Source organism: Crossiella sp. NPDC003009, from assembly GCF_053591555.1.
Genome location: NZ_JBSFUA010000004.1, coordinates 1 through 55251 on the forward strand (window position 1 = coordinate 1; position 55251 = coordinate 55251).

Here is a 55251-nt window from a genome sequence, read left to right on the forward strand (position 1 = left end):
CGTCGCCCCCCCCCCCGCCCCCCCCTCCCCTCGGCGGCGGCCCGGCCCCCCCCCCCCCACGACGCGAAAAAATCAGACCCGTCGCCTGGTCAAGAGCCCGGCGTGTCGCTGGCGCGCCACGCCTCTTTCGCGAAAAGTTGGCCGGTGGGTGAAGCTGCGCGAGCCGTGCCCCGTCCGGTCCCGGCCTGTCAGCCCTGGCTCGGCCCTGGCTGGCCTGCCCTAGCTCCGGTCCCGCCCCGGCCCTGATCTGCCCTGCGCTCGCCCCTTCCCCCTCGCTCCCGCTAGAGCGCGCCTACCAGGTCGCCACCCCATCGGGTGATTTCCTGGTCCAGGTCCAGGGGGAGGGTTTTGGGGTGGGCTCGCATGTCTTCGGTGACCTTGGCCAGGGGGACCAGCCAGGAGACCTCGAACTCCAGGCCGTCCGGGTCCTTGGCGTAGAGGGCCTTGGTGGTGATGTGGTCCGAGGCGCCGACCAGGGCTCCTGCCGCGCGCAGGCGCTCCGCGTAGTCGGCCAGCTCGGTGAGCGTGTTCACCGACCAGGCCAGGTGGTAGAGGCCCACGCTGGTGCGGCCCGCGGTGGACGGGCCGGCGTGGTCGCCGATCTGGAACAGGCCCAGGTCGTGGTCGTTGTCCGACTCGGGTGCCTGCAGGAAGGCCGCGCCAGGGAGCTGGTGCACCACTCGGAAACCGAGTACGTCCTGGTAGAAGGCCTGGCTGCGGGTCACGTCGCGGACGTAGAGGACTGCGTGGTTGAGACGCCGGATGGCCATCAGAGTTCCCTCCACTGGTAGTTCAAACTTCAACTTACTCCCTGAAGGGTTGACAAAGTTGACTCGATTGGTCGCAAATCGGTAACGCGGGGCAATGGGCGAGCGCTGTAGGCGGTGAGCGGCAACGATGCCGGGCCCGTCGGGCGGGAGGTCGTGATGGACAGGCATACGCGAATAACTCTGGGTAACCGTCCGATCGGGCAGTCGATCGGCCTGTCGGAAGGTCGGTCGATAACGAACGGGTCTGCAAACGGCGGCAATGGTCAACGGGTGGTTCGCACCCGGGTAGCGGGCAGTGGAAACATGTGGCCAATGAAGGCGCGCGTACTCGTGGTGGATGACGACCCTGCGCTGGCGGAGATGTTGACCATCGTGCTCCGCGGGGAAGGCTTCGACACCGCCGTCGTCGGGGACGGGACGCGGGCACTGCCCGCACTCCGCGAGCTCAAACCGGACCTTGTCCTGCTGGACCTGATGCTGCCAGGAATGAACGGCATCGACGTCTGCAAGGCCATCAGGTCCGAGTCGGGCATCCCCATCGTCATGCTCACAGCCAAGAGCGACACCGTGGACATCGTCCTCGGCCTGGAGTCCGGGGCCGACGACTACGTGGTGAAGCCGTTCAAGCCGAAGGAGCTGGTCGCGCGGATCCGGGCCAGGCTTCGCAGGACCGAGGCCGAACCGGCCGAGGTGCTCTCCATCGGCGATCTGACCATCGACGTGCCAGGCCACGAGGTCACCAGGGAGGGGAAGGCCATCCAGCTGACCCCGCTGGAGTTCGACCTGTTGGTCGCGCTGGCCCGCAAGCCGCGCCAGGTGTTCACCCGCGAGGTGCTCCTGGAACAGGTGTGGGGTTATCGGCACGCGGCGGACACCAGGCTGGTGAACGTGCACGTCCAGCGACTGCGCTCGAAGGTGGAGAAGGACCCGGAACGCCCGGAGGTCGTGCTGACCGTCCGCGGCGTGGGGTACAAGGCCGGTCCGCCGTGAGGCGTGCCGCCGGGACCGTCCTGTGTGGACGGTCGTGACGGCCCTCCAACGTCGGTTCCCGACCCTGGTCCGCAGGTGCAAGCGCCTGGCGTACCAGGGTCGGCGACGCTGGCTGGCCTTCGCCGCGCTGTGGCGACGTTCGCTGCAGCTGCGGGTCGTGGTGAGTACCCTCGCGCTGTCCTCCGCCGTGGTGTTCGTGCTGGGCATCGTGCTGCAGACCCAGGTCACCGACCGGCTGATGAACGCCAAGGAGAACGCGGCGATCGCGCAGGCCTTCCGCAGCGCCGAGGTGGTGCAGCGGGAGCTGCTGGCGGTCGACCCGGCCAACACCGAGCTGCTCGGGCAGCGGCTGGCCAGCGCGCTGACCAAACTGACCAGCCCTTCGCTGGAACGCGACGTGGCCAACCCGGCCGCTGGCGCCTTCGAGCCGGTGCTGGTCGACGGCGCCGCGCCGGTCGCGCCTGGCGCGCGGCCCGCCTATGCCGGGCAGATCAACGACGTGCCCAGCCGGCTGCGCGACGTCGTCCAGCAGGACGGCAAGGCCACCCAGATCAGCACGGTGACCAGGGACTCCGGCCGGGTCACCCTGCTCGTGGTCGGCCTGCCGGTGGCCAGCGCGGGCCGCGCGCTCCAGCTCTACCTGCTCTTCCCGCTCACCGCCGAGCAGCGCACCGTCGCGGTGGTGCAGTCCACCCTGGGCATCGGCGGCCTGGTGCTGCTGTTCCTGCTGGCCGGCATCACCAACCTGGTGACCAGGCAGGTGGTCCGCCCGGTGCGGCAGGCCGCCGAGGTCGCCGAGCGCTTCGCCGACGGCAAGCTGGACGAGCGCATGCACGCCATCGGCGAGGACGACGTGGCCAGGCTGGCCGACTCCTTCAACGAGATGGCCGCCAGCCTGCAACGCCAGATCCAGCAGCTGGAGGAGTTCGGCCAGCTCCAGCGCCGGTTCACCTCCGACGTCTCGCACGAGCTGCGCACCCCGCTGACCACGGTCCGGATGGCCGCCGACGTGCTGCACGCCTCCCGCGAGCAGTTCCCGCAGGGCCTGGCCCGCTCCACCGAGCTGCTGGTCGCCGAGCTGGACCGGTTCGAGGCGCTGCTGGCCGACCTGCTGGAGATCAGCCGCCTGGACGCCGGGGTCGCCGACCTGTCCGTGGACGCCATGGACGTGCGCAGCATCGTGCAGCGCGCGGTCGACTCGGTCCGGGTGATCTCCGGCAAGGCCGGGGTGCCGGTCGAGCTGTACCTGCCTGCCGAGGAGGTCACCGCCGAGGTGGACGCGCGCAGGCTGGAACGCATCCTGCGCAACCTGCTGGCCAACGCGATCGACCACGGCGAGGGCCGCCCGGTCCAGCTGCAGCTGGCCGCCGACCGGAACGCGATCGCCTTCACCGTGCGGGACTTCGGGGTCGGCCTGCGACCGGGCGAGGCCGAGCTGGTGTTCACCCGCTTCTGGCGCGCCGACCCCTCGCGGGACCGGCAGACCGGCGGAACCGGACTCGGGTTGTCGATCAGCATCGAGGACGCGCACCTGCACGGTGGCAGACTGGAGGCGTGGGGTGAGCTGGGCGAGGGCGCCTGCTTCCGGCTGACGCTGCCCCGCAGGCAGGACATCGAGCTGCACAGCGGCAGCCCGCTGCCACTGCCCCCGCCGCTGCCCGGCGGTGGCCGTCCGCAGGCGGTCGCGGCGGCCTTGGGCCGCGGAGGAGACGAGGACCAGCGCGAATGACCCGGCGACTGCTGGCGCTGTGCGCCATCGGCGGCGTGCTGCTGAGCACCGGTTGCGCCGCCATCCCCGAGTACACCGCGCCCAAACCGCTCAGCACCGCCACCGGGGACATCACCCGCACCTCCACGCCTGCCGGTCCGCAGGGCGGCGAGGACCCGGCCAACCTGGTCCGCAACTTCATCGGCGCCTCCGGCAAGCCGGAGGGCAGCAGGGCCGAGGCCAGGCAGTACCTGGTGCCGCCGCTGGACAAGTCCTGGGACGCCAACCGGCAGCTGACCGTCATCGAGGACAACTTCAACACCCAGGTGACCACCGACGGCGGGGTCGGCGACACCCAGACGGTGACCGTGCGCGGCCGCCGGATCGGCCAGCTCGGCACGGACAACGCCTTCGTGCCCGGTCAGGAGCCACTGGACCTCGAACTGCCGGTGAAGGTGGCCAAGCAGAAGGACGGCCAGTGGCGGATCCAGGAGCCGCCGGCGGAGATCCTGGTCGCCCGCACCGACATGGACGCCAACTACAAGCAGGTCCGGCTGGCCTTCTTCGACCCCAGCGGCACCTCGATCGTCCGGGACGCCCGCTACCTGCCGCTGCGCCCGAACAACACCCTGCCGCAGCGCACCATGGAGCTGCTGATCGGCGGCCCATCGGCCGCGCTGCGCACCGCCGTGCGCAGCGCGCTGCCCGGCGGGGTGAACCTGGACACCAACGTCACCGAGGACAACCAGGGCGCGATGTCGGTCAACCTGACCGGGCTCAACGAGGTGTCCAAGGAGGACCGGCAGCTGGTCGCCGCGCAGGTGGTGCTCTCCCTGCAGTCGGTGTCCAACAACCGGATCAAGCTGCAGAGCGACGGCGTGTCCATGATCCCGGACAAGCAGGAGTGGCGCCCCGGCGACGTGTCCAAGTACGAGCACAACTTCACGCTGAGCCCGGAGACCAACTACCTGGCCGTGGTCAACGGCGCGGTCCGGTACCTGCCCGGCGGCGAGCCGTTCCCCGGCCCGGCGGGCGGCGGCGAGCTGTCCGTGGTGACCGCGGCCCAGTCGCCCAAGGGGGACCGGCTGGCCGTGGTGGCCCGCTCCGGCGACAACGTGGCGCTGCGGGTGGGCGCGCCGACCGCGCTGCGCCAGGTGAGCCTGCCTGCCAACGAGCTGACCAGGCCGACCTGGCGGCCGGAGGGCCCTGAGCTGTGGACGGTGGTCGACCACAGCACGGTCATGCGGGTGGTGGAGTCCGGCGGGGTCTGGAAGCCGCAGCGGGTCAGCGCGGACGAGCTGACCAAGCTGGGGCCGGTCACCGACCTGCGGCTGTCCAGGGACGGCATCCGGATCGCGGCGGTGGCCGACGGCAGGCTGGTGGTCGGCTCGGTGGTCAAGGAGGGCGAGACCACCGCGATCCGCGCGGTCCGCCAGGTGGCCGCCGGGGCGCTGCCCAACGTGGTCGGCGTGGACTGGTGGCAGGCCGACCAGATGGTGGTGGCCACCGGCGGCAGCTCAGGGCAGGTGCTGCGGGTGCAGGCCGACGGGCAGTCCTGGGAACGGTTCCAGTCCACCAACCTTTCGCCCGGGTTCACCGCGATCACCGCCGCGCCCGGCCGCAACATCGTGGTCGCGGACCGGCGCGGGCTGTGGCAGTCCCAGGGACCGGATGAGCTGTGGAGCCAGGTCTCACCGAGCCTGCCCTTCGACGTGGTCCCGTTCTACCCCGGCTGACCTGCGGTTTGGGGACAACCAGCGCCCTGTGGACAGCGCGCCCCACGGCTCGGTGATCTGGCGCAGGCTGAACGGGTGCTCACCGCCCTGCTCGACCTCCTGCTGCCCCGCGTGTGCGCGGGCTGCCGCCGCACCGGCACGCCGTGGTGCCTGCCCTGCCGGGCCCGCTTCGCTGGCCTGTACCGGGTGCGGCTCGGCCTGCCCCGGCTGCCGCCCGTGCACGTGGTGGCGGAATATTCCGGCTCGGCCAGGGCCACCGTGCTGGCCTACAAGGAACGCCGCAGGCGCGACCTGGCCGCCGGGCTGGGGGCCGCGCTGGCCGCCGCGATACCCCGGCTGCCCCGCGGCAGCCCGGATTCCGAGGGCCACTGGTGGCTGGTGCCCGCACCCTCCCGGAGTGCGGCGGCCAGGGCAAGGGGTGGCTCGCACATGCTCAGGCTCACCGCGAGCATCGCCACGCACCTCGAACGAGCGAGCGCACTCCCCATCCTGGGACTCGACAGAACGGCAACAGACTCTGTTGGGCTCAGGCCGGATGAGCGGTTGGCCAACCTGCGGAACCGGGTACACCTGAGCGGGCGATGGTCCCCACCGCCAGGCACGCCGGTGCTGCTCGTTGACGACGTTGTCACCACCGGCGCGACCGCGGCCGTCTGCACCGGCGTGCTGCGCGCCGCGGGGTTGCGGGTGACCGGGCTGCTCGCCCTGACCGGACCGCCCGGCCGCCTTGAACCAGAGCTGGACCCCAAGAAAACACTGAGAAAAACCAGCAGGTCGGCGGGTCGCGGAACCTCTGGACGGGGTGAGCCGTTTGCGGAGTATGAGCCCGAGGAACCCCCCGTTCGGAGCACTGGGACTTCAGACAACGGTCTGCAATCCCATCCCCCGATCGAGTGATGGTGAGGAGGGTTTGGCGATCACCTGGGTGATCTTCGAGCACCACCGCTGGCCAGCTCTGGCCCCTGTTTGGTCGCGCACAGTCACGGCGTGCGGGGGATTGACGTCCTCCGTACAGGGGGCTGTTGCCTTCGGGGAACCAGGGCTAACGTGCTCCGCTATCAGCGACTCCGGGCTTGGGGAGGAGGCGAACAGCCCATGGACCTGGCGCCGGCAGGGAGCTGACAACCTCCGTCAGTTATCGGCGCCGCAATGACCGCTTTTCTGGCAACACCGCGCGACGCAAGGGAGGTCGTGTATGGACATCGTCGTCAAGGGCCGTAACGTCGAGGTGCCTGATCACTACCGGGAGCACGTTGCCGACAAGCTCTCCCGGCTCGGACGTTACGACAGGAAAGTTATCAGCTTCGACGTCGAGCTCTTCCACGAGCCCAACCGCAGGCAGATGAAGAACTGTCAGCGGGTAGAGATTACCGGTAAGGGTCGAGGCCCTGTCATCCGGGCCGAAGCATGCGCGGGCGACTTCTACGCCGCCCTCGACGCCGCCGTGAGCAAGCTGGAAGGCAGGCTCCGCAAAGCCCACGACCGCCGCCGTGTGCACCACGGCAGGCACGCCCCGAAGTCCGTGGCCGAGGCGACCGCGGCCACCGCCGCCACCCTCGTGCACGAGATCGACCATTCCGCCGGAAACGGCCAGGCGCAGCGGTCCAGGACCGCGCTGCTGGAGGCCACCGACCTCCCCTCCGGCGACGCCCAGGTGCCTGAGCAGCGCTGGGACAGCGACCAGTACGAGGAGTACCTGCCAGGACGCGTGGTCAGGGAAAAGGAGCACCCGGCCAAGCCCATGACCGTCGACCAGGCCCTCTACGAGATGGAACTGGTCGGACACGACTTCTACCTGTTCGCCTGCGCCGACAGCGGACGACCGAGCGTCGTCTACCGCCGTCGCGGCTTCGACTACGGCGTCATCCGCCTCGCCTGACCTCCCTCCCCAACTCCGCCAGCCATCCGATGGCCCCCGTTCGGCTGAACGCCGCACGGGGGCCATCCGTTGTCTACCGACGGGCGGAGGTCGTCGAACACCGTATTGGCGCACTCTGGGCAGGCTGCCGGGTTTCTGGTTTTCTGGAGTTCATGGCAGCCGGTGTTGGCTGGTTGCCTACGATGACATCAAGGCGTCCTGTCCAGGGGCGCATCCGATCAGCTAGTGAGGTCGACCTCGGATGGTCCTGTCCCGACTGCTCCGCGCCGGCGAAGGCAAGACGCTCAAGCGGCTCCGCTCGATCGCGACACACATCGACTCCCTGGAGGACGATGTCGTCGACCTGTCCGACGCCGAGCTGCGGGGGAAGACCGAGGAGTTCAAAAAACGCCACGCCGACGGCGAGTCCCTGGACGAGCTGCTCCCGGAGGCCTTCGCGGTCGCCCGTGAAGCAGCCAAGCGGGTGCTCGGCCAGCGGCACTACACCGTCCAGCTCATGGGCGGCGCGGCGCTGCACCTCGGCCAGATCTCGGAGATGAAGACCGGTGAGGGCAAGACCCTGACCTGTGTGCCACCCGCCTATCTCAACGCCATCGCGGGCAAGGGTGTGCACGTGGTCACGGTCAACGACTACCTGGCCAAGCGCGACGCGGAGTGGATGGGCCGCGTGCACCGCTTCCTCGGCCTGGAGGTCGGCGCGATCCTGTCCTCGATGACCCCGGACCAGCGCCGGACCGCCTACCACGCGGACATCACCTACGGCACGAACAACGAGTTCGGCTTCGACTACCTGCGCGACAACATGGCCTGGAGCCTGGAGGAGTGCGTCCAGCGCGGCCACAACTACGCCATCGTCGACGAGGTGGACTCCATCCTGGTCGACGAGGCCAGGACGCCGCTGATCATCTCCGGCCCGGCTGACCAGTCCTCGCGCTGGTACCAGGAGTTCGCCCGGATCATCCCGCTGATGAAGAAGGACGTGCACTACGAGGTCGACGAGCGCAAGCGCACCGTCGGCGTCTCGGAGGAGGGCGTCACCTTCGTCGAGGACCAGCTGGGCATCGAGAACCTGTACGAGGCGGCCAACACCCCGCTGGTGGGCTACCTCAACAACGCGATCAAGGCCAAGGAACTCTTCCTGCGCGACAAGGACTACATCGTCCGCGACGGCGAGGTCCTGATCGTGGACGAGTTCACCGGCCGCGTGCTGGCCGGTCGCCGCTACAACGAGGGCATGCACCAGGCCATCGAGGCCAAGGAGAAGGTGGAGATCAAGGCCGAGAACCAGACCCTGGCCACGATCACCCTGCAGAACTACTTCCGCCTCTACGACAAGCTCTCCGGCATGACCGGCACCGCCCAGACCGAGGCGGCCGAGCTGCACCAGATCTACAAGCTCGGCGTGGTGCCCATCCCGACCAACCGGCCGATGCAGCGCAAGGACCAGGGCGACCTGATCTACAAGACCGAGGCGGCCAAGTTCGAGGCGGTCGCCGAGGACATCGCCGAGCGGCACGAGAAGGGCCAGCCGGTGCTGGTCGGCACCACCTCGGTGGAGCGCTCGGAGTACCTGTCCAAGCTGCTGGTGCAGAAGGGCATCCCGCACGAGGTGCTCAACGCCAAGCACCACGAGCGGGAGGCGGCGATCATCGCCCTCGCCGGGCACAAGGGCGCGGTCACGGTGGCCACCAACATGGCCGGTCGAGGCACCGACATCATGCTCGGCGGCAACCCCGAGTTCATGGCCGACATGGAGCTGCGCGCCCGCGGCCTGGATCCGGTGACCACGCCGGAGGAGTACGACAAGCTCTACCCGCAGGCGGTCGAGGAGGCCAAGGAGGCCGTCAAGGCCGAGGCCGAGGAGGTCCGCGACGCGGGCGGGCTGTACGTGCTGGGCACCGAGCGGCACGAGTCCCGCCGCATCGACAACCAGCTGCGTGGCCGCTCCGGCCGTCAGGGCGACCCCGGCGAGTCCCGGTTCTACCTGTCGCTGGGCGATGAGCTGATGCGGCGGTTCAACGCCAGCATGGTCGAGATGGTGATGACCAGGCTGAAGGTGCCGGAGGACGTGCCGATCGAGGCGAAGATGGTCAGCAAGGCCATCCAGAGCGCGCAGACCCAGGTCGAGCAGCAGAACTTCGAGATCCGCAAGAACGTCCTCAAGTACGACGAGGTCATGAACAAGCAGCGCACGGTGATCTACGCCGAGCGCCGCCGGGTGCTGGAGGGCGAGGACCTCCAGGAGCAGATCACCAACATGATCACCGACACGGCGACCGCCTACGTCGAGGGCGCCACCTCCGGCGGCTACTCCGAGGACTGGGACCTCGAGCAGCTGTGGACGGCGCTGAAGACGCTGTACCCGATCTCGCTGGACTGGAAGCAGATCCTTGAGGAGGAAGAGGACCTCGACAAGGAGAAGCTGACCCAGCTGGTCGTCGACGACATCCTCAAGGCCTACCGCGAGCGCGAGGCCGACATCGACAGCCGGGTCGGCGAGGGCGCGATGCGCGAGCTGGAGCGCCGGGTGCTGCTGTCGGTGCTGGACCGCAAGTGGCGCGAGCACCTCTACGAGATGGACTACCTCAAGGAGGGCATCGGCCTGCGCGCGATGGCCCAGCGCGACCCGCTGATCGAGTACCAGCGCGAGGGCTTCGACATGTTCAACGCGATGCTGGACGCGTTGAAGGAGGAGTCGGTCGGCTTCCTGTTCAACCTGCAGGTCGAGGCGGTGGAGCCGGAGGATGCTCCCGGGCAGCAGCCGGAGCCCGAGATCGACAACGGCCCGCCGACCACCATCCTCCCGGTCATCCAGCCGATGGAAGCTCCCGCGGGCCCGGCGATGAGCCAGCTCGACGCGGGCAACCAGATCCCGCCCGCCCTGCGCGGCAAGGGACTCGGCGGCCCCGGTCAGCAGCACCTGACCTACTCCGGCCCGGCCGAGGACGGCGGCGTGGAGTCCCACGGCGACGCTGAGGACGACGACCAGGGCGGCACCCGCCGCGAACGCCGCGCCGCCGCCCGCGCCGCCAACAAGAAGCGCCGCCGGTAACGCCCAGCCGACGCCGGCAGGCCGCGACCGCGGCCGACCGGCCCGGCAAGCGCTGACCCGAACCGCACGCGGCACCCGGTCCCCACCAGGACCGGGTGCCGCGTTCGTCTTGCTCACAACAGCGCCAGCGCGGTGGCCAGCCACTCCTCCCCGCGCCGCTCCAGCCGTCCCGCGATCGCCCGCACCCGCCCGCCACCGGAGGCCGTTCCGTTGGCCTCGATCACCTGCCACACCGGCGAGCTCACGTGCACCGTCCGCAGCCGGTAGCTCACCGGGCCCCGGTGTGGCCGGGCCAGGAACGCCTCGAACACCCGCCTGCTCACCATCGGCCGCAGCTGCCACAGCGGCCGGTGCCCGCCCAGCACCTCCAGCGCCACCACGAACAACCGCCACACCATCTCCCGCCGGGGATCCGGCGGCGGTGGCGCGGGCCGCCACAGGTCAAGGGCCAGCTGGCTCGCGTCGTGGAAGCGGGGCGCCGGGATCACCCGGTCCAGCCGGTGCAGCCGGGGCCGCGGCAGTTGCTCGCATCGCATGCCGAACAGAGCGGACCGGGCGGCCCGGGATACCGGGAGCACCCGGCAAGGTGATTTAGGGTGACCCGCGTGGACCTTGTCGCACTGCTCGTCGACTACGGCGGCGTGCTCACCGACTGGGGCGACGACCCCGCCGCCGCCGAACCCCCGCTCTTCGGCGTGCTGCGCAGGGCACGGGCGGCCGGGCTGCGGACCGCCTTGCTGTCCAACGCCGAGGGGCCGGGGCCGGATCCGGACAGCCCGTTCGGCGCGCTGTTCGACGCCATGGTGCTCTCCGGCGAGGTGGGCATCGCCAAACCGGACGAGCGGGTCTACCGGCTGACCGCGGACCGGCTGGGGCTCGAGCCCGGTCAGTGCGTGTTCGTGGACGACCTGCGGGTCAACGTGCGCGCGGCCGCGGCCACCGGCATGGTCGGCGTGCACCACACCACCGTGGCCGGCACCGTGGCGGAGCTGGAAACCCTGTTCGGCCGCGAGCTAGGCGGGTAGGCGGCCCAGTGCCGCCTTGGCCGCGTCGATGAGCTTCTGGTCGTCGGCGATGACCGTCTTCAGCCTGATCTCCACCAGGTACTTCTCGGTGGCCACGTAGATCGTGCCGCCGTCGGGGATCTGCGCGGCCGGGTGGTAGACCGCGGACAGGCCGACGCCCTCCAGCTTGCGGCTGATCAGGACGTTCTGGTTGATCCGGTTGATCAGGTCGGGGGTGCTGGGCCCGGCCGAGCCGTAGATGTTGATCCAGCCGCTGTACCGGTCGCCGTCGGCGGCGTCGTAGTAGCAGCTGCGCGCCGGACCCTGGCCCTCCAGCTCGACCACGGCGTTGCGGCCGGTCCGGGTCGGCTTGTCGATCATGGTGGTGAACTCTTCCGCGGTGAGCAGGCACTCGTCCGCGACCACCCCGGTCACCAGCGGCACCGAGCCCAGCGTCTGCGGCGCCACCGAGCCCGCCGGCGCCCGCTGGGTGGGGGTGCCGGTGCGGTTGGTGGGGGAGAGCGCGATGTTGTCCGGCAGCTCCGCGGTGCCGGGGATGACGTTCATGCAGCCCGCCAGCACCGCACCGGCCACGGCCAGCGGGACCAGGGCGGTCAGCAGTTCACGGCTCGCACGCACGGGCCCCACGGTAGGCCAGGCTCAGTGAGATCCCCGTCTGACCAACTCGAAGCAGAGCACGGCCGCGGCGGTGGCCACGTTCAGCGACTCCACCCCGCCGGCCATCGGGATCGACACCCAGCCGTGCACCTGCCGGGAGACCTCCGGCGACAGGCCAGCGGTCTCCCCGCCCATGACGAAGGCGACCCGGCGCGGGAAGTTCGCGGTGAACAGGGTGTCCTTGGCGCCGGCGTCCATGCCGAACAACCGATACCCGGCCGCGCGCAGCTCGCCTGCCGCCTCGCCCGCGGTGGCCGTCTTGAGGATCGGCGCGTGGAAGGCCACTCCGGCCGATGCCTTCACCACCAGCGGGTCGATGCTGGCCACGCCCCGGCGCGGCACCACGATGCCGCCGATCCCGGCCGCGGTGGCCGCGCGCAGGATCATGCCCACGTTGGCCGGGGTGGTGACCCCGTCCAGCAGCAGCACCGAGTCGGGCAGCCGTCCGGCCGAGAGCGCGGCGCTGAGCGGGCGCATCCGGGTGGCGACCACGTCGGCCAGCACACCCTGGTCCTGCTTGCCGTTGCCGGCCAGCACCTTCACCCGCTGCGCGGTGGCCCGCTGCACCGGCACCCCGCGCCTGGCGGCCGCGGCCAGGATCTCCTGGGCGGCCGGACCGCGGGCGTTGTCGGCGAGCATGACCTTGTCGACCTCGAGCCGGTCGTCGGCCAGCGCCTCCAGCACGGGTTTGCGGCCGTAGACGGTGACGAACCGATCTTTCGGGGACACAGCAGGTTGCACGAAGGCACAGGTTACGCGTTCAGCAGATGTGATCACCGGTCCGCTCCTGCCCCTGGGTGTGCCAGGATCGCTGACATGCCCGACCGGTTGTCTGCCCTGGACGCGTCCTTCCTCTACCTGGAGGACTCGACGACGCCCATGCACGTGGGCGGGGTGGCCGTCTTCCGCAGGCCGCGCTCGGGCTTCGACTACGACCGGCTGGTCGGCCTGATCGAGCAGCGGCTCGGCCTGGTGCCGCGCTACCGGCAGCGGGTCACCCAGGTGCCGGGCAGGCTGGCCCGGCCGGTGTGGACCGACGACCCCGACTTCGACATCACCTACCACGTGCGCCGCTCCGCCCTGCCCAAGCCGGGCAGCGAGCACCAGCTGCACGAGCTGGTCGCCAGGCTGATGTCCCGGCCACTGGACCACACCCGCCCGCTGTGGGAGGTCTACCTGGTCGAGGGCCTGGCCAAGAACCGGGCCGCGGTGATCACCAAGACGCACCAGGCGATGGTGGACGGCGCGGGCGCGATCGACCTGACCCAGGTGATCCTGGACGTCTCGCCCTCGCCCCGCAAAGGCGGCGAGGAGCTGTGGATGCCGCAGCCCGAGCCGAGCACCGCGCAGCTGGTGCTGGACGCGATGGCCGAGATAGTGCAGCGACCGGGCGAGCTGGTGGAGAACATGCGGGCGGCCGCGCTGGACGCCGCGGCCACCGTGCGCAAGGTGGGCGACGCGGTCGGCGGCCTGGCCTCCGCGCTGGGCACCGCCTACCGCCCGGCCCCCGGCAGCCCGCTGAACTCCCGGATCGGCACCCAGCGCCGGTACGCGGTGGCCCGCACCCGGCTGGAGGACTACCGCGCGGTGCGCCGCCGTCACGGCGGCACGGTCAACGACGTGATCCTCACCGTGCTGACCGGCGCGCTGCGCACCTGGCTGCTCTCCAGGGGCGAGGCGGTCACCTCCTCCACCACCATCCGCGCCATGGTGCCGCTCTCGATCAGGGAGACCGAGGGCGGCGACAGCGGGGCCGGCAGCGGTGTCGCGGGCAACAAGGTGTCCTCGTACCTGCTGGACCTGCCGGTGGGCGAGCCGAACGCGGTGGTCCGGCTGCACCACGTCAGCCACGCCATGCGCGCGCACCAGGAGTCCGGCCAGTCGGTGGCCGCGGACGCGCTGGTCCGGCTGTCCGGGTTCGCCCCGCCCACCCTGCACGCGCTGGGCGCCCGCGCGGCCAGCTCCTTCTCCCGGCGGATCTTCAACCTGGTGGTGACCAACGTGCCGGGGCCGCAGGTCCCGCTGTATGCCGCGGGAGCGAGGATGATGGAGATGTTCCCGGTCGTCCCGTTGGCGATGAACCAGGCACTGTCCATCGGGGTCACCTCCTACGACGGCGGTGTCTACTTCGGACTCAACGCCGACCGGGACGCCATGTCGGATGTGGACGTGCTCGCGAGCATGGTCGAGGAGTCCTTGGAGGAACTGGTGGGAGCGGTCTCGGCATGAGGGTCTACATCCCGGCGACGGTGCCGATGTTGCGCAAGCTGGTGGAGCAGGGCGAGATCTTCGCGATCGGCCAGACGGCCTTCGCGCTCACCCCGATGCTGCGGGAGTCCTACGCGGCAGGCGACACCGAGGAACTGGAGTACGCGGCGATGACCGAGGCCGGGCGCGCCTCGCTCCGGCTGCTCGCCGCCGAGCTGGAGAACGGGGACAAGCCGCCGCTGCGCCGCGCGGTGATCTCCGCCGACGTGGAGGGCGTCACGCTGCGGCCCGACCTGGACTACGCGGTGGTGAAGCTGCCCGGCGTGGTGCCGCTGTCGGCGGTGGCCGCGGTGCACGTGGACGGGGCCGACGCCGAGGACGCGGTCCGGGACGCCTCCGGCGTGGTGGACGCGGCCGACATGGGCGATCCGGACGCGGAGTTCCTGCTCGGTGAGGCCGAGGACCACGAGCTCCAGTGGTACGCCACCCAGGAGCTGCCGTTCCTGCTGGAACTGATGTAACTGAAACGGGCTACCGGGCGTTCAATCTCACGCCGGGGTGGGCGGTTACCTGCCGGTACGGATGTAAGGATGGGCCGTACCGACCCGTCCCATGTCTGCGCAAGGAGGCGCCACACCATGGACGCCATCACGTCCGTCCCGGCCCCGGTGAACGAGCCCGTTCGCGGCTACGCGCCCGGCTCTCCCGAGCGTGCCTCGCTCCAGCGGCGGATCGCCGAGCTGGAGGCCGAGCAGCTCGAACTGACCATGACCATCGGTGGTCAGCAGCGGATGGCCGGTGGCGAGCAGGTCAAGGTGGTCCAGCCGCACGACCACCAGCACGTGCTGGGCGTCACCGCGCAGGCCACCAAGGACGACGTGGCCGCCGCGGTGCGCGCGGCCAAGGAGGCCGCCCCGGCGTGGCGCGACCTGCCCTTCGACGAGCGGGCCGCGGTGCTGCTGCGCGCCGCCGACCTGCTGGCGGGCCCGTGGCGGGACACCATCAACGCGGCCACCATCCTCGGCCAGTCCAAGTCGGCCCAGCAGGCCGAGATCGACGCCGCCTGCGAGTTCATCGACTTCCTGCGCTTCAACGTGCAGTTCGGCCGCCAGCTGATCGCCGAGCAGCCGATCTCCGCGCCGGGCATGTGGAACCGGTTCGACCACCGCCCGCTGGACGGCTTCACCGTCGCGATCACCCCGTTCAACTTCACCGCCATCGCCGGCAACCTGCCGCTGTCGCCCGCGCTGATGGGCAACACCGTGGTGTGGAAGCCCTCGCCGACCCAGCAGCTGGCCGCGCACCACACCATGCGGCTGCTGGAGGCAGCGGGCCTGCCCGCCGGCGTGATCAACCTGGTCACCGGTGACGGGCACGCGGTGAGCGAGGTCGCGCTGACCGACCCCGAGTTCGCCGGGCTGCACTTCACCGGCTCCACCGCGACCTTCAAGGCGCTGTGGCAGAACATCGCGGGCAACCTGGACAACTACCGCAGCTACCCGCGCCTGGTCGGTGAGACCGGCGGCAAGGACTTCATCGTCGCGCACCCCTCGGCCGATCCGACCGCGGTGGCCGTCGGCGTGGTCCGCGGCGCGTTCGAGTACCAGGGCCAGAAGTGCTCGGCGGCCAGCCGCGCCTACCTGCCGCGCTCGCTGTGGGAGGGCGGCCTGCGCGAGCAGATCGCCGACCTGACCAAGCAGATCACCTACGGCGACGTCACCGACTTCAGCTTCTTCGGCGGCGCGGTGATCGACGCGCGGGCCTTCGCCAAGCACAAGGACGCGCTGGCCAAGGCCGCGGCCGACCCGACCATCGAGGTGCTGGCCGGCGGCACCTGCGACGACTCGGTCGGCTACTTCGTGCAGCCGACGGTGCTGGTCGGCACCGACCCGATGAACGAGGTGTTCACCACCGAGTACTTCGGGCCGATCATCGCGGTGCACGTCTACGAGGACGCCGACTACGCCAAGGTGCTGGAGCTGGCTGACAACTCCACCCCGTACGCGCTCACCGGCGCCGTCTTCGCCACCGACCGCACCGCGATCGAGCAGGCGCACCGGGCGCTGCGCTTCGCGGCGGGCAACTTCTACGTCAACGACAAGCCCACCGGCGCGGTGGTCGGCCAGCAGCCCTTCGGCGGCAGCCGCGGCTCCGGCACCAACGACAAGGCCGGTTCGGTGCTGAACCTGCTGCGCTGGACCAGCCCGCGCTCGATCAAGGAGACCTTCGTGCCGCCGACGGCGACCGGGTACCCGCACATGGGCTGAGCCCCCACAACGACGAACGGCCCGCCGCGATCCGATCGCGGCGGGCCGTTTCGCGTTGTCTCAGCTGGACTGGCCGAGCTGAGCGAGCGGGGGTGCGGCGACGTCCACCGGCTTGCCCCAGTCCTGGAACTTGGCGTCCAGGGTGGTGGTGAACTCGACCTTGCCGGTCTCGGTGGCCCGCCAGCGCAGCGGCAGGTTGTTCGCATCCAGCCAGATCTCGTGCTTCATGGCGTTCCGGTTGAGCTTGACCTTCGACTCCAGACTGGCCTTGGCCTGCTTGTCCGAGGTCGCCGCGGCGGCCTTGGCGTAGTCGACGGTGACCGTGTAGCGGGTGGCGGCCACGCCGTCGACCGGCTCGGCGGCCGAGGAGTCGAGCTGCCCGGCCGCGGCGAAGTGCACGATGCCCCGGCTTGGATCGCTCAGCTCGGTCAACTTCAGCACGACCACCGACATGATCTTCGAGAAGGAGTCCTCGCTGTCGGGTTTGATCAGCCGCCACGGCTTGCCGGGGGTCTCCTCCTCCTGGTCCGGACTGTTCAGGTACCACTCCGTGGGCAGCCGCACGACCGTCATGGTCTTGCCTTCCTCCTTGGCGACCATCGCGGAGGAGACCCGGCCGCCGCTCTCGAAGAGGAGCTGGGTCTTGGTCTCGGTCGCCTTGTCGGGCTTACGCGAGTCGGTGGCCGCGACGCTGAGGTGGACCGTCTTCTTCGCCAGCATGGCCGCGTTGACCGCGGTGGCGAGCTCGGCCGGGCTGGCCAGCTTGGCCGCTGCGGCCGAGCTTGAGGTGGGCGCGGGGGACTGGGCGGCGGGCGAGCCACCGGAGCAGGCGGCGAGCGCGGTCAGGGTGAGGGCGCTCGCGGCTGCCGCGAGCAGGGTGGTGCGCATGGGGTGTCCTTCGGTGGTTTTTGTGACCGGGTCAGCGGATCTGGTTCGCGGGCGGGGCCGCGATCTCGACCGGCTTGCCCCAGTCCTGGTACTGGATGTCCGTGGTGGCCGGCGTGCTGCCCTCGCGGGTCTGCTGCACCCACCAGCGCACCGGCAGGTGGTCGGCGTCCAGCCAGACCTCGTGCTTGGCGGTGGTCCAGCCCTTGTCGGCCCGGTCGGTCAGCCGGGCCTTGGCGGTCCGGTCGGTGGTCGCCTCGGCGGCCCGGCGCAGGTCGACGGTGAAGGTGTACTTGACCGTGCGCCTGCGGTTCAGCTCGTCGTCAGCGGCGCTGTCCAGCGTGCCGATCGAGCCCAGCAGGCCGAGCTGCCTGCTCGGCTCGGTCAGCCAGGACATGCCGCGCTTCAGCGGCTCAGCGGTGTAGGCCAGCTCGGGGTCGTCGTCGCCGCGGGCCTGGAGCCACGGCTGCGACTGGTGGTCCTCGGCGCTCTCCTTGGACCAGACGAACGTGCCCTCCGGCACCGTGACCACGGTGAACGGCCAGGGGGTCGCCTCGGCGGCGAAGTAGGAGTCCACCTGCCCGCCGGGCGCCAGCCGGAGCCGGCCCTGGTACCGCACGCTGAACTTGGCGCTGTCCGGGTCGATGAACACACCGTGGTGGCTCGCCGTCTTCTTGGCCAGCATCGCGCCGTTGACCTTGGCCGCGAACTCCGCGACATTGCCGATCTTGGGCAGTCCGGCCGGCGCGGGCGGGGCGCTCGTGCAGCCGGTCAGCAGAAATGCGCCCGCGACGGCGAGCAGCAGTGGACGCATCCGTGTTCCCCCCAGAAGACTGTGCCGGGCGCGCAGTACGACGCCACGACGTCCCCCCTGGTCGTCGCAGGCGCCGTACCGCTGCCCTCCCCCCAGCAGCCGACCGGTTACGGCCGGCGAGCCTGCTGGTGTTCCCCCTGGAGAAGAACCTAAAGAAACCCGCTGACGCCTCGCTGTCGCCGAACTAGCCGCCGCGTTAGCCGGTCGGTTAGCTCGGGTCAGTCGGCCAGTTCGTCCTTGCCCGCGCGGGAGACCAGCAGCCTGCGTAGCGAGACGATCCGGTCCGCGGTCGGCCCGCCCTGCGCGAGCAGGGTCTCCAGCGCGCAGTCCGGGTCGGCAGGCGGGCCGAGGTGGCCGCAGTTGACCGGGCACTCCTCGGCCGTCGCGGCCAGGTCGTCGAAGTGCTTGACCAGGTCGTCCGGCTTGACGTGGGCCAGGCCGAAGGAGCGGATGCCGGGGGTGTCGATCACCCAGCCGCCCACCTCCGGCGGCAGCGGCAGGGCCAGCGTGGAGGTCGAGGTGTGCCTGCCCTTGCCGACCCCGCTGACCACGCCGGTGGCCCGGTCCACCCCCGGCAGCAGCTTGTTGACCAGGGTGGACTTGCCCACGCCGGAGTGGCCGACCAGCGCGGAGACCTGTCCGGCCAGCAGCGCGCGCAGCTCGGCCGGCTCCTCGTCGAAGCGGGTGACCACCACCCGCAGGTCCAGCCCGGAGTAGGCGGCGAGCAGGGCTTCCGCCCCGGCCAGGTCGGCCTTGGTCAGGCACAGCACCGGGTCCAGCTTGCCCGCGTAGGCGGCGACCAGGCAGCGGTCGATGAAGCCGGGGCGCGGCGGCGGGTCGGCCAGCGCGACCACGATCACCAGCTGGCTGGCGTTGGCCACCACCACCCGCTCGGTGTCGTCGGTGTCGTCGGCGGTGCGGCGCAGCACGCTGCTGCGCTCGCTCACCCGGACGATCCTGGCCAGCGTGTCGGTCTGGCCGGAGGTGTCGCCGACCAGGTCCACCTGGTCACCGACCACGATCGGCGTGCGGCCCAGCTCGCGGGCGCGCATCGCGGTCACCTTGCGGCTGGGATCACCGCCGACCGCGCAGGTCCACCGGCCGCGGTCCACGGTGATCACCATGGCCTGCTCGGCGTCGGCGTGCTTGGGCCGCTGCTTGCTGCGCGGCCGGGTGCCCTTGCCGGGGCGCACCCGCACATCGGACTCGTCCAGGTTGCGCCAGCCCTGCTTCACCGTGCCACCCCGATCATCCGGCGACCCCGACCGGCTGGCCGAGCATGGCCGACCACATCCCGCGGAAGTCCGGGATGGTCTTGGTGGTGCTGAGGATGTCGTCGACCAGCACACCCGGCACCACCAGGCCGAGGATCGCGCCCGCGGTGGCCATCCGGTGGTCCGCGTAGGCCTGCCAGGGCCCGCCGGTCAGCGGCCGGGGGTTGATGCGCAGGCCGTCCTCGGTCTCCTCCACCGCGCAGCCCAGGCCGCTGAGCTCGGCGCGCAGCGCGGCCAGCCGGTCGGTCTCGTGGCCGCGGATGTGCGCCACCCCGCGCAGGTGGGACGGGCCCTCGGCGAGCGCGCACAGCGCGGCCACGGTCGGGGTCAGCTCGGAGACGTCGCGCAGGTCGGCGTCGATGCCCTGGAGGCGGTCGGGGCCGCGCACGGTCAGGCCGTCGGCGGTCAGCGCCACCTGGCAGCCCATCCGGCCCAGCAGCTCGCGGATGCCGTCCCCGGCCTGGGTGGTCTCGGCGGGCCAGTGCGGCACGGTGACCTCGCCGCCGGTGACCGCGGCCGCGGCCAGGAACGGGGTGGCGTTGGACAGGTCCGGTTCGATCACCAGGTCGCGCGCGGTGACCGGGCCGGGCAGCACGGTCCAGGTGTCCGCCTCGGCGGTGTCCACGATGACCCCGGCGGCGCGCAGCATCCGCACGGTCATCTCGATGTGCGGCAGCGAGGGCACCGGCTTGCCGCGGTGCCGGACGATCACGCCGCGGTCGTAGCGGGCGCCTGCCAGCAGCAGCCCGGAGACGAACTGGGAGGAGCCGGAGGCGTCGATGGTCACCTCGCCGCCGCCCAGCCCGCCCTGGCCGTGCACGGTGAACGGCAGCGCCTCGCCGGTGATCTCCGCGCCCAGCGCGCGCAGCGCGTCCAGCACGGTGCCCATCGGGCGCAGCCGGGCGTGCGGGTCGCCGTCGAAGCGGATCTCGCCCTCGGCCAGCACGCCCACCGGCGGCAGGAAGCGCATGACCGTGCCGGCCAGCCCGCAGTCCACCTCGGCCGGACCGGCCAGCGGGGCGGGGGTGACCGTCCAGGAGCCGTCGGCCGGGTTGTCGGCCACGCCGACGCCCAGCGCGCGCAGGGCCTGGGCCATCAGCAGGGTGTCCCGGCTGCGCAACGGCGCGTGCAGGGTCGAGGAGTCCTCGGCGAGCGCGGCGAGCACCAGCGCCCGGTTGGTGATCGACTTCGAGCCGGGAACCGGCACGGTCGCGCGCACTGGCCCCTCGGCGACCGGCGCGGACCACGGAGTGCTGACGGTGGCGTTCACCCGCACATCGTCCCCTATGCCGCTGAACATGCTCTGAACAGCCTCGACCCGATCCGGTTCGCGCTATCTTGCACCGCAAGGTACCTTGCGTTCATGACGCAAGATCCGCAGCTGCTCGCCCAGCTCCGCCGGGGCGTGATCGAGCACTGTGTGCTGGCCCTGCTGGCCAGGGGCCCGCGCTACGGCTTCGACCTGGTCCGCGAGCTGGCCGCGAAGCAGGGCCTGGGCACCACCGAGGGCACGATCTACCCGCTGCTGTCCAGGCTGCGGAAGGAGGAGCTGCTGGAGACCAGCTGGCAGCCCTCGGACCAGGGCCCGCCGCGTCGCTACTACGAGCTGACCGAGCAGGGCCGGACCGCACTGGAGGGGTTCCGCCGCCACTGGCGCAGCTTCAGCGCCGCGGTGGACCAGGTTCTGGAGGGAGACGAATGAACGCCGTAGGCCACATCGCCGAGGAGTGGCTGGCCCGCTTGGACCGCGCCGCTGCCGTCCTGCCGCCGCCCCGTCGCGCCGAGTTGCGCCAGGAGCTGGTCGAGCACCTGGACGCCGCTGTCGCCGAGGGCGAGGACGTGGCGGAGGCGCTCGCGCGGCTGGGCGACCCGGCCGACATCGTGGCCGCCGAGGGCCTGCCGCCGGTGTCCCCGGCCCGCGCCCGCGCCGCCACCGGCCTGCTGCTGTTGCCGCTGACCGGCCTGCTCTACCTCACTCCCGCGTTGCCACCCGGCCCGCTGAACATGGCCGTGATCGCGCTCGCCTGCGCCGCGGTGCTGACCATGGTGCTGCACTCCGGCGCGCCCGCCGGCGCCCGCGCGCTGGGCGCAGTCGGCGCGCTCGCCCCGGTCCTGGCCGGGCTCGGCGGCATCCTGGACAAGGTCTTCCAGTTCGGCCCCGGCCGCGGCACCCAGATCCCGCTCGGCCCCGGCAAGGACCTGTCCGTGCTCTGGCACACCGACCCCTGGCTGACCACGCTCGGCCAGCTCGCCCTGCTGCTGCTCGGCCTCGGCCTGCCGGTGCTGGCCGGCCTCCGCCTGCGCCGCCAGGACGCCCGGGTGCCCCTTGGCGCGTTCACCCTGCTGCTCACCCCGGTGGTCGGCCTGGCCACCGCCCTGCTGCTCTCCGGGGCGCACCTCGGCACCTCGGTCGGCACGCTGCTGATGACCCCGCTGACCGTGCTGGCCGCGGTTGCCGCCGCGCTGCTGCTGGCCGCCGGGGCCCTGCTGGTCACCAGGACCGGCCTGCCCATGGCCGCGAAGGCGCTGGTCGCGCTGGCCGTGGTCACCGCGCCGGTGGGGGTCGTGCTGCTCGCCCAGCACGCCGGCAGCGTCGGCGGCATCACCAGGGTGGCCACCCAGCACCCGCTGCCGGCGAACTCCGAGGAACGCCGCCGGGTGGTCTCGGCGCAGGTTGACGAGGCCATGGCCCAGACCGTCCCGGCCGGCGCCCAGGCGCCCGGCCCGGCCTGGGTGCCCGCGGACCGGAGCACCCGGCTCGGACTGGGCTTGCTGTTCGTGGTCGCACTGCCGCTGCTGGCCGCCTGGCGCGCCGGTGTCGCCAGGCGGTGACGGTGTGTCGGCGTACCGTGTGCACCATGTGCGGGCGGTACTCGGCGGTGAAGGACCCGGCTCGGCTGGTGGAGGAGTTCGGCGCGGTGGACGCGACCGGCGGGCTGGTCAGCGGCCCTGACTACAACGTCGCGCCGACCAAACCGGTGATCGCGGTGGTGCAGCGGCACCCCAGGGACGCCGAGGGCAACCCCGATCCGGAGACCACCGAGCGGACCCTGCGGGTGATGCGCTGGGGGCTGGTGCCCAAGTGGGCCAAGGATCCCGGCATCGCGGCGAAGATGATCAACGCCAGGTCCGAGACGGCGGCGGAGAAGCCCGCGTACCGGACCTCGGTCAAGCACTACCGCTGCCTGATGCCCGCGGACGGCTGGTACGAGTGGCAGCAGGAGGGTGGCACCAAGCAGCCCTTCTACGTGACCAACCCGGACGGCTCCAGCCTGGCCATGGCCGCGCTGTGGGCCACCTGGCGCCGTCCTGGCGCGCCGGATGAGGCGCCGCTGGTCACCTGCGCGGTGCTGACCACCGACGCGCTCGGGCCGCTGGCCGGGATCCACCACCGGATGCCGCTGCTGCTGCCGCCGGAGAAGTGGGCGGACTGGCTGGACCCGGACCGCACCGAGGTCGCCGACCTGCTCGCCCCGCCCAGCCCGGAGCTGATCGAGGCGCTGGAGCTGCGGCCGGTGTCCACCGCGGTCAACAACGTCCGCAACAACACCCCCGAGCTGATGGACCGGGTCGAGCCCGGCGCGGTCCAGCTCGACCCGGCACCCAAACGCAAGGCCCCGGCCAAGAAGAAGCAGGCCGAGGCCGACGGCCAGGCCCTGTTCGAGCTGCCATGACCAGGATGGAGCTGGCCACCCCGCACGGTCCGGCCAGGGCCGAGCTGCACTGCGCCACCGAGGGCAGGGCCGCGCTGCTGCTCGGTCACGGCGCGGGCGGCGGCATCGACGCCCCCGACCTGGTCGCCGCGACCAGGGCCGCCACCGCGGCCGGGGTGCACGTGGTGCTGGTCGAACAGCCCTACCGGGTGGCCGGGCGGCGCGCGCCGGCCCCGGCCAAGCAGCTGGACGCGGCCTGGCTGGCCGTGGTCGCCGAACTGGCCACCAGCTGGTGCGACGGCCTGCCGATGGTCTTCGGCGGCCGGTCCTCCGGGGCCAGGGTGGCCTGCCGGACCGCGGCCGAAGGGCAGGCGGCGGCGGTGCTGTGCCTCGCCTTCCCGGTGCACCCGCCGGGCAAGCCGGAGAAGTCCCGGATGCCGGAGCTGGACGCGGTGGAGGTGCCCGCGCTGGTCGTGCAGGGCGAGAAGGACCCGTTCGGCATGCCCGGACCCGGCCACCACCGCGAGCTGGTCACCCTGGCCGGGGACCACAACCTCAAGGCCGACGTGGAGGGCGTCTACCGCGCGGTCGGCGACTGGCTGCCCCGCGTGCTGCGCCCGCTCGACTAGGCCAGCGGGTCCGCGTTGAGCAAACGGGCCTTCTCCGCCTCGATGTCGTAGGCGGGCGGCGGGAACTTCGGGTCCAGCTCGCGCACGGTCTCCAGCAGCAGGCGGCTCACCGCCCAGTTCCGGTACCACTTCCGGTCCGCGGGGACCGCGTACCAGGGCGTGGCCGAGCAGTGCTTCAGCGCCGCGGTGTAGGCCTGCTGGTAGCGGGACCACTTCGACCGGCCGTCGATGTCGGCCGGGGTGTACTTCCAGTGCTTGCGCGGGTCGTCCAGCCTGGCCAGCAGCCGTTCCCGCTGCACCTCCGGCGAGATGTGCAGGAAGCACTTCAGCACGGTCACCCCGGACTCGGCCAGCTCGCGCTCGAAGGCGTTGATCTCCCGGTATCGGGCGCGCGTCTCGGCCGCGGTGAGCTGGCCCTCGACCTTGGGCACCAGCACGTCCTCGTAGTGCGAGCGGTCGAACACGCCGATCCGGCCCGGCTCCGGCAGCAGCTTGCGCACCCGCCACAGGAAATGGTGCCTGAGCTCGGCCGGGGTCGGCTTCTTGAACGAGGCGATGTGCAGGCCCTGCGGGTTCACCAGCCCGACCACGTGCCGGATGGTGCCGCCCTTGCCCGAGGTGTCCATGCCCTGCAACACCAGCAGCACCGTGCGCTGGTCCTCGGCGTAGAGCGCCTCCTGCAGGTCGGCCAGCTCGGCGCCGGTGGCGGCCAGCTCCTCGGCCGCCGCCTTCTTGGACTTCGGGCCGATCGGGCGGCTCGCCGGATCCAGCGCCGCGAGGTCCACCGTGTCCAGCCGCAGCGCGTCCCGAACTGACTTCCTGGCCATCCGCGCAGCGTAGCCAGCCCGCGCCGATCCCGCTGGTCAGGCGGCCGCGATCGGCGCCAGCACGGCCTTGGTCAGGGTGGCAAGGTCAGTGGGGGAGAGCTCCACTTCCAGCCCGCGCCGCCCGGCGCTGCAGAAGATCGTGTCGAAGCCGCCTGCCGAGTCGTCCAGCACCAGCGGCAGCCGCTTCTTCTGCCCCAACGGCGAGATCCCGCCTGCCACGTAACCGGTGGCCCGCTCCGCGTCGGCGACCACCGCCATCTTGGCCTTCTTGCCGCCCAGCGCCGCGGCCAGCGCCTTGAGGTCCAGCTGCGCGGTGACCGGCACCACCCCCACCGCCAGCGCCCCGTCCACCTCGGCCACCAGCGTCTTGAACACCCGCTCCGGGGCCAGCCCGAGCGCCTCGGCCGCCTCCAGGCCGTAGGAGTCGTGCCGCGGATCGTGGTCGTAGGAGTGCAGCGTGTGCGCGATCCGCTGCTTGACCAGCAGCGCGGTCGCCGGAGTCCCTCGTCCCGCCATGACCGGAGAGCCTAGATCGCGATGTGTGGCGCACGCCGCCGGATATCCCGGAATGCGCACGGCCACCGCCGCGTTGTGCCGATCGTGGGAACCGAGATGACCTGCCCGCTCCGCCCTGCCGCCGCGCGGCCCGGCCGAGGCGCGCTGCGCGGCGTATCCTCAGCACCGACGCCGACATTTCCCGTGGTGGAGCTGCCGGCGGTTGTTACCACAACCCCAAGCCCACGCTCCGGCGTGCGGGAAGGGAGCCAGGTGCCAGGCACCGCACCAGAGACCAGAACCGAGGACGAGACAACGGACGACCGCGCCGCCCGCTTCGAGCGGGACGCGATGCCGTTGCTCGACCAGCTGTACGCGGCCGCGCTGCGGATGACCCGCAACCCGGCCGACGCCGAGGACCTCGTGCAGGAGACCTTCCTGAAGGCGTACTCCGCCTTCTCCTCCTTCGCCAAGGGCACCAACCTCAAGGCCTGGCTGTACCGCATCCTGACCAACACCTACATCAACGGCTACCGGCGCAAGCAGCGTCAGCCGCAGCAGTCGCCGACCGACGAGATCGCCGACTGGCAGCTCGCCCAGGCCGAGCGGCACAGCAGCACCGGTCTGCGCTCGGCCGAGGTGGAGGCGCTGGACCGGCTGCCGGACAGCGACGTGAAGAACGCCCTCCAGCAGCTGCCGGAGGACTTCCGGATGGCGGTCTACCTCGCCGATGTCGAGGGGTTCGCGTACAAGGAGATCGCCGAGATCATGGGCACGCCCATCGGCACCGTGATGTCCCGGCTGCACCGCGGCCGCCGCCAGCTCAAGGAGTCGCTCACCGACGTGGCCAAGGACCGCGGCTTCCTGCGCGGCCGGGCCGCCCAGGAGGTGGCCGGGTCATGAGTTGCGGCGAACCACACGAGACCGACTGCAAGGACGTGCTCGCCGAGGTCTGGATGTTCCTGGACCAGGAATGCGACAAGACCCGCCGCGAGCTGCTGCGCCAGCACCTCAACGAGTGCAGCCCGTGCCTGGAGCAGTACGGCATCGACGAGTACCTCAAGGCCCTGCTGGCCCGCAAGTGCGGTGGGGAGGCCGCCCCGGACACGCTCAAGCAGCGGCTGCGCGCCACCATCCGCAGGACCGTGCTGGAGCAGGCCGAGGTGACCGTGGAGTGCGGCCCCGACGGCAAGACGGTGGAGGTCTCGCTGCGCGCCGAGCGGATCGAGCTGCCGGAGACGGTCAAGCAGGACGACTGAGCCCGCGGCGCACACCGCGCCCGCAAAGCACGAAGCCCCCGGTAGACCTCGCGGTCCCGGGGGCTTTGCTCTGCCGCACGGTCAGGCGTTGGGACGCTTGCCGTGGTTGGCGCCGCGCTTCTTGCGGTCGCGCTTCTTGCGGGCGCGCTTGGACATCGCGTTCTCCTCAGTCTTGGGCTTGCTTCCCCCCAGTCTGTCACGACCGGGAGCCGCTGACGGCAGTGGGCCGTGTGCTCAGGGATGATGGACCACCGTGTCCACTCTGAGTGAGCTGCTGGCCGAGCACACCCGCCTGCCGGGGGTCGCCGTCGACCACCTGCAACTGGTGGTCGGGGAATGGCAGCTGCTGTCCGACCTGTCCTTCGCCGACTTCCTGATGTGGGTCCCGCTGGAGGCGGCCACCGCGGACGGGGTCGCCGAGGCGCGGTTCCTGTGCGTGGCCCAGGCCCGCCCGCAGACCGCGCCCACCGCGCACCCGGAGGACATGGTCAGCACCGTGGTCGCCGCGCCGGACCACCCGCAGCTGCGCAGGGCCGTGGTGGAGGAGCGGATCTGCCGGGAGGAGGACCCGCGCTGGCACCTGGGGGTGCCGGTGCGCAGGGAGACCATCCCGGTGCGCTACGAGGGCAAGGTCATCGCGGTGCTCAGCCGGGACATCAACCTGGCCGTGCCCAGGGTGCCCAGCCCGCTGGAGATCGCCTACCTGGGCAGCGCGGCCGACCTGTGCCAGATGATCGCCGACGGCACCTTCCCCGCGCCCGAGCCCTCGCCCGGCGCGCACACCAGCCCCAGGGTCGGCGACGGCCTGATCAGGCTGGACGCGGCGGGCACCGTAGTCTTCGCCAGCCCGAACGCACTCTCGGCGTACCACCGGATGGGCCACGCCGCGGACCTGGTCGGGGTAGCGCTGGCGCCGCTGACCCGCTCGCTGGTCTCCGACCCGTTCGACGCCACCGAGGTGGCCCAGCGGATGCGCACCGCGCTGGACGGCAACCCCAGCACCAGGGTGGAGGCCGAGGCCCGCGGCGCGACCGTGCTCTTCCGCGCGCTGCCGCTGCGCCCGCGCGGCAAGGCGGCAGGCGCGCTGGTGCTCGTCCGCGACGTCACCGAGGTGACCAGGCGGGACCGGGCGCTGATGTCCAAGGACGCGACGATCAGGGAGATCCACCACCGGGTCAAGAACAACCTGCAGACGGTGGCCGCGCTGCTGCGGTTGCAGTCCCGGCGCACCGGCAACACCGAGGCGCGGCAGGTGCTGGAGGAGTCGGTCCGCCGGGTCACCTCGATCGCGCTGGTGCACGAGACGCTGTCCATGTCGGTGGACGAGCGGGTGTCCCTGGACGACGTGGTGGACCAGGTGATCCCGATGATGAGCGATGTGGCCACCGCGGAGACCAGGGTGGTGGTCCGCCGCGAGGGCAAGTTCGGCGTGGTGCAGGCGGAACTGGCCACCCCGCTGGTGATGGTGCTGACCGAGCTGGTGCAGAACGCCTTCGTGCACGCCTACAGCCCCGGCCAGCGCGGCGAGGTGGTGGTGCACGCCGAGCGCTCGGCGAAGTGGCTGGACGTGGTGATCACCGACGACGGCCGCGGCCTGCCGCAGGGCTTCTCGCTGGAGCGCACCGACCGGCTCGGCCTGCAGATCGTGCGCACCCTGGTGGAGTCCGAACTGCGCGGATCGCTCAGCCTGCGCCGCCGCCAGGGGACCAAGGGCACCGAGGCGGTACTGCGGGTTCCGCTGCAACGCCGCCGTTAGCCCATTAGGACTCGGTGATTTATCTAGTCAGGTTGTCAGCCGGCAGAACCGGGGTTTTCGCCGGAGAGGCAGAAAAAGCAACTGACCGGCACTCGTTCGCGCGAGTGCCGGTCAGTCGGCCGTTCGGAGGTTGCGACCCTCTCAGGCTCCAGTGCGGGCCCGGGTGCGGGCGTTGCGACGCTTCAGCGCACGACGCTCGTCCTCGCTCATACCGCCCCAGACTCCCGCGTCCTGTCCAGACTCGAGTGCCCAGGTCAGGCAGTCGGACATCACGGGGCACCGGCGGCAGACGGTCTTCGCCTCGGCGATCTGGAGCAACGCAGGACCGCTGTTCCCAACGGGGAAGAACAGCTCGGGGTCCTCGTCGCGGCAGGTCGCGCGGTGGCGCCAGTCCATGGTTCCTTGCTCCTCGCTAGGCACAACAATAGTGCCGATAGTCGGTTCGGGGGTGTTTGTGGGTGCTTGTGAATGCTTTCACGAACTACGGCAATGTCAAGAGGCCCGATCCAATCCGGTGAGGCAACTCACCCGAAAGATCGACACGCTCTCCATTGGCGGTTTCAAGGGGTGACATTCCGCCGACTAGCGGAGGTCACGCCCAGGTGATGACCCGATCACGCAGAGGTCACACCGCGACGCTGAGTGCTGCTGGCACGGACATGAACCGCACATCGGTCCGCTCGCCCAGCAGATCACCGTCTACCTGGAGCCGGACCGGTTCCGCGCAGGTCACTCTAATCCACTCGACGTCGTCCCGCCGCAACAAATTCCCGCCCTGAGGACTTCCCCCTGGACGCAGGATCTGCCAGACGTGCTTCACGACGGTGGGTACCCCGACGCTACGCAGCGCAAACACACCCAGTCCATCCTCGAAGGAAGAGCCGGGGTTGATCCGCAACGGCTTCTCACCGAGATAGGTCCACGGGTCGGTGTTGGACACGAAGGCCAGGTGCAGCCCGGTCTCCGGTTCACCGTCGGGCAGGTGCACGGTGAGCTTCGGGTGCCCGTGGTCCAGCTTGAAGTAGCTGGTCGCGGCCATCCGCGCGTACAGCAGCGGAGTCGCCTTCTTGTCCCGGTGCCGTTCCACCCCGGCCACCACGTCGGCGTCCCAGCCCATCCCGGCGTTGAAGGTGAACCACCGGTCATCCGCCCTGCCGAGCCCGACCCGGCGACGGGCGCCGGTCTCGATGGCCAGCAGCAGCCGGTGCGTGGCCTCCACCGGATCCACCGGCAGGCCAAGGGCGCGCGCGAAGACGTTCGCGGATCCGCCCGGCACCACACCCAGCATCGGCACGTCGTCCCGGACGCCGTCAGAGAGCAGTCCGTTCACGACCTCGTTGACCGTGCCATCCCCGCCGTGCGCCACCACGAGGTCAAAACCGTCGTGCGCGGCCTGCGCCGCGGCATCCGCGGCGTGCCCCCGGTAGCTGGTCTCCACGACGTCGAGCTTGACGTCGCTGGCCAGCGCGTGGGCGATGACATCGCGCCCCGCCGCCGTGGTGGCGGTGGCCTGGGGATTGACCACGAGGAGTGCGCGCACACCCCGAAGCGTATGACAGCCCGTGACCCTCTGCCGTCCAGCCCTGACCCGATCGTGGTGGCCCAGCAGCGGCGTTGTGCCTGGGTGATCACCAAGATGCGGTGCAAGTCACGTCCGTGAGCTGCCACCGACGCTCTTCTGGGGGATGGCTAGCCTGTCTGCATGTCACAAGCCCTGGGTGCGCCGCGCGCGGTGCGGGTCGCCGGTCTGCTGGTCGGGTTGCAGGGCCTGGCGGGTGTGGTCCTGGTGGTCGCCCTGCTGGTCCGCGCGTTCAACGGCGCGCCCAAACCGGGCAACGTCTTCGGTGAGGCCGGGTACTTCGCGATCCTGACCGCCGCGGTCATCGCCACCGCGGTCGGGCTGGCGCGCGGCAAGCGCTGGGCCCGCTCGCCCGCGGTAGTGGTGCAGCTGCTGCTGCTCGGCGTGGCCTGGTACACCCTCGGGCCGTCCGGGCGCTGGCTGATCGGCTCGCTGGCCGCGATCTACTGCGTGAGCGTGCTGGTGCTGCTGTTCAGCACGCACGCGCGGGCCTGGGTGCTCGGCATCGGCCCCTACGACGACTCCGCTGACCACAAGTCCTAGTTCCCTCGACCGGGTGCCCCTGCGGTAACCCAGCCCGGTGGTTCGTCCCGTTTTCCCGGTTGCCCAGGTTCCTCGCGGGCAGTTCGTGCTCCGTCCGAGCGTGACGCGAATGGAGATCGGGAGGACGGAAGCGATGATCAGCGAGCAGATGGTGCCGCAGTTGTTCGGCGACGAGGTCTGTGACCGGAATGGCACCAAGATCGGCAAGGTCGGCCAGGTCTACCTGGAGGAAGGCACCGGGCGGCCTGCGTGGGCGACCGTGCGGACCGGCCTGTTCGGTCTGAAGGAGAGCTTCGTCCCGCTCGACCAGGCCAGCATGGAAGGCGACACGCTGCGGGTGGCGGTGACCAAGGACCAGGTCAGCGACGCGCCCCGGATGGACGCCGCCGGCCGGCTGTCCAGCGAGGACGAGATGCAGCTCTACGACTACTACGGCATGCGCTACCCGGCGGTGCCCGGCCCGCGCCAGGACACCCAGGCTGGCCGGTCCCGGACGCCCGGGACCGCGCAGGACCGGACGGCGCACGACCGGACCGCCGCGGACGGGCGGGACGACGCGATGACCCGCTCCGAGGAGCGGCTCAAGGTCGGCGCGGAGACCACGGAGACCGGCCGGGTGCGGCTGCGCAAGTACGTGGTGACCGAGGAACAGCAGGTCACCGTGCCGGTGCGGCACGAGGAGGTCAGGATCGAGCGGGAGCCGATCACCGAGGCCAACCGGGGCCAGGCCATGTCCGGTGCGGAGATCAGCGAGGCCGAGCACGAGGTCACGCTGCACGCGGAGCGGCCGGTGGTGCGGACCGAGGCGGTGCCGGTGGAGCGGGTGCGGCTGGCCAAGGAGACGGTCACCGAGGAGGAGACCGTCTCCGGGCAGGTGCGCAAGGAACAGATCGAGGTCACCGAGGAACAAGCGCGGGATCGGCGGGATCGCAAGCGCTGAGCCGGGCTGGGCCGGGGTGCGGCGCTCGTCGCCGCGCCCCGGCCTTGACCACGCCGGAGGCCAGCGCGACGCCGAGGATGACCAGCGCGGCGGCGGCCAGCCGCAGCGGGGTCAGCGCCTCGCCGAGCAGCAGCGCGGCCGAGGACATGCCGAACACCGGCACCAGCAGGGAGAACGGCGCCACCGCGGTGGCCGGGTAGACCCGCAGCAGGAATCCCCAGATGCCGAATCCGGCCAGGGTGGCCGCCCAGCCCACGTAGAGCACCGCGCCGATGCCGGCGAAGTCCAGGTGCGCCAACGCGTTCAGCCCGCTGTCCACGCCTTCGAAGGCGGCGGAGAGGGCGAGCAGCGGCAGGATCGGCACCGCGCTGACCCACACCATGAACCGCAGCATGTCCGGCGGGGCCGCGTACCGGGTGATGATGTTGGTCAGGCTCCACACCGCAGCCGCGCCCACCACCATGAGCAGCGCGCCCACCGGGCTGTCCGCGCCGTAGTCCACGACCACCAGCACCATGCCGGCCAGCGCGATCCCGGTGCCGGCCAGCCGCAGCGGGGTGGGCCGCTCCTTGAGCAGCAGCGTGGCGAACAGCACGGTGAACAGCACCTGGCTCTGCAGCACCAGTGAGGACAGCCCGGCAGGCGCGCCTGCGTACATGCCGCCGAAGAGCAGGCCGAACTTGACCACGCCCAGGGTGAGGCCCATCAGCAGCACCCAGCGCCAGGCCACCCGCGGCGAGCCGACGAAGAACAGCGCGGGCAGCGCGGCGGCGGCGAAGCGCAGGGCGGAGAACAGGAACGGGGGTACCTCGGCCAGGCCGATCTGGATGACCACGAAGTTGAGGCCCCAGATCAGGGCGACGAGTACGGCGAGGGCGAGGTGCGCGGGTTTCACGGCACCAGCCTCACCCGGCGGAGAGTTAAGCACCAGCGAAATCCACTACGCGGATCTGTTTAGTATTGCTTCATGCTCGATCTCGGCAGACTCCGCGCCCTGCACGCCGTCGCGGTGCACGGCTCGGTCAACGCGGCCGCCGCCGCCCTCGGCTACACCCCCTCCGCGGTGTCCCAGCAGCTGGCCAAGCTGGAACGCGAGACCGGCACCGTGCTGCTGGAACGCCGGGGTCGCGGCATCGCGCTGACCGACGCCGCCGAGGACCTGGCAGGCACCGCCAAGCAGGTGCTGGCCCTGGTCGAGCAGGCCGAGGTGCGGCTGGAGGAGCAGCGCGGCACGCCGATCGGGCGGCTCAGCGTGGCCACCTTCGCCACCGCCGCCCGCGGGCTGATGCCCGGCCCGCTGGCCGAGCTGGCGCGGGCCTACCCGGAGCTGGACGTGCGGCTGACCGAGCTGGACCCGCACCTGGCGGTGGACCTGGTGGCCCGCGGCGAGCTGGACCTGGCCGTGGTGCACGACTGGGAGAACACGCCGCTGGCCATGCCGGAGGGGCTGGCCCGCACCGACATCGGGGTGGACGTGGCCGATGTGCTGCTGCACCAGGACCACCCGCTGGCCACCCGGACCGAGCTGAGCCCGCTGGAGCTGGTCGGCGCGCGCTGGATCTGCCAGCCGCCGGGGTCGATCTGCCACGACTGGCTGATCCGCACCCTGCGCGGCGGCGGGGTGGAACCGGTGCTCGCGCACCAGGTCACCGAGTACCAGTCCCAGCTGGCGCTGGCCGCGCGCGGGCTCGGCGTGTGCCTGCTGCCCCGGCTCGGGCGGGGGCCGGTGCCCGAGGGCGTGGTGGTCCGGCCGCTGGTCCCGACGCCGACCAGGCGGCTGTTCGCGGTGTGGCGGCAGCAGGCCACCCGGCGGCCGGCGATCGCGGCGACGGTGGCCGCGCTGCGCGCGCACTGGGCCGATCGGGACACCGCCGATGCGCCAAAGGGTTGATCACTCAATGAAGGGACTGGGAGCGCCCGCGCGTGTCGTGCTCCAATCGATGTCGTGACGCCACCCGGTCAGATCCCGCGACCGCGCACGTCCGTTGGCCGGGCCGCCCACGCGCTGCTCGGCCTTGGCCCCTTCGACCAGGTCGACGAGGAGCTGCTCGGCTACGCGAGCTGGGCGGCCGCCAACTTCACCGCGCTGCACGTGGTGGTCGTCGACCTGCCTGCCGTGCACACCTACCGCGCGGTCGGCTACAAGACCCACCGCGCCCTGCACAAGGCGCGCAGCGAGGGCAAGCGCCTGCAGACCAGAGCCCGGCGCGCGCTGGCCGCGCTGGCACTGCCCGGCTCGCTGGTGGTGCCCTGGACCGAACTGGCCGCCCGCTACCGCTACCGCCTGCTGTTCGAGCAGGTCAGACAGGCCTACGAGAGCAACCCGGCGTTCCGCGCGGCCTGCCTGCGGGCCACCGCGACCATGCTGGCCGACCGGGTGCCCGGCGCGCTGTGCTCCCGCGGGCAGGTGCAGATCGCGGCGCAGTCGCTGCTGGCCGAGCTGCCGCTGGCCATCGACGGCGCGGGCATCCTAGGCGTGCCCGAGTCCACCCGCTGCCAGCCCCGGCCACTGGAAATGGCCGAGGTGCTCGCCGCCGCCCCGCCCGAGCTGTGCCCGCGCCCCGGCCAGGACTCGCTGACCCTGCGCACCATCGCCGCCCGGCGGGCGGAGGTCCCTGGCAGGATCCATGTCCATGGCAATGGTTCGCGAAGTCTCTGACGAACGGGACGCGCTGCTGGCCTTCCTGGCCGAACAACGCGCCGCGCTGCGCCGCTCGGTGCTCAACCTGACCGAGCAGACCGCCGCCAGCCGCCCGCTGACCAGCGAGCTGACCCTGGCCGGGCTGGTCAAGCACGCGGTCAGCGTCGAGCGGAACTGGACCAACCTGCTCCAGGGCCGCCCGGCCGACGGCCGCCCAGGCCACGCGCTCGACCCCGGCGAGACCCTGCCGCAGGCACTGGCCGAGCTGGCCGAGGTCGCCGCCGTCACCGAGGCGCTGGTGCCGGAGCTGGACCTGGACCGGGAGGTGGACCTGGACCTGCTGAACCACCCGATGGTCAAGGGCAAGACCCGCACCGCCCGCTGGGTGCTGTTCCACCTGGTCGCCGAGTTCGCCCGGCACGCCGGTCACGCCGACCTGCTGCGCGAGTCCCTGGACGGGGCGACCGCCTACGAGCTGGTCGCCGCCGCCGGGGACCCGCTGATCACGTGAGCTTGCCCGCCGCGGCCAGCGCCTCGCCGTCCAGCCGGTAGACCGTCCACTCGTCCATGGCCACCGCGCCGAGGGACTTGTAGAAGTCGATGGCCGGGGTGTTCCAGTCCAGCACGGACCACTCGAACCGGCCGTACCCGCGTCGCACGCACTCCCTGGCCAGCTCGGTCAGCAGCGCCTTGCCCAGGCCGGAGCCGCGGTGCTCGGGCAGCACGAACAGGTCCTCCAGGTAGATGCCGTGCCTGCCCTCCCAGGTGGAGAAGTTCAGGAACCACAGCGCGCAGCCGACCACCACACCGTCGGCCTCGGCCACGTGCGCGAACAGCGCCGGGTTCTCCCCGAAGAGCGCCGTGTGCAGCTGCTCGGCGGTGATGGTGCAGGACTCCCGGGCACGCTCGTACTCGGCGAGGCTCTCGATCAGTCCGATGACGGCGTCCACATCGGACGGCCGGATCCGGCGAATGCGGTCGTCGGTCACGGTTTTCCTCCCCAGCGCTCAGGTGGTCGGCAGGTTCAGCCGCACGAGCTGCGGCACACCCCGCTCGAATCCCAGCACAGCGATCCCCGCCGTGCCCAACCCGAACCGGACCCCCGCGGTGGCCGGCAGCTCCAGCCAGCGGGCCACCAGCACCCGGCTGAAATGGCCGTGCCCGACCAGCACCACGTCGGTCTCCGGCAACAGCCCGCGCACCCGCGCCAGCAGCCGGTCGGCCCGCGCGCCCACCTGCTCGGCGGACTCGCCGCCGGGCACCGGGTGGGTCCAGACCGTCCAGCCCGGCACGGTCTCCCTGATCTGCGGGGTCGTCTCGCCCTCGTAGTCGCCGTAGTCCCACTCGCCCAGGTCCTCGGTGACCTCGTCCACCCGCAGCCCGGCCAGCTCGGCGGTCACCTGCGCCCGGCCCCGCGGACTGGCCAGCACCCGGCCCTTGACGCCGAGGGCGGCCAGGGTCCGGCCGGCGGCTTCAGCCTGGGCGCGGCCGCGGTCGGTGAGCGGGATGTCGGTGCGGCCGGTGTGCTGCCCGGAGCGGGACCACTCGGTCTCGCCGTGCCGGAGCAGGTAGACGGTGGGTTCCCGGTGCTCGTCATGGGTCACCCGGCCGATTCTGCGCCGATCCGGCCCGGACGGCACAACGCCCCGGTCACCGAACCGGTGACCGGGGCGTTGTCAGCACTGGATCAGGCAGCGGCCTTCTTGGTCTCCCAGAAGATGGTCGAGATCTGCTCGATGTAGTCGAGCAGCTCGGCTCCGGTCTTCGGGTCGGTGGACCCCTTGGCGCCGCCGGCGCCCGCGGCCTTGGTGGCCTTGTTGAACAGTTCGTGCAGTTCCGGGTACTTCTCGAAGTGCGGTGGCTTGAAGTAGTCCGTCCACAGCACCCACAGGTGGTGCTTGACGAGCTCGCAGCGCTGTTCCTTGATCTCGATCGCGCGCTGGCGGAACTCCGGGTCCTGGTTGGACTGGAACTTCTCCTGGATCGCCTTGACCGACTCGGCCTCGATCCGCGCCTGGGCTGGGTCGTACACGCCGCACGGGAGGTCGCAGTGCGCGCTGACCTCCAGACGCGGGGCGAGGATCCGCGACAGCAGTCGCATCATTTCCTCCTGAACAATGGATGCTCCGACGCGGGTGACCCTACTCCGGGCGCTGCGGACCGGCAGGCGGAGGTGATCGTTGTGACCACGCGGCTTCTGCCGGTGCGCAGGCTGCTGGTGCGCGGGCCGTCGATGGCCCCGGCGCTCGCCGACGGCGACACCGTGCTGTGCCGCTTCGGCGCCGCGCCGCGGCCGGGCGAGGTGGTGCTGGTGCGCTGGGCCGGGCGGCCGGGGCAGCTGTCGGTGAAGCGGGCGGTGCGGGCGGTCGAGGGCGGGTGGTGGGTGCTGGGGGACAACACCTTCGGCTCGACGGACTCGGCGCTGCTCGGCCCGGCTGAGGTGCTCGGGGTGGTGCGGTGGCGGCTGTGGCCACGGCCGGGGCGGCTGCGCCGGAAGGCCTGACGTGGCCCGCCAGGCCGGGGCCGCGCTGGCCGACCTGGCGGGTGGGGATCAGGGGGAGGGACGTGCTCAGGCGTTGGCGCGCTGGCTGGCGTAGTGGTCCAGGCAGGCCTGGTACTTCGGCAGCAGACCGGTCGCCTCCGCCTCGGCCAGGCCGGGCGCGTCGGTGTCCTTGACGGAGAGGATCGGCTCGGCCCCGTCCAGGTGCTCCGCCCACGGCAGACCCAGCGCCGGGTCCATCGGGTTGATCGCGCGCTCGCGCGCGGGGGTGTACGGGGTGGAGCACAGGTAGTTCATCACCGTGTTGTCCTCGAGCGCGAGGAACGCGTGGCCGAGGCCCTCGGAGATGTAGAGCGCGTTGTAGGAGTCCGCGGCCAGGCGGACCGCCTCCCACTTGCCGAAGGTCGGCGAGCCCAGCCGGATGTCGATGATGACGTCGAGCAGGCTGCCGTTGGCGCAGTAGACGTACTTGGCTTGCCCCGGCGGGGTGTCGGCGAAGTGCACGCCGCGGATGACGCCGCGGCGGGACACCGAGTGGTTGGACTGCGCCAGGCGGAGCGGGTAGCCCACGGTCTCGGCGACCAGGTCGGCCTGGAAGGGAACTACCAGAAGGCCGCGGTCGTCCGGAAAAACTTTCGGAGTGAATTCGTAAGCGTCGGGGATCGTTGTATTCCGCACCTGCATGGTGCTTGAGCCTACGGCTTGAGTCCCGCGACCTGCGGAGGACCGTCTTTCCCGCCAACAAGCCGGACGGACGTTTTGTAAAACAGGCCCTGACCTGCACCGGAAGGAAAAAGGTCACTGTGATCCCCACCGCAGACACGATCAGCCAGTGGTGCCACACTGTCCGCACCGCAGCGTGTGTTGATCACCGGACTCCACCCCGCAGTCCAGTGGTCGACCCGTTGATCCCGCGAATCGCCACGGCTCGACAGCGCCAGGCGAGCCGCGTCACGTGCCTATTCGGGCACGCCCACAACTCTCGCCCCCTCCAGGAGGGACGCTGTGACAACCGTGGACGACCAGGCCACCGGTCAGCTCACCGATGAGGAGATCTTCGCCGCGCACGAGGCCGGCAAGCTCGCGATCGCCCCGACCGCCTCACTCGCCGACTCCCGTGCGCTGTCCATCGCCTACACGCCGGGGGTGGCCAGGGTCAGCAAGGCCATCGCGGCCGACCCCAGCCTCGCCGCCCGCTACACCTGGACCCACCGCCTGGTGGCCGTGGTCAGCGACGGCACCGCGGTGCTCGGCCTCGGCGACATCGGCCCGCGCGCCTCGCTGCCGGTGATGGAGGGCAAGTCCGCGCTGTTCAAGACCTTCGGTGGGCTGGACTCGATCCCGCTGGTGCTGGACACCACCGACGTGGACGAGATCGTGGAGACCCTGGTCCGGCTGCGCCCGTCCTTCGGCGCGGTCAACCTGGAGGACGTGGCCGCGCCGCGCTGCTTCGAGCTGGAGGCCCGGCTGATCGAGGCGCTGGACTGCCCGGTCATGCACGACGACCAGCACGGCACCGCGATCATCGTGCTGGCCGCGCTGCGCGGCGCCGCGGCGGCGCTCAACCGCGAGCTGGCTCCGCTCAAGGTGGTCATCTCCGGCGCGGGTGCGGCCGGGGTGGCCTGCGCGAAGATCCTGCGCGCCGCCGGGGTCGAGGACGTGGTGGTGCTCGACTCCCGCGGCATCATCAGCGTGGGCAGGGACGGGCTCAACCCGGTCAAGGCCGAGCTGGCCGGGATCACCAACCCGCGCGGGCTGACCGGCTCGCTGGACGACGCGCTCAAGGGCGCGGACGTCTTCATCGGCCTGTCCTCGGCCCAGGTCGCGCTGGCGCAGATCCAGCTGATGGCCGCGGACTCCATCGTGTTCGCGCTGTCCAACCCGGATCCGGAGATCCACCCCGAGCTGGCCGCCCGGCACGCCGCGGTGGTGGCCACCGGCCGCAGCGACTTCCCGAACCAGATCAACAACGTGCTCGCCTTCCCCGGCGTGTTCCGCGGCGCGCTGGACTGCGGCGCCCGCCGGATCACCGAGAACATGAAGCTGGCCGCGGCCGAGGCCATCTTCCAGGTCGCCGCCGAGGACCTGTCCGTGGACGCGATCGTGCCCAGCGCCCTTGACCCGCGAGTTCCGCTCGAAGTCGCCGCCGCGGTGGCTGAGGCGGCCCGCAAGGACGGGGTAGCCTGAAAGGGTCGGGGCACAAGGTTCACCGGGTTACCGAGCGTTCCGGCTACTCAGCGCCAACACTGACCGAGTGAAGGTGGTTCTCCCAGGCTGGGGCAGTGGTCAAGTTGCCACTGAATTGCCAACTCTGGGGGGTGGGCCTACCGGGTCCCACCTACTACCTTCACTCGTTCAGGTAGGCATCCGGGTGGGGGTTGGCGTGACCACGCCGACTCGGGTGCACTGCTGAGACAGCCGTGGGCCGGGCCACCCTGCGCCGCGGCGGTCGATGCGGAAGGGCGGACATGGTGACCGAGCAGGTCCAGCGGACGGGGCGAGGGCCGCACGTGCTCGAACCCGCGGGCTCTGCTCAGCCATGCCCGGACAACGGCGCGGCCGACGCCGCCTCGGTGGACTCCCTGGAGATCGCCTTCCCGGACGCCGCCGCGCTGCTCTGCGACGCCAACACCTACGTGGTCAAGGCGAACAAGGCCGCCGCCGAGCTGGCCGGGGCCACCGTGGACGAGCTGGTCGGGCAGGAGCTGGGCGCGCTGCTCATCGGCGCCGACCCGGACATCAGGCTGTGCCGCCCCGACGGCGGCGAGGTGCCGGTGCGGGTGGTCCGGCTGCCCGCGCCCGGCCGCAACCGGCAGATCGTGCTGCTGGTCGACATTTCCGACCTGGCCACCGCCGCGCAGGCGCTGCGCGAGGAGGAGCGGCGGCTCAACGACGTGCAGCGGGTCGCCGGGATCGCCTCCTGGGAGTTCGACCCGGCCACCGGCGAGACCGTCTGGTCGGCCAACCACTACGACATCCTCGGCCTCACCCCCGGCGAGGTCACCCCCGGCGCGCAGGCCGTGCTGGACGTGGCCCACCCCGAGGACCGGGACCTGGTCGCCGCGTACTGGAGCGACCACAAGAACTCCGGCGACGCCATCGACATCGAGTACCGGGTGATCCGCCCGGACGGCGAGATCCGGCGCATCCGCGGCGAGGCCAAGTCGCACTGCGACGCGCGCGGCGAGCTGGTCCGCATCACCGGCTACATCCGGGACATCACCGAGGCATGGCGGGTGGAGAACGAGCTGGCCAAGGAGCGGGTGCGGCTGCTGGAGGCGCAGCGGATCGCGCGCATGGGCAGCTGGACCTACGAGGTGGCCGCGGGCACGATCTACCGCAGCGAGGCGCTGATCGAGCTCTTCGACGAGGTCGGCTCGGTGCCGGACAACGACATCCTCTCCGGCGTGCATCCCGGCGACCTCAAGGCGCTGGCCGAGCTGCGGGACCGGCTGCTGGTGGCCGAGCACGGCGAGACCGCGGAGACCGAGTTCCGCGGCGAGCTGGGCGACAAGGTCTACATGCTGCGGGTGCGCGCCGAGCACGGCGAGGACCGCAAGGTGGCCCGGTTGCAGGCCACCGTGCAGAACGTGACCGAGCAGCGCGCGCTGGAACGCCAGCTGCTGCGCGACCGGCGCAGGCTGGACGACGCGCAGCGGGTGTCCCGGCTGGGCACTTGGGAGTGGTACCCGGCCACCGGCGAGACCTCCTGGTCGGAGATGCTCTTCGAGCTCTACGGGATGCCGCCGGGCCAGCGCACCACCTACCAGGACTACCTCAACCTGGTGCACCCCGAGGACCGGCAGTGGGTGGACGAGCTGTGGCAGCAGCTGGCCGCCGACGAGCAGCCGGTGGAGTGCGAGCACCGGCTGGTCCGCGGCGACGGCGCGGTGCGGGTGTTCCGCTGCCACGGCGCCGCGGTGACCGCGCCCGACGGCGGCACGGTGATGGTCGGCACCGCGCAGGACATCACCGAGCAGCGGGTGGTGGAGACCCGGATGCAGCGCTCCAGCCAGCGCTTCGCCGACCTGGTCTCGGTCACCCCGGTGGGCATCGGCATCTTCGACGACAGCGAGCGGCTGGTCGACGCCAACGACGCGCTGTGCGAGCTGCTCGGCTTCGACCTCGAACAGCTGCGCGGGATGACCGCCGAGCAGCTCACCCACCCCGACGAGCCCTCCGACCAGCTCTCCATCGGCGCCATGATGGCCGCCGAGGACCAGAAGAACCTCAAGATCCCGCAGCGGGTGCTGCTGCGCTCGGACAACGAGCCGGTCTACTGCGAGCTGCACGTGGCGCTGTCCGTGCAGGACGACGGCCGCCGGTTCTCCCTGGTGGTCTTCCAGGACATCACCGAGCGCCGCCGCACCGCCGAGGCGCTCAAGCACCAGGCCACCCACGACGACCTGACCGGCCTGCCGAACCGGGCCGCGGTGAAGGAGCTGCTGGCCGGGCTGCTGCACGGCGACCACCCGCACGGGGTGGCGGTGCTGTTCTGCGACATCGACAACTTCAAGCGGGTCAACGACTCCCTCGGCCACGACGCGGGCGACGAGCTGCTGGTGGTGCTGGCCAGGCGGCTGGAGGGCGGGCTGCCCAAGGGCTGCACCGCGGCCAGGCTCTCCGGCGACGAGTACGTGATCATCTGCGAGAACATCGACGAGGTCGGCGGGGTGGACGCGCTGGCCACCAAGGTCTCCAGCCTGCTGCGCACGGTGGTGCCGGTGCACGGCCAGCTGGTCCGGATCTCCGCCTCGATCGGCGCCGCGGTGCCCAACGGCTCCCGCGCCACCGGCGACGACCTGCTGCGCTTCGCCGACGCGGCCATGTTCGAGGCCAAGCGCCGCGGCGCGGGCCGGGTGTCGCTGGCCAGTGCCGCGCTGATGGCCTCCGCGGACTGGCAGGTGCACCTGGAGGGTCAGCTGCGCGACGCGCTGGCCAGGGACGGCCTGGCCCTGCACTTCCAGCCGGTGGTCGACTCCAGCGGACTGGTGATCACCGCCGAGGCGCTGGTCCGCTGGCCGCACCCGGACCGGGGCCTGCTCGCGCCGGATGTCTTCCTGCCGGTGGCCGAACAGGGCGACCTGCTGCGCGAGCTGGACCGCTGGGTGCTGCGCGCGGCGCTGAAGGAGGCGGCGAACTGGCCCTCGGCCAACGGCGCCAAGGCACCCGGCGTCGCGGTCAACCTGGCCGGGCTGCTGCCGGGTGACCAGGACTTCGTGGACATCGTGGCCACCGCGGTCGCGGAGAGCGGCATCGAGTGGGACCGGGTGATCCTGGAGCTGGTGGAGACCAGCCTGGTGGACCTGCCGTCCAAGACCCGCGCGGTGATGGCCGAGCTGGTCGAGCGCGGGGTGCGCTTCGCGGTGGACGACTTCGGCACCGGCTACTCCTCGCTGGCCCGGCTCAAGGACCTGCCCGCGCAGATCATCAAGGTGGACCGCAGGTTCGTCTCCGGGGTCGGCAAGGACCCCTCGGACTTCGCGGTGGCCCGCGCGGTGGTGGACATGGCGCGCGCGATGGGCCGCAGCTGCGTGGCCGAGGGCGTGGAGACCGCGACCCAGTTCAACATCCTGCGGGGCGTCGGCGTGGACGCCTACCAGGGCTGGCTGTTCTCCAGGGCGGTGCCGCCGAGGGAGTTCCGCGCGGTGCTCTCGCTGGGCAGGCTGCACGTGCCCAAGGCCGACTCAAGCATGTGAGACCGCGGCCAGCAGCTCGGCGAGCTGGTGGCGGGGCAGGTCGACCAGGCGGTTGCCCAGGTCCAGGCCGGGGGTCAGCTCGGCGATCCGGGCGCGGGCCTCGTTCTTGGTCAGGCCGGTCCTGGTCAGCGCCTCCCGCCAGATGTTGCCCGGCTTGCCGTGCGCGCGGTCCAGCAGGGCGCGCTGGACCTGTTGCGCGGCAGGGGTTTCGGTGATCCGGTCGGCGACTATCACCGCGGACTTCGGGCCGGGGGTGCTGCGCAGGAAGCGCAGCTTGTACTTGCCGGCAACAAGATCCGCCAGTGCGCGCTGGCCGCGTTCGCTGGTGATGTCCGGGTGGTTGTTGTCCACCAGCAGCAGCACCCGGTCCGCGGAGATGGCCAGCAGGTGCCGCAGCGCCCACGGGCCGGGGTCGGCGGTGGTGTCCACGGCCACCGCGCCGCGGGCGGTCACCGGGGCGGACCAGCCCGGTTGGCGGACAACGACTTCCAGGCCGTCCCTGGCCGCCAGCTCGCGCACCGGGTCGAGCTGGCCCGCGCCGGTGGACTCGATGGACTGCGGGCCGTGGGTGTAGATGCCGGTCCCGGCAACGGTTTTCTTGGCTTTGGCGGTCGGGCGGCAGACGTAGAGCGAGCTCGCGCTGCCCACCGCCTGGGCGCCCTGGTAGCGGTCGAAGTCCGGCAGCAGCGCCTCGAACACCAGGCCCAGCCGCAGCAGCTCCTGTTGCACCTTGGCGCCCAGTGCGGGGCTGCGCTCGCTGAAGCCGTAGGCGATGTGGATCCGCCCGGTGGCCGGATCGCGCAGCGACTCCACCGCACGGGTGGCGAACAGGCCGATGCCCTCCGGGGTGTAGGGCGGGTCGGTGAAGACCAGGTCGGCCCAGCCGGTGGCGGCCGGCGGGAAGCCGAAGCGCAGGTCGGCGTGCAGGCAGTGGATCCGGTGGCCGCGGGCGCGGGCCAGGCCGTCGATGTGCGCGAGCAGGCGCTCGTCCAGGTCCACCACGGTCACCTGGAGGTCGGGGCGCACCGCGCACAGCGCCAGTGAGGTCAGGTCGTGGTCGCCGAGGCACAGCACGCGGGCCCCGTCCAGGTCGTAGCGCTGGTCCAGCCACAGCGCGCGGCGCAGCACCGACTCCGGGGTGGCCGGGACGTGGTCCAGCGCGGGCAGCGGCGGCGGGTTGGCCGCGATGTCGGACCGGATCGTGGGCAGCAACCCTGTGCGCTGACTCACAGTGCCGGCCAGCGGGTCTGCCGGTTCCGCCAGTTCGGCCAGCTCGAAGGCGGCGCGGTAGGCCTGCGCGCGGGCCGGGCGGATGCGGTGCCGGTCGCCCTGGCTGTCCAGGTCGGGGCCGAGCAGGGTCAGCAGCTCCTCCACCGAGCGGCGCGGGGCGGCTGGCCTGCGGATCAACTCGGCCAGCGGCTGCCAGCCCTCGGCCAGCAGGGCGAGCACGCGGCGTAGCCGGCGGCGGCCCGGTCCGGCCGCGGACAGGTGGGCGGCGAGCTGGTCCAGCGGCGCGTCGACGGTCACAAAACGTTTACTGTAAAGGGCTGGCCACTGGGTGTTGACCTCGCCGTTGTCAGTCCATCGGACTAAGGTCGATTGCTCAGGCGGCGGCCGGCCAGTGGCCGTCACGACCTTAGGGGGGCTCGTGTGATCGAGTTCCAGGCCGTGACCAAACGCTTCGATGACGGCACCGTCGCCGTTGACGAGCTGACCCTCTCCGTGCAGGCGGGCACGATCACCGTGTTCGTCGGGCCGTCCGGCTGCGGGAAGACCACCTCGCTCCGCATGGTCAACCGGATGGTGGAACCCACCTCGGGCACCATCCTGGTCAACGGGAACGACATCAGGGACTCCGACCCGGCGCTGCTGCGCCGCGGCATCGGCTACGTGATCCAGCAGGCAGGCCTGTTCCCGCACCGCAGCGTGCTGGACAACATCGCCACCGTGCCGCTGCTCTCCGGCTGGACCCGGCGCAAGGCACGGGCCCGCGCCGCCGAGCTGCTGGAGACCGTCGGCCTGCCGACGGCACTCGGCTCGCGGTACCCCGCGCAGCTCTCCGGCGGGCAGCAGCAGCGGGTCGGGGTGGCCAGGGCGCTGGCCGCGGATCCGCCGGTGCTGCTCATGGACGAGCCGTTCAGCGCGGTGGATCCCGTTGTGCGCGAAGGACTTCAGGACGAGCTGCTGCGGTTGCAGGCCGAGCTGGACAAGACCATCGTCTTCGTCACCCACGACATCGACGAGGCGGTCCGGATCGGCGAGAAGATCGCGGTGTTCCGGCAGGGCGGCGTGCTCGCCCAGTACGCCACCCCGGCGGAGCTGTTGACCAGGCCCGCCAACGACTTCGTGGCCAACTTCGTGGGCAAGGACCGCGGCTACCGCGGACTGTCCTTTGTGGAGGACGGCGAGCTGGACCTGCGCTCGGTGGCCACCGTGCAGGTGGGCGCGCAACGGCGGGCGGGCACCGGCTGGACGCTGGCGCTGGACGAGCGGAACCAGCCGCGCGGCTGGCTGCCGCCGGAGTCCATCGCGGACGGCCAGGTCGCGGAGGCCTCGCTGGTGCCAGGCGGTTCGCTGCACGTGCGCGGCACCGCGCTGCGCGGCGCGCTGGACGCGGCGCTGTCCTCGCCCGCCGGGCTCGGCGTGGTGGTGGACGAGCAGGGCGGCTACTCCGGCGTGGTCACCGCGCAGCAGGTGCTCGACCTGCTGGCGCGGCACCGTGAGCAGGAGACGGGCAGGGTCTGAGCGTGTTGGACGACTTCAGTCGCTACCTCAGCAGCCGGGCGAACCTGGAGGGGGTGCTCAGCGGCCTGCTGGAGCACGTGCTGCTCTCCCTGGCCCCGGTGCTGATCGGCCTGCTGCTGGCCATCCCGCTCGGCTGGCTCGCCCAGCGCACCCGGTTCCTGCGCACCCTGTTCCTGGGCACCGCCAACATCGTCTACACCATCCCGTCGCTGGCGCTGTTCGTGGTGATCCCGGGCCTGCTCGGCACCCGGATCACCGATCCGGTCAACGTGGTGGTGGCGCTGACCGTCTACACAACCGCGCTGCTGGTGCGACCGGTGATCGACGCGCTGGACTCGCTGCCCAACCACGTGATCGCCGCGGCCACCGCGATCGGCTTCAAGCCGGTGCACCGGTTCTTCGCCGTCGACCTGCCGCTGTCCGTGCCGGTGCTCACCGCTGGCGTGCGGGTGGCCGCGGTCAGCAACATCAGCCTGGTCAGCGTGGGCGCGCTGATCGGCGTCGGCGGGCTCGGCGTGCTGTTCACCGACGGGTTCCGGGTGCAGGACTTCCCGCCGATCATCGTCGGCATCGTGCTCACCCTGGTGCTGGCGGCCCTGGTGGACGGGGCGCTGGTGGTGCTGCGCAAGGTGCTCACCCCGTGGACCAGGGTCGGAACCGGAGGCGCGGCGTGATCCAGCAGCTGATCGACTGGCTGGCCGACCCCGAGCACTGGCGCGGGCCGGACGGCCTGCCGAACCGGTTGGCCGAGCACCTCTACTACACGCTGATCGCGGTGTTCGGCGCCGCGGCCATCGGCATCCCGCTGGGCCTGTTCGTCGGGCACACCGGGCGCGGCGGGCTGGTCTTGGTCGGCGCCTCCAACGCGATGCGCGCGCTGCCCACGCTGGGCCTGGTGACCTTCCTGTTCCTGCTCGGCGGCGGCTCCCAGGTCTCCACCCTGATCGCGCTGATCGTGCTCGCGGTGCCGCCGATCCTGGCCGGCACCTACGCGGGCGTGCAGGACACCGACGCCGGGGTGGTCGACGCCGCCCGCGGCATGGGCATGACCGGCTGGCAGCGGCTGTGGCAGGTCGAGGTGCCCAACGCGCTGCCACTGCTGCTGGGCGGCCTGCGCAACGCGATGCTGCAGGTGGTGGCGACCGCGGCGGTCGCGGCCTACGTCGGACTCGGGGGACTGGGCCGGGTGCTGCTGGACGGCATGCGGATCTACGACTACCCGAAGGTGGTGGCGGGCGCGTTCGCGGTGGCGCTGCTCGCGGTGGTGCTGGACCTGCTGCTGGCGGGACTCCAGCGGATCGTGGTGCCGCGCGGCCTGCGGGTGGCGGCGCGCGCGGCGGCGATCGCCCGCGGCGCGACCAAGGTCCGGGCGAAGTCCAACGGGGACAACAACTCAGCCAAGATCGAGACCCGGGCCACGGAGTCCGGTGTCGCTGGAGGGACAAGGTAATGAAGCGGAACCTGGCGGCGCTGGCCGTACTGGTCCTGGCCGCGGTGAGCGCCTGCGGGGCGCCATCGGACCCGCTCAAGGACAACGCGCCCGCCGCGGACGGGACGATCAAGATCGGCTCGGTCGACTTCCCGGAGAACAAGCTGCTGGCCCAGATCTACGCCACCGTGCTGCGGGAAGCGGGGGTCAAGGCCGAGGTGGCCAGCCCGGTGTCGGCGCGCGAGGTGGTGCTCAAGGGCCTCAAGGACGGCTCGTTCACCCTGGTGCCCGACTACAGCGGCAACCTGTTGCAGGCGCTGGACCCGGCCACCACGCTGACCAAGTCCGAGGAGGTCTACAACGCGCTCAAGCAGAAGACCGGCTCCGACCTCGAGGTCCTGGAGCCCGCGCCGGGCGAGGACAAGGACGTGCTGGTGGTGACCCAGCAGGTGGCCCAGCAGTTCAACCTGAAGTCCATGACCGACCTCGGCCCGAAGTGCGCACAGCTGACCCTGGCCGCGGCAGGCGAGTGGAAGACCCGCTGGGAAGCCAAGATCAAGCAGCTGTACAACTGCACCTTCAAGGAGATCCGCTCCACCGACGCGGGCGGCCCGGTCACCCTGGACGCGATCAAGGGCGGCTCGGCGCAGGTGGCCAACCTGTTCACCACGGCATCGGCGATCAGCACCAACAACTTCGTGCAGCTGGCCGACCCGAAGAACATGTACCCGGCGCAGAACGTCATCCCGCTGGCCAAGAGCGGCAAGCTCAAGGACGCCGCCAAGCTCGCCCTGAACCAGATCTCCAAGAAGATCACCACCGAGAAGCTGGCCGCCGCGGTCAAGCGGATCGAGGTGGACAAGGAGAACCCGCAGGACGTGGCCTGGGACTTCGTGAAGCAGAACGCCGGCTCGTAAGCGGAAAAGTTAGTTCCCCCGGCCGGGCTGGCCGCCGATCCTGGCGGTCAGCCCGGCCGCGCTTTGCATGGCTTCCGCAGCCAGCTCCGGCCAGTCTTGACCGCACTCCTGCTCGCACTCGTGCCGCAGGGTCAGGCTGATCGCCGCCACCGGCCGACCGCTGTGGTCGAACACCGGCACCGCCACCGAGGCGAACCCGGGCGTGACGTGCCCGTCCTCCACCGCCCAGCCGCGCTGCCGTTCCGCGCTCAGCAGCCGCCGCAGCGCGGGCAGGTCGCGCGGGCCGCGGCCGGTGCGGTCCACGAACGCGCGGGCGGCCGGGAACAGCGCCCTGACCTGCGCGGGCGGCAGGCCGCCGAGGATGGCCCTGCCGGAGGCGGTGAGCTGGGCCGGGAGCCGCACGCCGACGTCGGTGACCAGGGTCTGTGGCCGGTGCGGCTGCTCTTTCAGCAGGTAGAGGGCTTCCGCGCCGTGCAGCACGCCCAGGTGCGCGGTGGTGTCCACCCGGTCGACCAGACGGCGCAGCAGCGGGCGGGCCAGGCGTTCGAGGGGGTCGTGGCGCAGGTAGGCCGAGCCGAGCTCGAAGGTGGCCACGCCGAGGCCGTAGCGGCGCTCCTCGGCGAGGTGGGTGACAAAACCGGCGCTGACCAGCTCGGTCAGCAGGTGGTAGGTGGTCGAGCGGGGCAGCTCCAGCTCGCGGGCGATGGCGGCGGCGGAGATCGGCCCCGCCCGGCCGGCGAGCAGCCGCAAGACCGCCAGCCCCCGCCGCAGGGCGGGGATATCGCTGCTCGCGCCCACCGGCCCTCCTCAACACGTCTGGGATCCCAGACAGTGTCACCCCAACCGGGATAGCCGTGCCAGTCGGTCACAGGTTCTGATGGGCACATGCAGCAACCGGTACCCGTCGGCTTGAAGCCGCTCTCCCGCGAGCAGGTCGTCGCGGTGGCCCGCGGCGGCGCGTCCGTGGAGATCACCGCGGAGGCCCAGGAGGCCATGGCGGCCACCAGGGCGCACATCGAGGCCCTCGCCGAGGCGACCACGCCCACCTACGGCGTGTCCACCGGCTTCGGCGCGCTGGCCGTCCGGCACATCCCGCCGGAGAAACGCGCCCAGCTGCAGCGCTCGCTGGTCCGCTCGCACGCCGCGGGCGCGGGGCCGGAGGTGGAGGCCGAGGTGGTGCGCGCGCTGATGCTGCTCCGCCTGCGCACGCTGACCAGCGGCCACACTGGCATCCGGCCGCGCACCGCGGCGACCATGGCCGCGCTGCTCAACGCCGGGCTGGTGCCGGTGGTGCACGAGTACGGCTCGCTCGGCTGCTCCGGCGACCTGGCCCCGCTGTCCGCGGTCGCCCTGGCGCTGATGGGCGAGGGCCAGGTCAGGGACGAGTCCGGGCGGCTGCGCCCGGCCGCCGAGGCCATGCGCGAGCACCGGATCGAGCCGGTCAAGCTGGCCGAGAAGGAAGGCCTGGCGCTGATCAACGGCACCGACGGCATGCTCGGCATGCTGGTCATGGCCGCCGCCGACCTGCACCGGCTGCTCGACCTGGCCGACGTCACCGCGGCGATGAGCGTGGAGGCGCTGCTGGGCACCGACCGGCCGTTCGCCCCCGAGCTCCAGGTGCTGCGCCCGCACCCCGGCCAGGCCCGCTCGGCGGCCCGGATGTTCGCCGCGCTGGCCGGTTCGCCGATCGTGGCCAGCCACCGCGGCCCGGACTGCACCAGGGTGCAGGACGCCTACTCGCTGCGCTGCTCCCCGCAGGTGCACGGCGCGGCCAGGGACACCCTGGCCTACGTGGAGACCGTGGCCGACCGGGAGCTGGCCGCCGCGGTGGACAACCCGGTGGTGCTGGCCGACGGCCGGGTGGAGTCCAACGGCAACTTCCACGGCGCGCCGGTGGCTTACGCGCTGGACTTCCTGGCCATCCCGGTCGCGGACGTGGCCAGCATCGCCGAGCGGCGCACCGACCGGATGCTGGACGTGGCCCGCTCGCACGGGCTGCCGCCGTTCCTGGCCGACGACCCCGGCGTGGACTCCGGCCACATGATCGCCCAGTACACCCAGGCCGCACTGGTCTCCGAGCTGAAGCGGCTGGCCAACCCGGCCTCGGTGGACTCCATCCCCAGCTCGGCCATGCAGGAGGACCACGTGTCCATGGGCTGGTCCGCCGCGCGCAAGCTGCGCAAGTCGGTGGACGGCCTGACCACCGTGCTGGCCATCGAACTGCTCACCGCGGCCCGCGCGCTGGAACTGCGCGCCCCGCTCGCCCCGGCCCCGGCCACCGCCGCCGCGCTGCGCGTGCTCCGCGGGCACGTCGCGGGACCGGGCCCCGACCGCCATCTCGCCCCGGAGATCGCCGCCGCCGAACGCGTGGTGCGTTCCGGCGAGCTGCACGCCGCGGTCGAGCCATTCCTCTCGTCTGCCAATGGAGGGTGAAGTGACCACCGCAGGCCCCCGTCCGGTGCGCGCCGCGCGCGGCACCGAGCTGACCGCGCGTGACTGGTCCACCGAGGCCGCGCTGCGCATGTTCCACAACAACCTCGACCCCGAGGTGGCCGAGCGCCCGGACGACCTGGTCGTCTACGGTGGCACCGGCAAGGCCGCCCGCGACTGGAACAGCTTCGACGCGATCAGCCGCGAGCTGACCAACCTGGCCCCTGACGAGACGCTGCTGGTGCAGTCCGGCCGCCCGGTGGGCGTCATGCGCACCCACGAGTGGGCGCCGCGGGTGCTCATCGCCAACTCCAACCTGGTCGGCGACTGGGCCAGCTGGCCGGAGTTCCGGCGGCTGGAGCAGCTCGGGCTCACCATGTACGGCCAGATGACCGCCGGGTCCTGGATCTACATCGGCACCCAGGGCATCCTGCAGGGCACCTACGAGACCTTCGCCGCGGTGGCCACCAAGCGCTTCGGCGGCACCCTGGCCGGCACGCTCACCCTCACCGGCGGACTCGGCGGCATGGGCGGCGCCCAGCCGCTGGCGGTCACCATGAACGAGGGTGTCGCGCTCTGCGTCGAGGTCGACCCCGGCCGCGCCCGCCGCCGCCTGGAGACCCGCTACCTGGACGAGATCGCCGAGGACCTGGACGACGCGGTCGAACGCTGCCTGGCGGCCAAGCGGGAGCGGCGCCCGCTGTCCGTCGCGGTGATCGGCAACGCGGCCGAGGTCTTCCCCGAGCTGCTGCGCCGGGGCGTGGACATCGACGTGGTCACCGACCAGACCTCCGCGCACGACCCGCTGGCCTACCTGCCCAAGGGCGTGGACCTGGCCGACTGGCACGACTACGCGGCCAAGAAGCCGGATGAGTTCACCGACCGGTCCCGGGAGTCGATGGCCGAGCAGGTGGAGGCCATGGTCGGCTTCATGGACCGGGGCGCCGAGGTCTTCGACTACGGCAACTCCATCCGCGGCGAGGCCAAGCTCGGCGGCTACGAGCGGGCCTTCGACTTCCCCGGCTTCGTGCCCGCCTACATCCGGCCGCTGTTCTGCGAGGGCAAGGGCCCGTTCCGCTGGGCCGCGCTCTCCGGCGACCCCAAGGACATCGAGGCCACCGACCGCGCCATCCTGGAGCTGTTCCCGGAGAACAAGGCGCTGCACCGGTGGATCAAGATGGCCCAGGAGCGGGTCGAGTTCCAGGGCCTGCCCGCCCGGATCTGCTGGCTCGGCTACGGCGAACGCCACCTGGCCGGGCTGAAGTTCAACGAGATGGTGGCCAGCGGCGAGCTGTCCGCGCCGATCGTGATCGGCCGCGACCACCTGGACTGCGGCTCGGTCGCCTCCCCGTACCGGGAGACCGAGGCGATGGCCGACGGCTCGGACGCCATCGCGGACTGGCCGCTGCTCAACGCTCTGATCAACACCGCCTCCGGGGCCACCTGGGTGTCCATCCACCACGGCGGCGGCGTGGGCATCGGCCGCTCCATCCACGCCGGTCAGGTCACCGTGGCCGACGGCACCCCGCTGGCCGCGCAGAAGCTGGAACGCGTGCTCACCAACGACCCCGGCATGGGCGTCATCCGCCACGTCGACGCGGGCTACTCGCGGGCCGACGAGGTTGCGGCGGAACGCGGTGTGCGGGTGCCCATGGAAGGGGTAGCAAAGAAGGCATGAGCACTGCGACGGGGTTGCTGGCGGAGATCGCCGGCGTCGGGGCCGACCGCCAGCGCGGCGGCTACTCCCGGCATGGGTTCGACCGGGTCGAGCTGGAGCTGCGCGAGTGGTTCACCGCCGAGGCGCTCAAGCGCGGGCTGGCGGTGGAGTCCGACCGCAACGGCAACCTCTGGGCCTGGTGGGGCGCGCCCGGCCAGGACGCGGTGATCACCGGCAGCCACCTCGACTCGGTGCCCGGCGGCGGCGCCTTCGACGGCCCGCTCGGCGTGGTCTCCGCGCTGGCCGCGGTGGACGTGTTGCGAGCCAAGGGTTTCCGGCCGAACCGGCCGTTCGCGGTGACCGTGTTCGCCGAGGAGGAAGGCGGCCGGTTCGGGGTGCCCTGCCTGGGTTCCAGGCTGATGGCGGGCACCATCGAGGCGGACGCGGCGCGGCGGCTCACCGACCTGGACGGGGTGACCCTGGCCGACGCGGTAGCCGCGGCCGGGCTGGACCCGGCCCGGCTGGGTCCGGATGACGAGGCGCTGTCCCGGATCGGCTGCTTCGTGGAACTGCACGTGGAGCAGGGCAAGGGGCTGATCGAGGTGGACGCGCCGGTCGGGGTGGCCTCCTCGATCCTGGCGCACGGGCGCTGGCGGTTCCGCTTCACCGGCGAGGGCAACCACGCCGGGGCCACCCTGATCGGCGACCGGATCGACCCGATGCTGCCGGCCGCACAGCTGGTGCTGGCGGCCAGGGCCGCGGCCGGCGCGGTGGACGGGGCGCGGGCCACCGTGGGCAAGCTCATCCCGAATCCCGGTGGCACCAACGTGATCGCCTCCGCGGTGGACGTGTGGCTGGACGCGCGCGCGGCCACCGACGAGGTGACTCGCAACGTGGTCGCCGAGATCACCGCGGCGGCCATGGACGCGGCCGAGTCCGAGGGCTGCCAGGTCACCGTGACCGAGGAGTCCTACGGCGACACGGTGATCTTCGACCCGGCGCTGCGGGACCAGCTGGCCGCCCAGCTCGGCGGCGTGCCCGCGCTGCCCACCGGAGCGGGCCACGACGCCGGGATCCTGGCGGCCAAGGTGCCCACCGCGATGCTGTTCGTGCGCAACCCCACCGGCGTCAGCCACGCCCCGGCCGAGCACGCCGAACCGGCCGACTGCGAGGCCGGGGTGGCCGCGCTGGCCCACGTCGTCGAGCAGCTGACCCGATGAGCACCTACTGGTGCGAACAGGCCTGGCTGCCCGGCGGAGTGACCGGCGGCGTGCTGGTCCGCACGGACCGCGGCGTGATCACCGGTGTGTCCACAGTGGACAGTCCACCGCTCGGCGCGCGGCGGCTGCCGGGGGTGGTGCTGCCCGGGTTCGCCAACGCGCACTCGCACGCCTTCCACCGGGCGCTGCGCGGCCGCACGCACGGCGACGGCGGCACCTTCTGGACCTGGCGCGAGGGCATGTACGCGCTGGCCGCCAAGCTCAACCCGGACAACTACCTGCGGCTGGCCCGCGCGGTGTACACCGAGATGGCGCTGTCCGGGGTGACCGCGGTCGGCGAGTTCCACTACGTGCACCACGCCCCCGGCGGCAAGCCCTACGCCGACCCCAACGCGATGGGCGAGGCGCTGCGCCAGGCCGCCGCCGAGGCCGGCATCCGGCTCACCCTGCTGGACGCCTGCTACCTGTCCGCGGGCTTCGGCGATCCCCTTGCCCCGGAACAACTCCGCTTCGGCGACGGCGACGCCGCGACCTGGGCCGCCCGGGTCGCGGCCATGCCCGAGGACCCGAACACCCGCGTCGGCGCGGCCATCCACTCGGTCCGCGCCGTGCCCCGCGACCAGCTGGCCGACGTGGTCTCCGGCGCGGCAGGCCGCCCGCTGCACGTGCACCTGTCCGAGCAGCCCGCCGAGAACGAGGCCTGCCAAGCCGCCCACGGCCTGACCCCGACTGAGCTGTTGCACGAGGCGGGCGCGTTGTCCCCGCGCACCACCGCGGTGCACGCCACCCACCTGACCACCGGCGACATCGCGCTGCTCGGCGGCACCGGCACCGGCTCCTGCTTCTGCCCGACCACCGAGGCCGACCTGGCCGACGGCATCGGCCCGGCCCGCGAGCTCGCCGACGCGGGCAGCCCGATCTCCCTTGGCAGCGACCAGCACGCGGTCAACGACCCGATCCTGGAGGCCAGGGCGCTGGAACACCACGAACGCCTGCGCACCGGCCAGCGCGGCCGGTTCACCCCCGCCGAGCTGCTCCAAGCGTCCACAGTGGACGGTCACCGCGCGCTCGGCTGGCCCGACGCGGGAGTCATCGCCCCCGGCAACCGGGCCGACCTGGTGGCGCTGCGCCTGGACTCGGTGCGCACCGCGGGCTGCCGCCCCGACCAGGTCCTGCTGGCCGCGACCGCGTCCGATGTGGACAGTGTGGTCAGCGGCGGCGAGCTGATCGTGCGCGGCGGCGAACACATCCGGCTCGGCGCGGCGGGACCGTTGCTGGCCAAGGCGATCAACGAGGTGTGGGCATGACCGTCCTGATCACCAACATCGGTGAGCTGACCACCAACGACCCCGAGCTGGGCCAGCTGACCAACGCCGCCCTGGTCCTCGACGGCGACCGCGTCGTCTGGACCGGCCCGGCCGACCAGGCGCCCGCCGCCGACAACCTGGTCGACGTGGACGGCCGCGCCGCCCTGCCCGGCTGGGTGGACAGCCACACCCACCTGCTCTTCGCCGGCGACCGCACCGCCGAGTTCACCGCCAGGATGGCAGGCCAGCCCTATGCCGCCGGCGGTATCGCGGTCACCGTCAACGCCACCCGCGAGGCCACCGACGAGCAGCTCACCGAGGGCCTGCGCCGCCACCTGGCCGAGGCCGCCAGTCAGGGCACCACCTACCTGGAAACCAAGACCGGCTACGGCCTGAGCACCGAACACGAGCTCCGCTCCGCCCGCATCGCGGGCCGGCTGGCCGACGAGGTCACCTTCCTGGGCGCGCACCTGGTCCCGCCGGGCTGGGACGCCGACGACTACGTCCGCCTGGTCTGCGGCGAGATGCTGGACGCGGTCGCCCCGCACGTCCGCTGGGCCGACGTCTTCTGCGAGACCGGCGCCTTCGACGAGGACCAGTCCCGCGAGGTGCTCAAAGCCGCCGCGGCCAAGGGCCTCGGCCTGCGCGTGCACGGCAACCAGCTCGGCTACGGCCCCGGCGTCCGCCTCGCGGTCGAGCTGAACGCCGCCAGCGTCGACCACTGCACCCACCTCACCCCCAGCGACATCGACGCCCTGGCTGCCTCCAGCACGGTCGCCACCCTGCTCCCCGCCTGCGACCTCTCCACCCGCCAGCCCCTGCCCGAGGCCCGCAAGCTCCTGGACGCCGGCGCCACCATCGCCCTGGCCTCCAACTGCAACCCCGGCTCCAGCTACACCTCGTCCATGGCCTTCTGCGTGGCCACCGCGGTCCTCCAGATGCGCCTCACCGTCGAGGAAGCGGTCCGCGCGGCCACCTGGGGCGGAGCGCGGGCGCTGGGCCGGGACAGCGGCGACGGCGCGGTCGGCGTGCTCCGGCCGGGCGCCCGCGCGGACGTGCACGTGCTGGACGCCCCGTCGGTGACCCACCTGGCGTACCGGCCGGGCGTGCCACTGACTCACTCGGTCTGGCGCTGCGGCCTGCGGGTCAGGTAGCCCCGGTCCCGCGGCCCCGGACGGCGATCAACGCTTTCGGTTGGTTTTCCCCCTGTTTCGGTTCACTTCTCGTGTTCGATCCACCAACACGAGGAGATTCCATGAGGTCGCTGAAGTCCGTGCTCCTGGTCGGCGCGCTCGCCATCGGTCTGCCGCTGGGCACCGCGTCGGTCGCCATGGCCGACGAAGCCGCGAAGCCCGCCAAGCCGGGTGTGGTCAAGTTCGCCGGGATCGCCGTGGCGGAGACCGCGGACAAGGCCGTGCGGCTGGCGCAGGACGGGGTTGACAAGGCGATCGCGGCGCACGAGAAGCGGACCGGGACCAGCTGCAAGAAGCTGAAGGGTCTGGTCACGGTGGAGAAGCGGTCCGAGACCAGCTTCGTGGGCACCGCGCGGACCAGCGCCGTCTGCCGCTAGGCCGCCGCGCCGGGCGGGGCTCAGGCCCGGCTGGCCGCCGGAACGCGGTGCGGGGCCGCCAGGTCCGGTAGCCACAGCACGAAGGTGCTGCCGTGGCCGGGGGAGCTGTGCACGGTGGCGTGGCCGTCGTGGCTCTCCACGATCTGCCGCACGATCGCCAGGCCGAGTCCGCTGTGACCGTTGTGCGCAG

56 protein-coding genes (1 of these 56 only partly in view) are annotated in these 55251 nt (G+C 71.8%); 35 read left to right on the plus strand and 21 right to left on the minus strand.

From position 1 onward, the window contains the following. Positions 1 to 281: 281 nt before the first annotated feature. Complete coding sequence (locus ACWDY5_RS05995) at positions 282 to 770, minus strand: VOC family protein (protein WP_283663155.1); 489 nt, start codon at positions 768 to 770, stop codon at positions 282 to 284. A gap of 312 nt (positions 771 to 1082) precedes the next feature. Between ACWDY5_RS05995 and mtrA the strand changes: the two genes are divergently transcribed. The 6 genes from mtrA to secA all read left to right on the plus strand — a co-directional run bounded on the left by mtrA (position 1083) and on the right by secA (position 10135). Beyond that, positions 1083 to 1760 (plus strand): MtrAB system response regulator MtrA, encoded by a 678-nt coding sequence (gene mtrA, locus ACWDY5_RS06000; RefSeq protein ID WP_283663156.1) that lies wholly within the window; start codon positions 1083 to 1085, stop codon positions 1758 to 1760. A 34-nt stretch (positions 1761 to 1794) separates the two neighbouring features. Next, positions 1795 to 3489, plus strand: coding sequence for an MtrAB system histidine kinase MtrB (mtrB, locus tag ACWDY5_RS06005; protein WP_449721179.1), 1695 nt, complete (start codon positions 1795 to 1797; stop codon positions 3487 to 3489). After that, entirely contained in the window at positions 3486 to 5204 is a 1719-nt protein-coding gene (locus tag ACWDY5_RS06010) for an LpqB family beta-propeller domain-containing protein (protein WP_449721180.1), read from the plus strand. The genes mtrB and ACWDY5_RS06010 overlap by 4 nt, the downstream gene beginning before the upstream one ends. Before the next feature lie 75 nt (positions 5205 to 5279). Next, positions 5280 to 6101, plus strand: a complete 822-nt coding sequence (locus tag ACWDY5_RS06015; protein ID WP_449721181.1) for a ComF family protein — start codon at positions 5280 to 5282, stop codon at positions 6099 to 6101. Between the two features lie 298 nt (positions 6102 to 6399). Then, positions 6400 to 7083, plus strand: coding sequence for a ribosome hibernation-promoting factor, HPF/YfiA family (hpf, locus tag ACWDY5_RS06020; RefSeq protein WP_449721182.1), 684 nt, complete (start codon positions 6400 to 6402; stop codon positions 7081 to 7083). A gap of 241 nt (positions 7084 to 7324) precedes the next feature. Beyond that, positions 7325 to 10135 (plus strand): preprotein translocase subunit SecA, encoded by a 2811-nt coding sequence (gene secA, locus ACWDY5_RS06025; protein ID WP_449721183.1) that lies wholly within the window; start codon positions 7325 to 7327, stop codon positions 10133 to 10135. Between the two features lie 113 nt (positions 10136 to 10248). On the opposite strand, the gene ACWDY5_RS06030 is transcribed toward secA, so the two are convergent. Beyond that, the gene (locus ACWDY5_RS06030; RefSeq protein ID WP_449721184.1) at positions 10249 to 10671 is read right to left on the minus strand and encodes an Rv3235 family protein; all 423 of its coding nucleotides are present in this window, start codon (positions 10669 to 10671) and stop codon (positions 10249 to 10251) included. A gap of 69 nt (positions 10672 to 10740) precedes the next feature. Between ACWDY5_RS06030 and ACWDY5_RS06035 the strand changes: the two genes are divergently transcribed. Beyond that, on the plus strand, positions 10741 to 11160 hold the full coding sequence (locus tag ACWDY5_RS06035; protein ID WP_449721185.1) for an HAD-IA family hydrolase: 420 nt from the start codon (positions 10741 to 10743) through the stop codon (positions 11158 to 11160). Here ACWDY5_RS06035 and ACWDY5_RS06040 read toward each other — a convergent pair. Both ACWDY5_RS06040 and ACWDY5_RS06045 read right to left on the minus strand, forming a co-directional pair. Beyond that, positions 11149 to 11778: a hypothetical protein gene (locus tag ACWDY5_RS06040; RefSeq protein ID WP_449721186.1), complete on the minus strand. Its 630-nt coding sequence runs from the start codon at positions 11776 to 11778 to the stop codon at positions 11149 to 11151. The two genes, ACWDY5_RS06035 and ACWDY5_RS06040, sit on opposite strands and share 12 nt — an antisense overlap. A 21-nt stretch (positions 11779 to 11799) precedes the next feature. Then, complete coding sequence (locus ACWDY5_RS06045; RefSeq protein WP_252484254.1) at positions 11800 to 12558, minus strand: TrmH family RNA methyltransferase; 759 nt, start codon at positions 12556 to 12558, stop codon at positions 11800 to 11802. 75 nt (positions 12559 to 12633) lie between these two features. Here ACWDY5_RS06045 and ACWDY5_RS06050 point away from each other — a divergent pair, with 75 nt between their 5' ends. The 3 genes from ACWDY5_RS06050 (at position 12634) to pruA (ending at position 16292) form a co-directional block, all read left to right on the plus strand. Further along, on the plus strand, positions 12634 to 14046 hold the full coding sequence (locus ACWDY5_RS06050) for a WS/DGAT/MGAT family O-acyltransferase (RefSeq protein ID WP_449721187.1): 1413 nt from the start codon (positions 12634 to 12636) through the stop codon (positions 14044 to 14046). Further along, positions 14043 to 14546 carry a DUF6912 family protein gene (locus ACWDY5_RS06055; protein WP_449721188.1) on the plus strand — a complete coding sequence of 168 codons (504 nt, stop codon included), beginning with the start codon at positions 14043 to 14045 and terminating at the stop codon, positions 14544 to 14546. The genes ACWDY5_RS06050 and ACWDY5_RS06055 overlap by 4 nt, the downstream gene beginning before the upstream one ends. A gap of 117 nt (positions 14547 to 14663) precedes the next feature. After that, complete coding sequence (pruA, locus tag ACWDY5_RS06060) at positions 14664 to 16292, plus strand: L-glutamate gamma-semialdehyde dehydrogenase (protein ID WP_283663166.1); 1629 nt, start codon at positions 14664 to 14666, stop codon at positions 16290 to 16292. Between the two features lie 60 nt (positions 16293 to 16352). Here the strand turns inward: pruA and ACWDY5_RS06065 are convergent, their stop codons facing one another. The 4 genes from ACWDY5_RS06065 to aroA form a co-directional block, all read right to left on the minus strand. Further along, positions 16353 to 17180 carry a hypothetical protein gene (locus ACWDY5_RS06065; RefSeq protein ID WP_449721189.1) on the minus strand — a complete coding sequence of 276 codons (828 nt, stop codon included), beginning with the start codon at positions 17178 to 17180 and terminating at the stop codon, positions 16353 to 16355. A 31-nt stretch (positions 17181 to 17211) separates the two neighbouring features. Continuing rightward, complete coding sequence (locus ACWDY5_RS06070; protein ID WP_449721190.1) at positions 17212 to 17991, minus strand: hypothetical protein; 780 nt, start codon at positions 17989 to 17991, stop codon at positions 17212 to 17214. Between the two features lie 218 nt (positions 17992 to 18209). Then, the gene (rsgA, locus tag ACWDY5_RS06075; RefSeq protein ID WP_449721191.1) at positions 18210 to 19226 is read right to left on the minus strand and encodes a ribosome small subunit-dependent GTPase A; all 1017 of its coding nucleotides are present in this window, start codon (positions 19224 to 19226) and stop codon (positions 18210 to 18212) included. A gap of 13 nt (positions 19227 to 19239) precedes the next feature. Further along, positions 19240 to 20535, minus strand: coding sequence for a 3-phosphoshikimate 1-carboxyvinyltransferase (aroA, locus tag ACWDY5_RS06080; RefSeq protein WP_449721192.1), 1296 nt, complete (start codon positions 20533 to 20535; stop codon positions 19240 to 19242). A gap of 93 nt (positions 20536 to 20628) precedes the next feature. Here aroA and ACWDY5_RS06085 point away from each other — a divergent pair, with 93 nt between their 5' ends. Genes ACWDY5_RS06085 through ACWDY5_RS06100 form a run of 4 tightly spaced genes read left to right on the plus strand, consistent with a single transcriptional unit; the run spans position 20629 to position 23547 of the window. Then, positions 20629 to 20967: a PadR family transcriptional regulator gene (locus tag ACWDY5_RS06085; RefSeq protein ID WP_283663171.1), complete on the plus strand. Its 339-nt coding sequence runs from the start codon at positions 20629 to 20631 to the stop codon at positions 20965 to 20967. Next, complete coding sequence (locus ACWDY5_RS06090; RefSeq protein ID WP_449721193.1) at positions 20964 to 22097, plus strand: HAAS signaling domain-containing protein; 1134 nt, start codon at positions 20964 to 20966, stop codon at positions 22095 to 22097. The genes ACWDY5_RS06085 and ACWDY5_RS06090 overlap by 4 nt, the downstream gene beginning before the upstream one ends. 26 nt (positions 22098 to 22123) lie before the next feature. Continuing rightward, entirely contained in the window at positions 22124 to 22939 is an 816-nt protein-coding gene (locus ACWDY5_RS06095) for an SOS response-associated peptidase (protein WP_449721194.1), read from the plus strand. Further along, positions 22936 to 23547: an alpha/beta hydrolase family protein gene (locus ACWDY5_RS06100; RefSeq protein WP_449721195.1), complete on the plus strand. Its 612-nt coding sequence runs from the start codon at positions 22936 to 22938 to the stop codon at positions 23545 to 23547. Before ACWDY5_RS06095 ends, ACWDY5_RS06100 begins: the two co-directional genes overlap by 4 nt. Here the strand turns inward: ACWDY5_RS06100 and ACWDY5_RS06105 are convergent. Beyond that, positions 23544 to 24374, minus strand: a complete 831-nt coding sequence (locus ACWDY5_RS06105; protein ID WP_449721196.1) for a PPK2 family polyphosphate kinase — start codon at positions 24372 to 24374, stop codon at positions 23544 to 23546. The genes ACWDY5_RS06100 and ACWDY5_RS06105 overlap by 4 nt on opposite strands. Before the next feature lie 36 nt (positions 24375 to 24410). Continuing rightward, positions 24411 to 24890 carry a Cys-tRNA(Pro) deacylase gene (gene ybaK, locus ACWDY5_RS06110; RefSeq protein WP_449721197.1) on the minus strand — a complete coding sequence of 160 codons (480 nt, stop codon included), beginning with the start codon at positions 24888 to 24890 and terminating at the stop codon, positions 24411 to 24413. Positions 24891 to 25142: 252 nt separating this feature from the next. On the opposite strand from ybaK, the gene ACWDY5_RS06115 reads away from it, so the two are divergent. Both ACWDY5_RS06115 and rsrA read left to right on the plus strand, forming a co-directional pair. Continuing rightward, complete coding sequence (locus tag ACWDY5_RS06115) at positions 25143 to 25772, plus strand: sigma-70 family RNA polymerase sigma factor (RefSeq protein ID WP_449721198.1); 630 nt, start codon at positions 25143 to 25145, stop codon at positions 25770 to 25772. After that, positions 25769 to 26128 (plus strand): mycothiol system anti-sigma-R factor, encoded by a 360-nt coding sequence (rsrA, locus tag ACWDY5_RS06120; RefSeq protein WP_449721199.1) that lies wholly within the window; start codon positions 25769 to 25771, stop codon positions 26126 to 26128. The genes ACWDY5_RS06115 and rsrA overlap by 4 nt, the downstream gene beginning before the upstream one ends. Positions 26129 to 26209: 81 nt before the next feature. On the opposite strand, the gene ACWDY5_RS06125 is transcribed toward rsrA, so the two are convergent. Continuing rightward, on the minus strand, positions 26210 to 26284 hold the full coding sequence (locus ACWDY5_RS06125; protein WP_143174383.1) for a 50S ribosomal protein bL37: 75 nt from the start codon (positions 26282 to 26284) through the stop codon (positions 26210 to 26212). 97 nt (positions 26285 to 26381) lie between these two features. Here ACWDY5_RS06125 and ACWDY5_RS06130 point away from each other — a divergent pair, with 97 nt between their 5' ends. After that, positions 26382 to 27884 carry a sensor histidine kinase gene (locus tag ACWDY5_RS06130; RefSeq protein ID WP_449721200.1) on the plus strand — a complete coding sequence of 501 codons (1503 nt, stop codon included), beginning with the start codon at positions 26382 to 26384 and terminating at the stop codon, positions 27882 to 27884. 141 nt (positions 27885 to 28025) lie between these two features. Here the strand turns inward: ACWDY5_RS06130 and ACWDY5_RS06135 are convergent, their stop codons facing one another. Together ACWDY5_RS06135 and ACWDY5_RS06140 are read right to left on the minus strand one after the other, a co-directional pair. Next, positions 28026 to 28280 carry a WhiB family transcriptional regulator gene (locus tag ACWDY5_RS06135; RefSeq protein ID WP_185001773.1) on the minus strand — a complete coding sequence of 85 codons (255 nt, stop codon included), beginning with the start codon at positions 28278 to 28280 and terminating at the stop codon, positions 28026 to 28028. A 229-nt stretch (positions 28281 to 28509) separates the two neighbouring features. Then, a complete protein-coding gene (locus tag ACWDY5_RS06140) occupies positions 28510 to 29424 on the minus strand; it encodes a diacylglycerol/lipid kinase family protein (RefSeq protein WP_449721201.1) in 915 nt (304 codons plus the stop codon). Between the two features lie 162 nt (positions 29425 to 29586). Between ACWDY5_RS06140 and ACWDY5_RS06145 the strand changes: the two genes are divergently transcribed. Together ACWDY5_RS06145 and ACWDY5_RS06150 are read left to right on the plus strand one after the other, a co-directional pair. Beyond that, a complete protein-coding gene (locus tag ACWDY5_RS06145; RefSeq protein WP_449721202.1) occupies positions 29587 to 30006 on the plus strand; it encodes a hypothetical protein in 420 nt (139 codons plus the stop codon). A gap of 133 nt (positions 30007 to 30139) precedes the next feature. Next, on the plus strand, positions 30140 to 30946 hold the full coding sequence (locus tag ACWDY5_RS06150) for a DUF2382 domain-containing protein (RefSeq protein ID WP_449721203.1): 807 nt from the start codon (positions 30140 to 30142) through the stop codon (positions 30944 to 30946). On the opposite strand, the gene ACWDY5_RS06155 is transcribed toward ACWDY5_RS06150, so the two are convergent. Beyond that, a complete protein-coding gene (locus ACWDY5_RS06155; RefSeq protein ID WP_283663183.1) occupies positions 30903 to 31841 on the minus strand; it encodes an EamA family transporter in 939 nt (312 codons plus the stop codon). The genes ACWDY5_RS06150 and ACWDY5_RS06155 overlap by 44 nt on opposite strands. A gap of 72 nt (positions 31842 to 31913) precedes the next feature. Here ACWDY5_RS06155 and ACWDY5_RS06160 point away from each other — a divergent pair, with 72 nt between their 5' ends. Genes ACWDY5_RS06160 through ACWDY5_RS06170 form a run of 3 tightly spaced genes read left to right on the plus strand, consistent with a single transcriptional unit; the run spans position 31914 to position 34098 of the window. After that, positions 31914 to 32837, plus strand: coding sequence for a LysR family transcriptional regulator (locus ACWDY5_RS06160; protein ID WP_449721204.1), 924 nt, complete (start codon positions 31914 to 31916; stop codon positions 32835 to 32837). Between the two features lie 54 nt (positions 32838 to 32891). Next, positions 32892 to 33605 carry a tRNA-dependent cyclodipeptide synthase gene (locus ACWDY5_RS06165; RefSeq protein ID WP_449721205.1) on the plus strand — a complete coding sequence of 238 codons (714 nt, stop codon included), beginning with the start codon at positions 32892 to 32894 and terminating at the stop codon, positions 33603 to 33605. Beyond that, positions 33580 to 34098, plus strand: a complete 519-nt coding sequence (locus ACWDY5_RS06170; protein ID WP_449721206.1) for a mycothiol transferase — start codon at positions 33580 to 33582, stop codon at positions 34096 to 34098. Before ACWDY5_RS06165 ends, ACWDY5_RS06170 begins: the two co-directional genes overlap by 26 nt. Here the strand turns inward: ACWDY5_RS06170 and ACWDY5_RS06175 are convergent. The 3 genes from ACWDY5_RS06175 to sodN form a co-directional block, all read right to left on the minus strand. Continuing rightward, positions 34091 to 34576, minus strand: a complete 486-nt coding sequence (locus tag ACWDY5_RS06175) for an N-acetyltransferase family protein (RefSeq protein WP_449721207.1) — start codon at positions 34574 to 34576, stop codon at positions 34091 to 34093. The genes ACWDY5_RS06170 and ACWDY5_RS06175 overlap by 8 nt on opposite strands. A gap of 18 nt (positions 34577 to 34594) precedes the next feature. Then, positions 34595 to 35191: an acid phosphatase gene (locus ACWDY5_RS06180; protein WP_449721208.1), complete on the minus strand. Its 597-nt coding sequence runs from the start codon at positions 35189 to 35191 to the stop codon at positions 34595 to 34597. Positions 35192 to 35274: 83 nt separating this feature from the next. Then, on the minus strand, positions 35275 to 35688 hold the full coding sequence (gene sodN / locus ACWDY5_RS06185; RefSeq protein ID WP_449721209.1) for a superoxide dismutase, Ni: 414 nt from the start codon (positions 35686 to 35688) through the stop codon (positions 35275 to 35277). A gap of 81 nt (positions 35689 to 35769) precedes the next feature. Between sodN and ACWDY5_RS06190 the strand changes: the two genes are divergently transcribed. Then, positions 35770 to 36090, plus strand: coding sequence for a S26 family signal peptidase (locus tag ACWDY5_RS06190; protein ID WP_449721210.1), 321 nt, complete (start codon positions 35770 to 35772; stop codon positions 36088 to 36090). 66 nt (positions 36091 to 36156) lie between these two features. Here ACWDY5_RS06190 and ACWDY5_RS06195 read toward each other — a convergent pair whose 3' ends face one another. Then, on the minus strand, positions 36157 to 36771 hold the full coding sequence (locus ACWDY5_RS06195; RefSeq protein ID WP_449721211.1) for a dTDP-4-dehydrorhamnose 3,5-epimerase family protein: 615 nt from the start codon (positions 36769 to 36771) through the stop codon (positions 36157 to 36159). Positions 36772 to 37092: 321 nt separating this feature from the next. Here ACWDY5_RS06195 and ACWDY5_RS06200 point away from each other — a divergent pair, with 321 nt between their 5' ends. Continuing rightward, positions 37093 to 38274, plus strand: coding sequence for an NAD(P)-dependent malic enzyme (locus tag ACWDY5_RS06200; protein ID WP_449721212.1), 1182 nt, complete (start codon positions 37093 to 37095; stop codon positions 38272 to 38274). 284 nt (positions 38275 to 38558) lie between these two features. Next, positions 38559 to 41786, plus strand: coding sequence for an EAL domain-containing protein (locus ACWDY5_RS06205; protein ID WP_449721213.1), 3228 nt, complete (start codon positions 38559 to 38561; stop codon positions 41784 to 41786). On the opposite strand, the gene ACWDY5_RS06210 is transcribed toward ACWDY5_RS06205, so the two are convergent. Continuing rightward, entirely contained in the window at positions 41775 to 43313 is a 1539-nt protein-coding gene (locus ACWDY5_RS06210) for a bis-aminopropyl spermidine synthase family protein (RefSeq protein ID WP_449721214.1), read from the minus strand. The genes ACWDY5_RS06205 and ACWDY5_RS06210 overlap by 12 nt on opposite strands. 123 nt (positions 43314 to 43436) lie before the next feature. Between ACWDY5_RS06210 and ACWDY5_RS06215 the strand changes: the two genes are divergently transcribed. The 4 genes from ACWDY5_RS06215 to ACWDY5_RS06230 are packed head-to-tail and all read left to right on the plus strand — an operon-like array spanning position 43437 to position 46877. Beyond that, positions 43437 to 44531, plus strand: coding sequence for an ABC transporter ATP-binding protein (locus ACWDY5_RS06215; protein WP_449721215.1), 1095 nt, complete (start codon positions 43437 to 43439; stop codon positions 44529 to 44531). A 5-nt stretch (positions 44532 to 44536) separates the two neighbouring features. Then, complete coding sequence (locus ACWDY5_RS06220; protein WP_449721454.1) at positions 44537 to 45205, plus strand: ABC transporter permease; 669 nt, start codon at positions 44537 to 44539, stop codon at positions 45203 to 45205. After that, complete coding sequence (locus ACWDY5_RS06225; RefSeq protein WP_449721216.1) at positions 45202 to 45981, plus strand: ABC transporter permease; 780 nt, start codon at positions 45202 to 45204, stop codon at positions 45979 to 45981. Before ACWDY5_RS06220 ends, ACWDY5_RS06225 begins: the two co-directional genes overlap by 4 nt. Continuing rightward, the gene (locus ACWDY5_RS06230; RefSeq protein WP_449721217.1) at positions 45981 to 46877 is read left to right on the plus strand and encodes an ABC transporter substrate-binding protein; all 897 of its coding nucleotides are present in this window, start codon (positions 45981 to 45983) and stop codon (positions 46875 to 46877) included. The genes ACWDY5_RS06225 and ACWDY5_RS06230 overlap by 1 nt, the downstream gene beginning before the upstream one ends. A 9-nt stretch (positions 46878 to 46886) precedes the next feature. On the opposite strand, the gene ACWDY5_RS06235 is transcribed toward ACWDY5_RS06230, so the two are convergent. Beyond that, the gene (locus ACWDY5_RS06235; RefSeq protein WP_449721218.1) at positions 46887 to 47675 is read right to left on the minus strand and encodes an IclR family transcriptional regulator; all 789 of its coding nucleotides are present in this window, start codon (positions 47673 to 47675) and stop codon (positions 46887 to 46889) included. A gap of 87 nt (positions 47676 to 47762) precedes the next feature. Between ACWDY5_RS06235 and hutH the strand changes: the two genes are divergently transcribed. The 6 genes from hutH to ACWDY5_RS06265 all read left to right on the plus strand — a co-directional run bounded on the left by hutH (position 47763) and on the right by ACWDY5_RS06265 (position 55061). Continuing rightward, positions 47763 to 49310, plus strand: coding sequence for a histidine ammonia-lyase (gene hutH / locus ACWDY5_RS06240; protein WP_449721219.1), 1548 nt, complete (start codon positions 47763 to 47765; stop codon positions 49308 to 49310). A gap of 1 nt (position 49311) precedes the next feature. Further along, positions 49312 to 50985 (plus strand): urocanate hydratase, encoded by a 1674-nt coding sequence (gene hutU / locus ACWDY5_RS06245; protein ID WP_449721220.1) that lies wholly within the window; start codon positions 49312 to 49314, stop codon positions 50983 to 50985. Further along, positions 50982 to 52184 (plus strand): allantoate amidohydrolase, encoded by a 1203-nt coding sequence (locus ACWDY5_RS06250; protein WP_449721221.1) that lies wholly within the window; start codon positions 50982 to 50984, stop codon positions 52182 to 52184. Before hutU ends, ACWDY5_RS06250 begins: the two co-directional genes overlap by 4 nt. Beyond that, the gene (locus ACWDY5_RS06255; protein ID WP_449721222.1) at positions 52181 to 53491 is read left to right on the plus strand and encodes a formimidoylglutamate deiminase; all 1311 of its coding nucleotides are present in this window, start codon (positions 52181 to 52183) and stop codon (positions 53489 to 53491) included. The genes ACWDY5_RS06250 and ACWDY5_RS06255 overlap by 4 nt, the downstream gene beginning before the upstream one ends. Then, a complete protein-coding gene (gene hutI / locus ACWDY5_RS06260) occupies positions 53488 to 54645 on the plus strand; it encodes an imidazolonepropionase (protein ID WP_449721223.1) in 1158 nt (385 codons plus the stop codon). Before ACWDY5_RS06255 ends, hutI begins: the two co-directional genes overlap by 4 nt. Positions 54646 to 54746: 101 nt before the next feature. Beyond that, entirely contained in the window at positions 54747 to 55061 is a 315-nt protein-coding gene (locus ACWDY5_RS06265; RefSeq protein ID WP_449721224.1) for a hypothetical protein, read from the plus strand. Positions 55062 to 55081: 20 nt separating this feature from the next. On the opposite strand, the gene ACWDY5_RS06270 is transcribed toward ACWDY5_RS06265, so the two are convergent. After that, positions 55082 to 55251 carry the end of a sensor histidine kinase gene (locus tag ACWDY5_RS06270; protein ID WP_449721225.1) on the minus strand. 1027 nt of this gene lie beyond the right edge of the window, so only the last 170 of its 1197 coding nucleotides appear in the window; its start codon lies off the right edge, out of view — the gene reads right to left on this strand; the stop codon is at positions 55082 to 55084.

Excerpts from the sequence above, each read along its gene's own strand:
- ACWDY5_RS05995 (WP_283663155.1), bottom strand. The coding sequence starts at position 770 with ATGGCCATCCGGCGTCTCAACCACGCAGTCCTCTACGTCCGCGACGTG.
- mtrA (WP_283663156.1), top strand. The coding sequence starts at position 1,083 with ATGAAGGCGCGCGTACTCGTGGTGGATGACGACCCTGCGCTGGCGGAG.
- ACWDY5_RS06010 (WP_449721180.1), top strand. The coding sequence starts at position 3,486 with ATGACCCGGCGACTGCTGGCGCTGTGCGCCATCGGCGGCGTGCTGCTG.
- hpf (WP_449721182.1), top strand. The coding sequence starts at position 6,400 with ATGGACATCGTCGTCAAGGGCCGTAACGTCGAGGTGCCTGATCACTAC.
- secA (WP_449721183.1), top strand. The coding sequence starts at position 7,325 with ATGGTCCTGTCCCGACTGCTCCGCGCCGGCGAAGGCAAGACGCTCAAG.
- ACWDY5_RS06030 (WP_449721184.1), bottom strand. The coding sequence starts at position 10,671 with ATGCGATGCGAGCAACTGCCGCGGCCCCGGCTGCACCGGCTGGACCGG.
- ACWDY5_RS06050 (WP_449721187.1), top strand. The coding sequence starts at position 12,634 with ATGCCCGACCGGTTGTCTGCCCTGGACGCGTCCTTCCTCTACCTGGAG.
- ACWDY5_RS06055 (WP_449721188.1), top strand. The coding sequence starts at position 14,043 with ATGAGGGTCTACATCCCGGCGACGGTGCCGATGTTGCGCAAGCTGGTG.
- pruA (WP_283663166.1), top strand. The coding sequence starts at position 14,664 with ATGGACGCCATCACGTCCGTCCCGGCCCCGGTGAACGAGCCCGTTCGC.
- ACWDY5_RS06065 (WP_449721189.1), bottom strand. The coding sequence starts at position 17,180 with ATGCGCACCACCCTGCTCGCGGCAGCCGCGAGCGCCCTCACCCTGACC.
- ACWDY5_RS06070 (WP_449721190.1), bottom strand. The coding sequence starts at position 17,991 with ATGCGTCCACTGCTGCTCGCCGTCGCGGGCGCATTTCTGCTGACCGGC.
- ACWDY5_RS06085 (WP_283663171.1), top strand. The coding sequence starts at position 20,629 with ATGACGCAAGATCCGCAGCTGCTCGCCCAGCTCCGCCGGGGCGTGATC.
- ACWDY5_RS06090 (WP_449721193.1), top strand. The coding sequence starts at position 20,964 with ATGAACGCCGTAGGCCACATCGCCGAGGAGTGGCTGGCCCGCTTGGAC.
- ACWDY5_RS06095 (WP_449721194.1), top strand. The coding sequence starts at position 22,124 with ATGTGCGGGCGGTACTCGGCGGTGAAGGACCCGGCTCGGCTGGTGGAG.
- ACWDY5_RS06100 (WP_449721195.1), top strand. The coding sequence starts at position 22,936 with ATGACCAGGATGGAGCTGGCCACCCCGCACGGTCCGGCCAGGGCCGAG.
- ACWDY5_RS06105 (WP_449721196.1), bottom strand. The coding sequence starts at position 24,374 with ATGGCCAGGAAGTCAGTTCGGGACGCGCTGCGGCTGGACACGGTGGAC.
- ybaK (WP_449721197.1), bottom strand. The coding sequence starts at position 24,890 with ATGGCGGGACGAGGGACTCCGGCGACCGCGCTGCTGGTCAAGCAGCGG.
- rsrA (WP_449721199.1), top strand. The coding sequence starts at position 25,769 with ATGAGTTGCGGCGAACCACACGAGACCGACTGCAAGGACGTGCTCGCC.
- ACWDY5_RS06135 (WP_185001773.1), bottom strand. The coding sequence starts at position 28,280 with ATGGACTGGCGCCACCGCGCGACCTGCCGCGACGAGGACCCCGAGCTG.
- ACWDY5_RS06145 (WP_449721202.1), top strand. The coding sequence starts at position 29,587 with ATGTCACAAGCCCTGGGTGCGCCGCGCGCGGTGCGGGTCGCCGGTCTG.
- ACWDY5_RS06150 (WP_449721203.1), top strand. The coding sequence starts at position 30,140 with ATGATCAGCGAGCAGATGGTGCCGCAGTTGTTCGGCGACGAGGTCTGT.
- ACWDY5_RS06160 (WP_449721204.1), top strand. The coding sequence starts at position 31,914 with ATGCTCGATCTCGGCAGACTCCGCGCCCTGCACGCCGTCGCGGTGCAC.
- ACWDY5_RS06170 (WP_449721206.1), top strand. The coding sequence starts at position 33,580 with ATGGCAATGGTTCGCGAAGTCTCTGACGAACGGGACGCGCTGCTGGCC.
- sodN (WP_449721209.1), bottom strand. The coding sequence starts at position 35,688 with ATGCGACTGCTGTCGCGGATCCTCGCCCCGCGTCTGGAGGTCAGCGCG.
- ACWDY5_RS06195 (WP_449721211.1), bottom strand. The coding sequence starts at position 36,771 with ATGCAGGTGCGGAATACAACGATCCCCGACGCTTACGAATTCACTCCG.
- ACWDY5_RS06230 (WP_449721217.1), top strand. The coding sequence starts at position 45,981 with ATGAAGCGGAACCTGGCGGCGCTGGCCGTACTGGTCCTGGCCGCGGTG.
- hutH (WP_449721219.1), top strand. The coding sequence starts at position 47,763 with ATGCAGCAACCGGTACCCGTCGGCTTGAAGCCGCTCTCCCGCGAGCAG.
- ACWDY5_RS06250 (WP_449721221.1), top strand. The coding sequence starts at position 50,982 with ATGAGCACTGCGACGGGGTTGCTGGCGGAGATCGCCGGCGTCGGGGCC.
- ACWDY5_RS06255 (WP_449721222.1), top strand. The coding sequence starts at position 52,181 with ATGAGCACCTACTGGTGCGAACAGGCCTGGCTGCCCGGCGGAGTGACC.
- hutI (WP_449721223.1), top strand. The coding sequence starts at position 53,488 with ATGACCGTCCTGATCACCAACATCGGTGAGCTGACCACCAACGACCCC.
- ACWDY5_RS06265 (WP_449721224.1), top strand. The coding sequence starts at position 54,747 with ATGAGGTCGCTGAAGTCCGTGCTCCTGGTCGGCGCGCTCGCCATCGGT.